This window comes from Tenacibaculum agarivorans (assembly GCF_001936575.1).
Taxonomy (GTDB): Bacteria; Bacteroidota; Bacteroidia; order Flavobacteriales; family Flavobacteriaceae; genus Polaribacter; species Polaribacter agarivorans.
The window spans coordinates 1-57671 of record NZ_MSMP01000010.1; the positions used below are offsets into that span (position 1 = coordinate 1).

Here is a 57671-nt window from a genome sequence, read left to right on the forward strand (position 1 = left end):
TCTATTTTCTATCTCTTTAGAAATTGCAAAAGTTATTTTGGAAGTAACCACCATTGGTTTAGTTGAAAAATCTTTTCTATAGGTTTAGCAAGAGCTTCTTTATAGTATTGAATTTTATTTATTGTTTATAATAAGGGGCTTTTAAATCATTTATATTTTTATTTCTTAATTATTTTAATTGAGGTCCCAGAGCTATATTTTAAAAAATAAATTCCGGATGAAAATTTAGACAAGTTAACTTTTGTTGCTTTTCCTCTTAATATTTTTTTACCAGTTAAACTGAAGATTTCCCATTGCTCTTCCAATGGCAGTTGTATTATCCCACTAGTTGGGTTAGGATATAATAACCTTTTTTCTTTTACACTATCTTCTTCTATGTTTAAAGTAGTGTTCGTCCATTCAGCAGTGTTTTTAGCAGTAATGATACCAGCAGTATTAAAATTACCCGCTGCATAAATTTTAGATGAAGTATTTTGGTCTATGGCAAGAGAATTTATCTTAGTATCTACCCCAACATTAGTATTTGTTCCTAGAGCCTTCCAACCTTCAGTGGCATTCCATGCAGCAATATTATTAACAACAATTGGGTTCGTAGTATCTGCAAAATTAAAATTTCCACCAACATATAAGTTAGTACCGTCATGAATTAAAGAACTTACTAAATTGTTAACTCCATTATCAAGAGTATTCCAATTGCTACTAACTTTATTCCATCTAGCTATTCTATTTACAGTTGTATTGCCTGCGAGAGCAAAATTTCCACCGATGTAAATGTCAGTATCAGTAATGCTAATTGCTTCTACAAATCCAGAAGTTCCAGTACCTAATGTCCCCCAGTTTGTTCCATTCCAAGTAGCAATTCTATTTGCAGATTTATTTCCTGCTTCATCAAAATTTCCACCGACATAAAGTATAGATTCATTATGATCATAAGCTAAAGAGCGTACTTCATTATTTAACCCAGCTACTCCAGAAGAATTATCTATTAAAGTAGTCCATGTATTACCATTCCAATAGGCTATGTTTCTAGCACTTTTTCCATTTACAGATTCAAATATGCCGCCCACATATAAATTTTGATTATTGTCTACTGCTAATGCGGAAATAGGACCTGGTATTCCAGTATCTAAACTTTTCCATTCAGTACCATTCCATGCAGCAATATTATTTGCAGTTTTACCATCCATTTCAGTAAATGAACCACCAGCATATAAATTACCATTATTATCAGTAACTAGGGTATTAATGGTACCATTTGAACCACTCCCTAGGGATCTCCATCCTGAACTTTCATTCCATACTGCTATATTATTAGCGCTAATTGTTCCGGCTTTATTGAAAGATCCACCATGATATACATTTCCATTGCTATCAGTAGCTATAGCATTTACAGTTCCATTCGGAATTCCTTCATTTAAAGAACTCCATTGACCAAAACCATTTGCTTGAGTTGCATTTGGTGTTGTGCTTCCATCTACAATTTTATATAATTTACTATTTGTACCATAATCACTAAAATATAATTCACCATTTTCATCTTGTCCAAATGATGATATAAATTCATTTGAAGTTTTAAATAATAATTCACTAGAGGCATTCCCTGTAGTTTGATTGTAGTCTAAAGCCCAAACTCTACCACTAACATAATCTCCAAAAATATATTTTGAGTTAATATTAGGAGTAAGGCTTGTGATTTCAGTTCCTCTATATACATAACCTCCAGTAATAGAAATGTCACCTTGATTTCTGTTATAGGTAAAAACTGGGGCTTCTGTACTTTCATTTATAATGACTCCGCTATTAGCTATTGAATTTCCTTCAAAACGATTCCAACCGTAATTTTTACCATTTTCAATAAGATTAATTTCTTCAAAAGCCCCTTGACCAACATCTGCTCCCCATAATCGATTGGTAATTTTATCAAATGAAAACTTCCAAGTATTCCGTATACCATAAGCATAAATCTCATCTAATCCACTAGTATTTATTAACGGGTTATCACTTGGGATTTCATAATTACCATTAGGAAGTACAGGATTCGTTTCAATAGGATTGTTGCCATCTAAATCAATATCAATTCTTAAAATACTTCCGAAAACATTACCTGTATTTTGAGCATTTCTTCTAGGATCATTTCCTCCACCTCCGTCTCCTATAGATATGTATAAATAACCATCAGGGCCAAATGCTATTTTACCACCATTATGATTACTATTTCTTTGATTTTTATCAAACTGAAAAATAATTTGTTCATCATTTTCATTAGCATCATTAAGATCAGAAATAGAGAATCGAGATAGTACCATTCTAACATCTACACCAGCTATAGGACTATCAACAGTATAATAAAGATAGAAATACCCATTGGAAGTGAATTGAGGATGAAATGCTAAACCTAATAAACCAGTTTCTTGTCCTTCTGAAAAACGTACCCTATCTACAATATCTAAAAAGGGTTTTACAGAAGTACTGGTTACTGAACTCTGATTTGGGAATACTTTAATTCGACCACGTTGTTCAACAACAAAAAGTCGATTTGAGTTGTCATTCGCATTTTGAATTTCCACAGGAAATTCAAAGTTTATATTTGGAAATGCACTTGTATAGGTGATTTGTGAATACAAGTAATTACAGCATATTACAAAGAAAATGTAAATACTAATTATGTGTTTCATTGGAGTAGTTTTAGAAGTTTGGAATTATATTATTTATTATAAAAGTTACTTAAATGAATAAGTATCTTCTACTATTATTAACCTCTAAAACGGTATTTTATTTGCAATAATTAGTAAAATCTATTCAACAAATAGAAGTTCTAAAGAAAGATAAAACTATGATAAGGTATCCTTAATTTTTTCTTCCTCAGTAATTTTAGATAGATTAATTGCAGTTTCAATCAGCGCTAAATGTGAATACGCTTGAGGAAAATTACCCAATAAACGTTTTGTTTTAAAATCTAAATCTTCGCTAAAAAGTCCTAAATGATTACTGTAGCTCAATAATTTTTCAAACTGCTCCTTAGCTTTTTGTTCTTCCCCTATTTTATATAAACTATTTATAAACCAAAATGTACAAATGGTAAATGAAGAAGAAGGCATACCAAAATCATCTTTATTTTTATAACGGAATAAAAGTCCGTCATTAGAAAGTTCACGTTCTATGGCCTTAACTGTACTCACAAATTTGGGGTGTTTAGCATCTATAAAACCATAAGATTCCATTAATAAAACTGAGGCATCTAAATCATCTGATCCGTAAGCTTGTGTAAATGCCTGAGCAGATTCTGACCAAGCATTTTGCATAATATCCTCTCTAATATTTTTTTCTAATTGTTTCCATCGAGATAGTTTAGATTTTTTACCTAACATTTCAGCTACTTTAATAGCCTTATCTACTGCTGTCCAACATAAAACTTTTGAAAAAGTGAAATGTTGATCTTCTGATCTAAATTCCCAAATACCTTTATCTGGTTCTTGCCAGTGTTTATTAACTACCCATACAATTCCTTTGGTAATTCCCCAAAGTTCTTCACCATTTTCAATATCATGCTTAAAATTTATTAAAGACTGATGAATAACATCCATTAGAATACCATAAATGTCATTTTGTTTTTGTTTATAAGCAGCATTACCTATTCTTACAGGACTAGAATTTTCATAACCCGATAAATGATCAAGAATTTCTTCAGTTAGTTTTTTTTCTCCATTAATGCCATACATAATTTGGAGTTTTTCATCTTTATCAGAAATCAGGTCAATAATAAAATTGAGGTATCGCTTGGCGATGTTTTTATGCCCTAATTGTAAAATAACTTTAACGACCATAGATGCATCACGTATCCAACAAAAACGATAATCCCAATTTCTTACTTCACCTATAGTTTCTGGAAGTGATGTAGTAGCTGCGGCCAATATAGCTCCAGATTTCTCATAACTGAGTAATTTTAAAGTCATAGCGCTTCTAGAGATATAGTTGTTATAACGTTTAAAACTAGGTGTACGTTCCATCCAATTCAACCAATACACTTTGGTACGTTCATATTCAATTAACGCCTTTTTTAAATTTGGAACAAATAATTTTTCATTATAACCTACTAAGAAAAAGTGATCTTGAGTAATCGTAATTTCATCTCCGTTTAAAACAGCTTCTTTATTTAAATCTGTGTATAAGAATAAAGAGTCAAAAGCTTCATTAGTAGTTAAGCTAACAATAAAATCATCTTTAATATAACTTGTTGTTTCTCCTAAAGCATATTCTAATTTTGGATCATAAACAACATTGAACTTTGGTGCGCCTGAAATGTATTTTATAGACCTAATAAATTCAGGAGGAGAGTGGTAGTTTCCATTTTCTTTATGATATCTTGGCATAAAATCTCTAACTTCAAAACTATCTTTACCATTTGTAAATGTAGTAATCAGAATTACCGTATTTTCCAAGTATCGCTGGGTAATATTATAACTTTCATTTACTTTAAAACCAAAAGATCCACCAATATTTTTATCTAGTAGTTTTCCAAAAACTGTAGGAGAATCAAATTGAGGTAAACAACACCAATCTATTGATCCATTTTTGGAAACTAAAGCTGCACTTCTACAATTTCCAATAATACCATAATCCAGATTATTCATAGAGCTATTTAATTATAAAGTTGATTAGTCATTTAATTTTCTCTAAATTAACAAAATCAAAATCGTTAAACCAAATCATCTATGCATAAAACCATAATTGTTTCCAATCGTTTACCACTTCAAGTTTCTATAAAAAATGACCAATTAAAAATTAAACCAAGTGTAGGAGGATTGGCAACGGGAATGAAATCTGTTCACGCAGAAGGAAATGGTATTTGGGTTGGATGGTCTGGTATACCCGAAGAAGATTTAGATAAAGATCTATCAGAGAAAGTTAGGAAAGCCATTCAAAAGGAAAAATGTGTTACTGTACCATTATCACATCAAGATATTGAAGAGTATTATGAAGGGTTTAGTAATAGAGCCTTATGGCCTTTGTTTCATTATTTCATGGAGTATACCCAGTTTGAGCAAAGTGAATGGGAAGCCTATAAACGTGTAAATGAAAAGTTTGCTGAAGTAATTATCAATCAACTTAATGATGGAGATACGGTTTGGATTCATGATTATCAATTATTATTGTTACCTCAACTGATAAAAGAACAGAAACCGAATACAACCATAGGTTTCTTTTTACATATTCCATTTCCTTCTTATGAGATTTTTAGAACATTTCCTTGGCGTCAGGAAATATTGAGTGGGATGCTAGGTGCAGATTTATTAGGTTTTCATACCTATGATTATGAGCGACACTTTTTGAGTTCTGTAAAACGAATTTTAAGATTAGAGGTAAACTTTAATGAAATACATGATCAAGATAGAATTATTAAAGTAGATTCTTTTCCTATGGGAATTGATTATGATAAGTTTCATACCTCTGCTTTAGAACACATTAAAAAACCAAAAGAAAATTCTGAAATTTATCAACGATTGCAAGAGCATATTTCAGAAGATAATAAATTGATTTTATCTATTGATAGAATGGATTACACTAAAGGTATACCTAATAGAATTAAGGCCTTTGAGTATTTTTTAGATAAGTTTCCAGAGTTTAAAGAAAAGGTGAGATTAGTAATGTTAGCAGTACCTTCACGTTCTAACGTACCACAATATCAGAAATTGAAGAGAGAAACAGATGAGTTAGTAGGTAGAATCAATGGTAAATTTGCTACTGTCAGTTGGACCCCTATTTGGTATTTTTATAGAGCTTTACCTTTCAGTGATTTGATAGATTTATATATTTCTTCAGATGTAGCTTTAATTACTCCTATTAGAGATGGAATGAATTTGGTAGCTAAAGAATATGTAGCTACAAGAGCAAATAAGGATGGCGTTTTAATTTTAAGCGAAATGGCTGGTGCTGCCAAAGAAATGAATGAAGCTTTACTTATAAATCCTAATAATTATGAGGACTTTACTAATAAATTGAAACAAGCTCTAACGATGCCTATAGAGGAACAGCAAAAACGAATGAAATTTTTGCAAAATCGTTTAAAACGATATGATGTAGGAAAATGGGCAGAAGAGTTCTTAAAATCTTTGGCAGAAACTGAACAAAAAAAAGAGGTAATAGTAGCTAAAAAATTGACTCCTGTATATGAAGAAAAATTGGTAGCTGATTATCATAAAGCGCAAAAAAGAGTTTTGTTCTTAGATTATGACGGAACCTTAGTAGGATTTAAAGATGATCCGCAAGAAGCAAAACCAGATGATCTTTTATATGAATTATTAGACGCTATTCAGGAACAAGAAAATACTAGACTTGTACTGATAAGTGGAAGAGATAAAGAGACTTTTGAAAGATGGTTTGGACATAAAAGTTATGATCTGGTAACAGACCATGGAGTTTGGTTATTTCAGAATAAAGAATGGTTAGCATTAGAACATTTAAAAACAGATTGGATGCAAAGTATTCGCCCAATCCTTGAGACATTTGTAGACAGAACCCCAGGAACTTTCATAGAAACTAAAAAATACTCCTTAGCTTGGCATTACAGAATTGCAGATCCCGAGTTGGTTAAAACAAGAACTCTTGAATTGAATACAGTATTAACCAGTATGGTTGCTAACAACAATTTAATGGTTTTAAAAGGAAATAAGGTTATTGAGATAAAAAGTAGTAACGTCAATAAAGGAAGAGCCATGAGTCGTCTAAATCTACAAGAAGATTATGATTTTATGGCGGTAATTGGAGACGATTGGACAGATGAATATATGTTTGAGGAGGCTCCAGAATTTGGCTATACCATTAAAGTAGGGTACACAAAGACTAAAGCAAAATACCAAGTAAAAGATACAAAGCAAGTACATCATTTACTCTCTAGATTGAAAAAAAATATATGATATCATAGTTGTTTTTAAAAAAAGAAAAAGTATCCTTTCTGCCAAACGCTCTATTGTTATATAAATGATTATATCGTTTTCTTTATTATTATGATAATTTAGTAAGGTTTTTTTTGGTTTTTTTATACTTTTTATGTCTTTTTTTTGATGTTAAATTCATTTCTTTCTTTAGTTAATTCCTTATTTTAGTTTAGAACTAAATTAATCTTCCAGAATGAAAATTCTTCATGCGAGTTTTGAATGTTATCCTATTGCCAAAGTAGGAGGTTTAGCAGATGTTGTAGGATCTTTACCTAAATATCAAAGTAATCTTAATGTAAAAACATTAGTTGTTATACCCTATTATGAAAAATCTTTTGTAAAACAACAAAAATTAAAAGAAGTAAGCAGTGGTAGTATCTTACTAGACAATACAGATTATAACTATAAAGTTTTTAGTATTTCGGGTGATAAAATTAAAAATGATATCTGTCTCATTCATATTACTAACCTTTTAGATAGAGAGGAAGTTTATGGGTACCAAGATGAAAATAATAGGTATTTAAGTTTTCAATTCGCCCTATTAGACTGGATAATTAAAGATGAGTTAACTTTTGACGTCATTCATTGCCACGATCATCATACAGCGCTTATTCCATTTTTAATTAATTATGGATATAGCTATGAAAAGTTGAGAGGAACACCAACAGTGTTAACTATACACAATGCACAATATCAAGGACATTTCTCACATGAGAAGTTAGATATGTTACCTGCTTTTGATTTTAAACATGTTGGTTTATTAGATTGGTATGGTTCTGTTAATCCTTTAGCTTGTGGAATAAAGTGTGCTTCTAGAGTAAATACAGTTTCACCTTCATATATGAACGAACTAAAAGAGAGAGCTAACGGCTTAGAAGGATTACTCAGAAGCGAAAGTGAGAAATGCGTAGGAATTTTAAACGGAATAGATACTGACTTTTGGAATACAGAAACGGATGATATGTTAGTTAAGAATTATAAAGAAACTACCGTTGTTTCTGGTAAGAAAGCAAATAAAAAAGAGCTTTGCGATAGGTATGGATTTAATGTAGACTTACCTTTATTTGGTTTTATAGGAAGATTAGTGGGAGAAAAGTCTGCAGATTTATTACCAGAAGCTATTAGACAATCCATTAATGAATATAAAGAAATCAATGTTTTTGTTTTAGGTTCTGGCCATAAAGAAATTGAAAATCAATTAAAACAAATAAAAGAAGAGCTTCCAGGTAAGTTTAATGCACACATTGGCTACGATGAAGAATTATCTCATTTAGTGTATGCTGGATCAGATTTTTTATTAATGCCATCTAGAGTAGAACCTTGTGGTTTAAATCAGATGTATTCATTACGTTATGGAACTATTCCAATTGTACGAAGGACAGGAGGCTTAAAAGATACAGTTATAGATATAGGAGATGCAGGATTCGGGATTTGTCACGATCAACCAAGAGTGTGGGATATCTATTATTCTATTGGAAGAGCCATTACATTATATAAAGACACCGATACATTTAGAAAAATACAGAAGAATATTATGAAAATAGATCACTCTTGGGAAAAATCAGCTCAGGATTATATCGATCTATACAAATCAATTTAACCTACTTACATAATGATTAACAAAAAAGTTCTCGCAATTATTTTAGGAGGAGGACAAGGAACTCGCCTATCTCCACTGACAGACAAACGTTCAAAACCAGCGGTATCTATAGCCGGAAAATATAGATTAGTAGATATTCCAATATCCAATTGTATTCATTGTGATATTAAACGAATGTTTGTACTAACTCAGTTTAATTCTGCTTCATTGAATAGGCATATTAAAAACACCTATAATTTCAGCAGTTTTAGCGAGGCTTTTGTAGATATTATGGCTGCAGAACAAACACCAGAAAATAAAACGTGGTTTCAAGGTACTGCAGATGCTGTAAGACAATCTATGCACCATATTTTGAATCACGAATTTGAGTATGCTCTTATCCTATCCGGAGATCAATTATATCAAATGGATTTTGATGATATGATTTTAAAGCATGAGGAAAAAGGTGCAGAAATAAGTATCGCAACATTACCTGTAGCTGCTAAAGATGCTACTGCATTTGGAATCTTAAAAACTGACGATGAAAGTTTTATTTCTTCGTTCACAGAAAAACCTAGTCTTGATAAATTACCAGGTTGGGAGTCTGAAGTAGATGATGAAATGAAGGCTGAAGAGAGACATTATTTGGCATCCATGGGAATCTACATCTTTAATAGACAATTATTAGTTGATATTATGGCAGATCCAAATGAGGTAGATTTTGGAAAAGAAATTATACCAGCTTCAATAGGTAGAAATAAAGTGTTAGCTTATCAATACAAAGGATACTGGGAGGATATTGGAACTATAGAGTCATTTTTTGAAGCGAATCTTAGTTTGACAGATGATATCCCAAAATTTGATTTGTTTGATAAATCGAATACTATTCTAACACGTCCTAGAATTTTACCGCCCACCAAAATGTCAGGAACATTTTTATCTAAAAGTATGGTAGCGGACGGTTGTATTATTAATGCAGAAAGTATAGAACATTCAGTTATTGGAATTAGATCTAGAATTGGAAAAGGGAGTAAGATTAAAAATACTTATATGATTGGTGCAAATATGTACCAAGATTTAATTGAAATGGAGCAAGATAAAAAAGAAGGAACTCCTTATATAGGAGTTGGTGAAGGATGTACCATTGAAAATGCAATTATAGACAAAGATGCTAGAATAGGTAATAATGTAATTATTAAAGGAGGAAAACATTTAGAAGATGTTAACGAAGAAGAGTATGTAATTAAAGATGGAATTATAGTGATTAGAAGAAGAGCTATACTTCCTGACGGATTTACGTTACAATAAGTACAAGAAGTATATTCTTTTATGAGTAAAGTTATAGTACATAGTTTATTAACAGATTTTGATATTGACCTATTTAAAGCAGGTAAGCATTACAGGCTTTATGAAAAGTTAGGATCTCATGTCATTACTGTTGAAGGACAACAAGGGACGTATTTTGCTGTTTGGGCACCAGCAGCAAAAGCAGTTTCTGTAATTGGAGATTTTAATTATTGGGAAGATGGAGAACATCCATTAAATGTAAGGTGGGATAGTTCTGGAATATGGGAAGGTTTTATACCAAACGTAGGAAGAGGAAATTTATATAAGTATAAAATCCATTCAAGCAATAACAATATAACAACTGAAAAAGCAGATCCTTTTGCAAGGAGATGTGAGCATCCTCCAAAAACAGCGTCTACAGTTTGGGATGATCCCTATACATGGGATGATAACAAATGGATGGCTAAAAGAAAAAAACATAATGCAATTGATGCACCTTTTTCTGTATATGAAGTGCATTTAGCATCATGGAAAAAAAAGTTTGATGATGGTAATCGATCACTTTCTTATGTAGAATTAGCAGAGGAATTAGTTTCTTACGTGAAAGAAATGGAGTTTACACACGTAGAACTTATGCCTGTTATGGAGTATCCTTTTGATCCTTCGTGGGGATATCAAATTACAGGATACTTTGCTCCTACATCTCGGTTTGGTTATCCTGAAGACTTTAAATACTTAATAGATAAATTTCATCAAAACGACATTGGTGTTATTTTAGATTGGGTACCTTCTCATTTTCCTGAAGATGGTCATGGACTAGGTTTTTTTGATGGAACCCATTTGTACGAACATCCAGATCGAAGAAAAGGATATCATCCAGATTGGAAGAGTCTTATCTTCAACTATGGAAGAAATGAAGTAAAGAGTTTTTTAATTAGTAATGCTGTTTTTTGGTTAGATCAATATCATATAGATGGTTTACGTGTAGATGCTGTAGCTTCAATGATCTTTTTAGATTATTCTAGAAATGATGGAGAATGGGAGCCTAATATGTTAGGTGGGAATGAATATTTAGAAGCTATTGATTTCTTAAAAGCATTAAATGAAGAAATTTATGCAAGCTTTCCAGATGTACAAACCATTGCTGAAGAATCTACCGCATTTCCCAAAATATCCAAGCCAACTTATTTAGGAGGTTTAGGCTTTGGTATGAAATGGATGATGGGATGGATGCATGACTCATTGCAGTATTTCAGTAAAGAACCAATCTACAGAAAACATCATCAAGATGATCTTACGTTTAGTATGACCTATGCCTTTTCTGAAAACTTTATGTTGCCATTATCTCATGATGAAGTAGTGCATGGTAAGCGAAGTATTATTGGAAGAATGCCAGGTGATGAATGGCAAAAGTTTGCAAACTTACGATTGCTATATAGCTATATGTTTACACATCCCGGAACTAAATTATTGTTTATGGGAGGAGAGTTTGGACAACATGGAGAATGGAACTTTCAAGAAAGTTTAGATTGGTATGTTTTACAGTATGATTTTCATTCAGGAGTACAAAAATTGGTGAAAGACTTAAATATTTTGTACAAAACATATCCTGCTTTGTATGAAAAACAATTCGAACAAGAAGGTTTTGAATGGATTAGTTATGATGATCATGAGCATTCGGTAATCAGTTATATTAGAAAAGGAAAGACTAAAAAAGAAGCATTAGTAGTAGTGTGTAATATGACACCGATGCCTAGGGAAGAATATAGAATTGGACTACCTAAAGCAGGAAAATTAGTGCAAATTTTTAATAGTGATGATATCCAATATGGAGGTAGTGGAATTACGAATAAAAAAAGTATTCCTATAGAAAAAAAGGATTGGAATTACAGAATACATTCTTGTAAAATTACAATCCCTCCATTAGGAGTTGTAGTATTTAAAATTGAAAAATAAGTAATACATCGATTTCGTAAAAAAACAGATCTAAATCATTCATAATGTCATGTTGAAGTTGTTTTTTTATAAATAGATTTGAATAATAAGACTAACCCTATAAAAGCTGAAGTATTATGATAATTAATACAAGATTAGAAGATAAAGGAAACATGTTTCCAGGGAAAATTAACTCTTTTTCTCAAGATGTAGATAAACTCTATTTTAAAACTGAAAATGGAGTTATTTTACAAATTACAGTGCTTCGAGGTAGCGTAATCAGATTCAGATATGCTACAGATAATAATTTTGAAAATGATTTTTCATATGCAATTAGCGAAGATGGAGTAAGAGGGTATAGCAAATTAGAAGTTGAAGAGCACGAAACTTGCTATAAAATTATTACAATTAAGATTATTATTCAAATTGATAAGTCCGATTTAAAGATTACAATATTCGATGTTCATGGAAATGTAATTTGTAAAGATGATTGGGGGTTCCATTGGGAACAGAGTTACGAGTTTGGAGGAAATATTGTAAAGATGAGTAAATCTGCTCCGCAAGGAGAGTGCTACTATGGTTTAGGTGATAAACCTATGCACTTAAACTTAAAAGGAAAACGAATTGAAAACTGGGCTACGGATCAATATGCTTTTGGAAAAGATCAAGATCCATTGTATAAAAGTGTCCCTTTTTATGTAGGAATGCACGAAGAAAGGGCTTATGGCGTTTTCTTTGATAATACGTTTAAAACATTCTTTGACTTCTGTCAAGAACGAAGAAATGTGACAAGTTTTTGGGCACATGGTGGGGAAATGAATTATTATTTCTTCTATGGACCAGACATGCAAGATGTTATTACACGTTATACGGATTTAACAGGGAAACCAGAATTACCTCCATTATGGGCTTTAGGCTACCATCAATGTAAATGGAGTTATTATCCTGAATCTAAAGTAAAAGAAATTACAAGCAAGTTTAGAGAACTTCAAATTCCATGTGATGGTATTTATTTGGATATTGATTATATGGATGGTTTTAGATGTTTTACTTGGAATAAAGAATACTTTCCAGATCCTAAACGAATGGTAGCAGAATTGGCAGAAGATGGATTTAAAACTATAGTTATTATAGATCCAGGAATTAAAATAGATGACGATTATTGGGTATATCAAGAAGCTATGGAAAATGATTATTTCTGTAAACGAGCTGATGGACCTTATATGAGAGGAAAGGTATGGCCAGGAGAATGTTTCTTTCCAGACTTCACCAATCCAAAAGTTAGAAAATGGTGGGCAGGACTTTTCAAAGAATTGATAGATGAAATTGGTGTGAAAGGAGTTTGGAATGATATGAATGAACCTGCAGTGATGGAAGTTCCAGGAAAAACCTTCCCAAATGATGTTCGTCATAGTTATGATGGAAACCATTGTAGCCATAGAAAAGCACATAATATTTACGGAACACAAATGGCACGTGCTACGTATGAAGGTGTAAAGAAATATGCATATCCAAAACGTCCATTTATTATTACACGTTCTGCGTACTCAGGAGCACAACGTTTTACTTCTTCATGGACAGGTGATAATATTGCAACTTGGGAACACTTATGGATTGCAAACATTCAGGCACAACGAATGAGTATGAGTGGAATGTCATTCACAGGAAGTGATATTGGAGGTTTTGCAGAACATCCAACAGGAGAATTATATGCAAGATGGATTCAACTTGGTGTTTTTCATCCATTTTGTAGAACACATTCTTCAGGAGACCACGGAAATCAAGAACCTTGGACATTTGGTGAAGAAGTTATCGATGTTACTCGTAAATATGTTGAGTTACGTTATCAATTACTCCCTTATTTATACACCATGTTCTGGGAATATGCAGAATTTGGAATTCCAATGTTGAAATCATTGGTGTTATTTGATCAGCATGATCCTCAAACACATTATAGAACCGATGAATTTGTATTTGGAAATCAAATTCTAGTTTGTCCAATTCAAGAACCGAATTCAAAAGGTAGACGAATGTATATTCCTCGCGGTCATTGGTATAACTATTGGACTAGAGAGTATGTAACTGGAGGATTAGAAAAATGGGTAGATGCCGATTTAGATATTATTCCAATATTCATTAAAGAAGGAGCAATTGTTCCAAAATATCCTATTCAACAATATGTTGGAGAAAAAAAGATAGATAAACTAAAGTTAGAAGCATATTTTAAGTTAGGAAATAAAGAAGTTTCTAAGGTATATGAAGATGCTCAAGATGGGTACGATTATACAAAAGGAAGATATAGTTTACGTACTTTATCTTTTACAGGTAAAGAAAATGAATTAATTATTCAGCAGCATATTGATGGTACGTTTGTTACTGAATATGATAGCATAGAAATTGAGTTTATAGGTTTACCTTTTACAATAAAAGAAGTTGAGATCGATAATGTTGTTGTTGATTTTAAAACGATAAACTTCGATGCAAAGAAAAATATTTTAACCGTACCTAAAGGATTTTCAGAACTTCATATAGTGGGGTAAAAGCTTGAATAGTACTATTCAAAGCTGAATGAAATTCAGTTTTAGAAAATTTGTAAATATAAAATTAGGAGTTAAAAGATAGAGTTTTGTACATTAAATTCAATTTTTTAACTCCTTTTTTATTACTCCTCGATGATTACACATTAATTCATTTTCAAATTTCAGGGTAGTGTATTGATTCACTTTATTAAAACCTACGATAAATAAGTTGCTTTACTAAAATTAAACTAATTTTGTGTAAAATTAGAAAATGAATAAAGCAATTTATATCGCAGCTAGTGGGGCGAACTCAGGAAAATCAATGTTAAGTTTAGGATTAATGCAATTATTATTGCGTAATAAACCTAAGGTAGGATATTTTAGACCTATAATTGATAATCCAGTAGAAGGAAAAAAAGATAATCACGTCAATACAGTGGTTAATTTTTTCAATTTAAAATGTGATTATGAAGATACTTATGCATTTACAAGATCTGAATTATTAGATTTATTGAACGACGATCAAGAAGATGAAGTCATCAACTTAATCCTTCGTAAGTACAAAAAATTAGAAGAGAAAAACGATTTTGTTATTGTAGAAGGAACAGATTTCTCAGACCATGGTGCCATAATTGAAATGGACTTAAATGTGTTGATTGCAAAAAATTTGGGTATACCTGTGATTATTGTTTCTGGTGGTGTAGATAAATCTTTGGAAGAATTCATTCAAGGTTTACGATTAACCTATGATTCATTTAGTAACAAAGAAGTAGAAGTAATAGCTGTTATCGCAAACAAAGTTCAAGAAGAAAATGTTTCATTAATTATAGAAGGGATAGGAGAGAACTTACCAAAATCTTTATTAATAAATGCGATTCCAGTCAATAGTAAATTAAATAATCCTACTATTTATGAGATTTCTAAAGCTTTAGACGCAGAAGTAGTTTTTGGAGAAGAATTATTAGATGCAACTACTGGAGAAATTAAAGTAGGAGCAATGCAATTGGCGCATTTTTTACATCATTTAACGGATGAATGTGTAGTAATTACACCTTCTGATCGTTCTGATATTTTACTGGGAACATTACAAGCAAATATTTCGAATCGTTATCCTTCAATTTCAGGAATCATTCTCACAGGGGATTTAGAATTGAGTCCTTCAGTTATAGAATTAATTACAGGTTTAGAAAGAATTGTTCCAATTTTAAAAGTTAAAGGCGGAACCTTTGGAATTGCTTCAAAGTTAGGTGCGATACGCTCACATATTTATGCTGAGAATAAAAACAAGATAAAATTATCCATTAATACTTTTGAAAAGTATGTAGACGTAGATGCGTTAAGTGATAAATTGATTACATACAAAGGGACTAATGTACTCACACCAAGAATGTTTCAGTACAACCTTTTCAAAAGGGCTAAAGAGGTTAGGAAACATATTGTTTTACCAGAAGGAAATGATGATCGAATATTAACAGCAGCAGCACAATTACAAAAATTAGATATTGTTGATTTAACAATTTTAGGAAAACAAGTAAATGTAGAAGCAGCTGTAAAACGTTTAAATATTTCTTTCGATTTTGAGAAAACACAGGTTATAAATCCTAGTACCTCAGAGTATTTTGATGACTTTGCAAATACATTATATGAATTAAGAAAACATAAAGGATTAAGTCCAGCAATGGCTGAAGATTTAATGGCAGATGTTTCTTATTTCGGAACTATGATGGTGTATAAAGGTTTAGCAGACGGAATGGTTTCAGGAGCAGCGCATACTACACAGCACACTATAAAACCATCTTTACAATTTGTAAAAACAAAACCAGGTTTTTCAGTAGTTTCTTCTATTTTCTTTATGTGTTTAGAAGATCGTGTTTCTGTTTTTGGAGACTGTGCAATTAATCCAAATCCTACTTCAGAGCAGTTAGCGGAAATTGCAATTTCTTCTGCAGATTCTAGTATTGCATTTGGAATTGATCCTAAAATAGCGATGCTTTCATATTCATCAGGAAGTTCTGGAAAAGGGGAGGATGTAGATACAGTAAGAGAAGCAACTGAAATAGTGAAACAAAAACGACCAGATTTAAAAGTTGAAGGACCAATTCAATATGATGCAGCTGTAGATCCTACGGTAGGTAAAAAGAAATTACCTAATTCGGAGGTAGCAGGACAGGCAAACGTATTAATTTTTCCAGATTTAAATACAGGAAACAACACCTATAAAGCAGTACAACGTGAAACAGGAGCAATGGCTATTGGACCGATGTTACAAGGCTTAAATAAACCAGTGAACGATTTAAGTAGAGGCTGCACTATAGAAGATATATATAACACTATTATTTTAACAGCAATCCAAGCTCAAGAATAAATTAAAAATAGCGTATGAAAGTATTAGTTATCAATTCAGGAAGTTCATCCATTAAATATCAACTTTTTGATATGCCAGATGAAAACGTAATTTGTTCAGGCTTAATTGAAAGAATAGGTTTGGATGAAGGAGCTGTTCATTACGAATCTGAAGAGAATTCAATTAAAGAAACTATAAAAATTGAAAATCATAGAGTAGGTTTAGAAAAAGTAGTTTCGTTATTGCTAGATCCTAAAGTTGGTGTAATTTCTTCAACGGATGAAATTGAAGTAGTTGGGCACAGAGTAGTTCATGGAGGAAATTCTTTTACTAAAACTATAGAAGTAACTGAAGCTGTAAAAAAAGAAATTGAAAATTTATTTTCTTTGGCACCACAGCATAACCCCGCAAATTTAGAAGGTATTACTGTAGCAGAAGCTATTTTTACAAAAGCAAAACAAGTAGCAGTTTTTGATACTGCTTTTCATCAAAGTATTCCAGAGAAAGCATTTACCTATGCTATTCCAAAAAAGTTTGTAACTGAGAATAAAATTCGTTTGTATGGTTTTCATGGAACGAGTCATAAATATGTTTCAGAAAAAGCCAATGAGTATTTACAACAACAAAATTCAAAGTTGATTACAGTTCACCTAGGAAATGGGTGTAGCATTTCTGCGGTAGAAAATGGGAAAAGTATAGATCATAGTTTAGGTTTTGGTCCAGTTACTGGTTTAGTGATGGGAACACGAAGCGGAGATATCGATCATACCTTAATTTTTTATCTAGTAAATACCTTAGGATATAGCATTGATGAAGTAAACACTTTATTACAAAAAGAGAGTGGAATGTTCGGTTTGACTGGTTATAGTGATTTACGTGATATTGAAGCTGAAGCCGCAAAAGGTAATAAAGATTGCTTATTAGCTTTAGATATTAATACCTACCGCATAAAGAAATATATAGGGGCTTATATTGCTGCAATGAATGGAGTGGATGCTATAGTTTTCACTGGAGGAATAGGAGAGAACTCCTCATTAATTCGTGAAAAAGTTTGTAGCGATTTAGACTTCTTTGGTATTGAAATAGATTCAGAAAGGAATAATGTTAGAGCAAAAGAACTCACAGAAATTCATACTGATGCTGCTAAGGTGAAAGTTTTGGTGATTCCTACAAATGAAGAAGTAGAAATAGCGAAGCAATCGTATAGTTTATAGAGGATGATTTTAAATCCTTTAACTAAAAAAATAGTAGCATATAAATATGATGTTCTAAAGGTTTGAAGAAAGATTTAGCAATATATAAAGGAGTATATAGAGATAAAAAAGGTTCTCATCAAATCAAAATTTATAATGATTATGAATTTTTATCATTTCAATTAGGACAGTTCAAATTTGAGGGAACATCAATAGATGATTTTGAATTATTGGATTATGATAAATATTCTTCTGAGGAACTAGAGCGTTTTTCTTTTAACAAAATTCGGTGTGGAGATGGTTTTTCTTATGAAATCTGTGATTATGATTTAACTTTAATAATACCTATACAACTTATAGAAGGCATAACATCAGAAGTGAAAACTTTAGACCTTAAAATATTTTCAAAGTGTGGGAAAGCATTACGTAGTGGTGCTATTGATAAATATGAATTATGCTTAGAAATTACAATTAATAAAATTAAATATACTGGACAAGGAGATTTATTTGAAATTGCAGCAAATGATTTAATAAAGAATTTAAAAGGGAAGTATAGATTTAATAATTGTTTTGGATGTAGTTTTTCTGATTATAGTGTTTATGGACAGAATACATTTGGAACTATGTTATGTTTCAAAAACCAAAAGAAGAAATATTTAAAAGTTAAAACAAAAGCTCAATATATGAATCTCAATCGAGAGGATAGATTAGTACAGGAAACCTTTTTATGCGAAGAATTTGAAATTAGAAAAAATAATTTAGGCTATAGAGGATAAAATATTAATAACACTAAATGAAAATAAGCCACCTTTTGCATTTTATATAATCTGCTCTATATCTATTAATTAAAAACAAAACAAAGAGCGATTTAATTTCTAAATCGCTCTTTTTTATATACATAAAAGAATGTGATACTAGATATCAAATCGATCTAGATTCATCACTTTGTTCCAAGTTTTAATAAAATCGTTTACAAACCTTTCTTTAGCATCTTCACTAGCATATACTTCAGAAATCGCTCTCAACTCAGAATTCGAACCAAAAATTAAGTCAGCTCTAGTAGCTGTCCATTCCACTTTATTAGTAGCTCTATTTTTAATGTTGAATAGGTCTTTTTTATCAGAAGTAGCTTCCCATTTGTATTTCATATCCAATAAATTCACAAAGAATTCATTAGTTAAAACACCAGGAGTAGAAGTCATAACTCCAACTTTAGAACCATCATAATTAGCATTTAAGGCTCTCATTCCTCCTAATAAAACAGTCATTTCAGGAGCAGATAAAGTCAATAATTGTGCTTTGTCCACTAGTAATTGTTCAGCAGATAAAGTATAATCTGTTTTTTGGTAATTTCTAAAACCATCACCCATAGGCTCTAAAACCGACATTCCTTCAACATTAGTTTGTTCTTGAGTGGCATCAGCTCTACCTGGTGTAAAAGGAACAGTTACCGAAACCCCAGCTTTTTTAGCAGCACTTTCAATAGCTGCATTACCACCTAAAATAATTAAATCAGCAATAGATACTTTTTTATTAGCAGTATCAAAATCTTGTTTAATCTTTTCATAAGCTGCCAATACTTTTTTTAATTGAGTAGGGTTATTAGACTCCCAATTTACTTGAGGTTCTAATCGAATTCTTGAACCATTGGCCCCGCCACGTCTATCAGAATTTCTATAGGTAGCAGCAGAAGCCCAAGCTGTAGATACTAATTCACCTGTTGTTAAGCCAGAAGCTAAAATTGTTGATTTTAATTTTTTAATATCAGCACTAGTAACAAGTATATGTTTTACTGCTGGAACAGGGTCTTGCCATACAAATTCTTCTTTTGGAATTTCAGGACCTAAATATGTCGATTTTGGTCCCATATCCCTATGTGTTAATTTAAACCAAGCACGAGCAAAAGCCTCATCAAATTCATTAGGGTTTTCATAGAAACGACGCGAGATTTTTTCATAAGCAGGATCCTTAATTAAAGCCACATCAGTAACCAACATTGTTGGATTATGAAATTTAGTTTTATCAAAAGCATCAGGAAACTTAATAACTGCATTTTTAGCTTCGAATTGATGAGCTCCAGCTGGACTTTTACTCAATTCCCATTCGTTTTCAAATAAAGTTTTAAAATATCCTTGACTCCACTTGTCTGGAGTTACAGTCCAAATCACTTCAAGTCCTGAAGTAATTGCATCTTTACCTGCTCCAGATTTATAATTACTTTTCCAACCTAATCCTTGCTCTTCAATTCCAGCACCTTCTGGAGAAGCACCTAGGTGATCACCACCAGCTTGTCCGTGCGTTTTACCTAAAGTATGTCCACCAGCAATTAAGGCCACAGTTTCTTCATCGTTCATACCCATTCTTCCAAAAGTAACTCTGATATCTTTTGCGGAAGCAATTGGATCAGGATTTCCGTTTGGTCCTTCAGGGTTTACATAAATTAACCCCATTTGTACAGCAGCTAAAGGCTTTTCTAATTCTCCGTCTTTATAACGTTTATCATTAGCTAACCATTCTGTTTCCGAACCAAAATATACATTAGTTTGTGGCTCCCAAGTATCCTCTCTACCACCAGCAAAACCAATAGTTTTAAAACCTGATTTTTCTAAAGCAACATTTCCAGCTAAAATCATTAGATCGGCCCATGAAATTTTCTGGCCGTATTTTTGTTTTACAGGCCAAAGCAGTCTTCTTGCTTTATCTAAGTTTGCATTATCTGGCCAACTATTCTGAGGAGCAAAACGTTGTCTTCCTTCTCTTGTTCCGCCTCTTCCGTCACCAGTTCTGTAAGTACCTGCACTATGCCAAGCCATACGAATGAACAAACCACCATAAGTACCATAATCAGCAGGCCACCACTCTTTAGAATCTTTTAAAGTTTTAGCAATATCTTCTTTAACTGCAAAATAATCCAGGCTTTCAAACTCTTTCTTATAATCAAAATCACCAAGTGGGTTTGACAGAGAAGAATTTTGTCTTAACACCGTTAAGTCTAAATTATTTTGCCACCAATCTTTAGTTGTTTTTCCCTCTCCTTTTATGGTTAAACCTGTGGAAGGGGTTTTGCCAAAGCCAAGAGGACAGCTTCCGGCTTCTGTTGTTTCTTCTTTAGCTTTAGGAGGGTTACAAGACATTAAAGCCATGAGGAACATTCCAGTTAATACATGTAATTTCATATTTATTAGATTAATTAGAGGTTACAAAGAAATGAGATCATTTTTATTTATAAAAACGATATTTGTATTGTTAATATCTACAGTGTAAATATTGTTGTATATTTGGTTCATTATGAATATACAACAATTTCAGTATGTATTAGCTGTAGTAGATTTAAAAAATTTTGAAGCTGCAGCAGAAAAATGTTTTGTTACCCAATCTACATTAAGCACTATGATTGGTAGGTTTGAAAAGGAAATCGGAATTAAAATTTTCAATAGAAAAACGAAGCCGGTTTCTATAACAGTAGAGGGAGAAGAAATTATAAAACGACTACGTATTTTAGCCAATGAAGTTGATGCTTTAAATAATTTAGTACAGGAATTGAAAGGTGAAATGATTGGAGAATTAAAAATTGGAATTATCCCAACAGTAGCTCCTTATCTGTTACCTTTATTCTTAACAAATTTTGCTGAAACTTTTCCAAAAGTAAAAATTATTGTTCGTGAAATGACTACGAGTCAAATCCAAAAAGCATTAAAAATTAGAAGTATTGATGTGGGGATTTTGGCATTACCGTTGGAAGATGATCTATTGAATGAAGTAGATTTATATTCAGAACCGTTTGTTCTGTATGATTGTAGCGAAGGAGAAACCATTAATAAAATATCTGTGAATGATATTGACTATTCTAAATTATGTCTTTTACAAGAAGGACATTGTTTACGAACACAGGTTCAACGTATTTGTGATTTATCTGATCAATGTGCTAATAGAGAAGAAAACTTTGAGTTTGAATCTGGGTCAATGGATAGTTTATTACGAATAACTAAAGCTAGAAAAGGAATGACAATTTTACCTTATTTAGCGACAACCGATGTGTCTGATGCTATAAAGAGAAGGCTGGTTGAGTTTGATAAACCTATACCGGTAAGGCAAATAGGTTTAGTGACACATAAGTTTTTTGTGAAAAAAAAATTATTGAATGAATTAAAAGTATTAATTCAAAACTCTGTTATTGAATATTTACCTTCAGAGAAAAATGAATATAAAATTTTAAAACCTTTATAGTGTTTCAATTACTATAAAGGTTTTAAAATGGTGTTAGGCAAAATAAGATAAGAATTCACGTATACTTTTACCGAATTCAAAGTTATAATTTTGTTTATGTAAGGCAGATTCTATGGCACTCAATGTGGCAACAATATCGCTCTTAGTAATTGCTCCCATATGACCAATTCTGAAATATTTAGTTTTGATTTCTGCATGTAAACCACCAGCTAAAATTACTCCAAATTCAGCAATATCTTTTCTAAATAAATTACCATCAATTCCTTCTGGATAATAAATTGCGGTCATAGTATGTGCAGCAATTTCATTGTTTTTTGGTACTAATTGTAATCCAATAGATTGTACTGCATTTCTAAATGCTTTTGCGTATTGTAAATGTGTGGCAACTCTATTTTTAATTCTTTCATTATGAATTAGAGTTAAACTAACTTCTAAAGCACGGATCAAGTTTACTGGCGGTGTGCCAAAATATGAAGGCTTTCTTTCTTCATAAGCTTGCATTATAGGTAGCCAGTTTGTAAAACTACCATAGTAATTTTGAACAGGGGTTTTTCTGTTTTTCCATGTATCCATAGCTTTTTCTGAAGCTACTAAAAGAGCTAGACCTGGAGGAACACCAATGGCTTTTTGAGATCCAGTTAACACTATATCTATTCCCCAAGCTTCTTGCTGGGTTTCTTCTCCGGCAGTAGCGCAAACACCATCTAGAATACTCAAGGTATTGTGTTTTTGAGCCAAATGTACTATTGATTTAGGATCTGTTAAAACTCCTGTAGAGGTATCAACATGTGTAATAGTAAGTAGTTTGTAGTTTTTACTCGAAAGTTCCTTCTCGATAGTTTCTAAAGGAACCGTATCTCCAATTTCAGCTTGAAGGACAGTTACATTAGCACCATAAGTAGTTAGAATATTTTTGTAACGTTCTCCAAAATATCCTGTAGAAATTACCAATGCATTATCACCAGGTTCTATTAGATTACTTACAGCCATATCCATAGCTAAAGTTCCACTACCAGCAATAATAAAAGGCTGTCCTTTTGGAGCAAGCCAAATTTTACGCATTAACTCTAAAGAATTTCCAAAACTTTCTATAAAATTGGGAGCAACATGACTAGTAGTCACTTCTCCCATAGCTCTTAATACAGCAGGATCTACTTCAATTGGTCCTGGTATCATCAATAATTTTCTGTTTTTCATGAAAATATAAGATAGTAATTACAACGTTTTCGTTGTAAGGTACAGAAATGTTTTAAGCTATGGATATTCTATGTAGAAGTTTATGATATCTGTAAAATTAATCTCTAAAAAATGTTTTTTGATAAAAAAATGAAGTGATTTTTATTATTGTAATAAGAATAAAAAGAATCCTTGCTGTCTTAATCTATTCTTTTGATGAATTTATCTTCAGAGATTTGTTTATTGTCTTTATATACATCTATAGAACCATAAGGGTATTCATTTGTGCCTAAGACCATATTATAACATATATATTTATATATTCCTTTGTAAAACTCAAAATAATGGTTTCCACCACTTCCGTCCATAGTAACCTTTCCATTATATAATATTAAGTCAGGTTTTTCTTTTTGAGATTTAGATAATTTCCAAATGGCCAATCTGTACAAATATTTTTTATCGTCAACTAAATCAACTCTAATTCTTTGTGTTTTTGTTTCAAACATACAATCGAATCGATTATAATCTCTAATACTTTCATGTATAGTGTTCTTTTCCTCTTCTATTAATTTTTTCATTTTATCCTTATGAAGTTGAGTTTCATGTAAAATACCTTTTATTGATCCATCATAATCTAACCATAATGTCCCTCTTTCTAACATGATTCCTCTCCAACCTACAGCTGACCAATCTCTTATAGGTGAAGAGTTTTTAATTTTTTCTTCCAATTCTTTGTCAAAAATTTCATCGTAATATGTAAGAAACTCATCTTCATTTTCAATGTCTTGAATTGGATACGGTCTATTAAAAGGATATTTAATTGTTTTTTTAATTGCCTCTTTATTTTTTGTTTTAAAATAATTAATAAACCTAGATACAGTTTTGATATGATCATGTTTTAAAGGTTCTTCATTAGAAAGAAAACCACTAAAAACATAACCTTTAACTTGTTCGTTATTTATATAACTATTTGTTAAAACATAAACCCAGTTGCCTGATATTACTCTACCTTCATCTTTTATAGACAGTTCAATTCCTGTATTCTTAGTAAGTTTGACTCTTTCACTGTAGCGTATTTTTCCAATCTTATCGCCTTTTAACGAAGGTTGGTTTCTAATCAATAGTCCGCTTGGAGCAATAGCATAGTACTCTTGATTTTCAAAAATAGTTTGAGAAAAAATGGATATATGGCAGAAAAATAAAATTAAAGTAATGAAGTTTATCCTCAGTTTCATAAAAATAGTTTAGAATTCAAATATACTGTTTGATTAATTATGGTAGATAAAAAAAGAAAAAGGAGAGTTGTAAAAACTCTCCTTTTTTAACTTGCAAATATTAAAATTATCGTTGAATGAACATGCTATTATTATCAATTTTAGCCCAATCATGATTTTTAATTTTATTAGTAGAAATACAACTAATCTTCCAACTTTTACAACGTTCCCATTCACTTCTATTATTAGCTGAATATACTCTAGTAATCATTCCTCTTCTAGCTAATTGGCGAGCATACTCTCTTGAACCTGCTTTATTCCTCTTGTTGTTAATATCTGACATGCTAAAATTATAAAATACATAATTAGGAGTATTGTCAATTGTATTGTTAGCTTGAGATATACCGCTATTAGTATTATCAGTATTAGCAATGGTTTGAGCTTTCATTCCAAAAGCCCATCTGTAACGAGAATTCGTTCTAACGTATTGATCCATCCAACTTCCATTTCCAGTTAATACAATTATGAATTTTCCTCTTAATTCATTCATAGAAGGCCAAGTATTTTCATACAACACATTATGTCTGATTGATCGATTAGGGTCTTTAAATATGCGTTGGGCTTTAAAAATAATATCGCTATCACCTAAAAAGCGTTGTAAATACCATTCTATTTGTTCATGAAAGTTTTGATATCCTCCATTAGAACTTTTAACATCTAATTTAATCATGATTGGTAAGTGATTTCTATTTCTGTTATGCCAATCTTTTAATTTAGAGAAATAAGAAGCTAAGGTTTTTCCATAACGACCTGGGTGTGGCCAATGATTAACTACCCAAGTATTAGCAGGAATAGAGGTGTTAGTATATGAGTTACTAGGTGTGTTTCTCCAGATATCTAATTCTAAAGCTAATACATTATTTTGATATGCAGGGCTACTATTACTAATTTGTTCTGTAATGTCCTCTCTTCTTTCATAAGAATTATGAGAGCCTTTATACATAACTTGATTGTATTTTAATTGGTCAGAGGTAGCTCTATTGCTTATATCTTCTGAGTTAACGATTTCTGAATCATTAGCTGAAGTTGTATCACAATTATAACAGTTTTCAGAATCAGAACAATTACTAAAGCAAAGCATTAGTAGTGCTGATAGTAGTAAGATTTTTTTCATGTGTGAGATTAAATTTATGGGGTTAATAATTAGTTGACAAAAGAAAAGGACACATGTTTTGTTATAGTTAACAGAACATAAAAGAAAGTTTAGTTTACTGTAAAGTCAGATGATGGAAAAATTAGACTTACATTTTAAAAACTGTACATTTGAAGTATGAATTATAACTACGCCTATTTAGTACGTTTTCAATATCTAGGATTTCGATTTCATGGTTGGCAAAAACAACCAAATTTAAAAACAGTGCATTGGGCGTTGGATAAAACATTGAAATTTGTTTGCCAAGGAATTCGCAATAAAACAATAGGAGTAGGAAGGACAGATGCTAAAGTTTCTTCAACCCACTATGCCTACCAATTATTTATTGATGAAAAATTAGATGAAGAACAATTTATAGAAAGTTTTAATATCAATTCTCCATCAGATATTCGAGTAATTGCAATTGAAAGAATAGAAGACGAAACTTTTAATATTATTCAACATCCTAAACAAAAAGAATATAGGTATTATTTTTCTTACGGAGAGAAGAATCATCCGTATTGCGCACCTTTCTTAGTTGGGTATTTAGAGGAATTAAATATTGAACTTATGATGGAAGGAGCTCAATTATTTGAAGGATATCATAATTTCAAACATTATTGTACCAAACCATCAGAAGAAACTAAAGTAGAACGAACCATAGATGTTTGTCAAATTATTGAGAATACAGAATTAATAGCCTCTTTTTTTCCTGAAAAAAGCTATATTCTAATTATAAAGGGACAAGGGTTTTTAAGAAACCAAATCCGATTAATTATGGGAGCTTTAGCAGAATTAGGAAAAGGAAATTACGACTTAAACTTTATTAAAGAAAGCCTAGATGGCAATTCCGATATAGAGTTTTTGAAAAGCATAGCACCTGCATCAGGATTGCACTTACATGAAGTGAATTTTAAGAAGGACTAGTTTTTTACATAATGTCTCCAATACATAAAGTCAATACTTTTATAACCTAATTTCTCATATAAATGTATAGCACTTTTATTAATTTCTAAAACATGTAAAATTGGAACTTTTCCCTTTTTTAAAATCTGGTCTGAGGTATAAGCAACTAATTGCTTAGCATACCCTCTTCTTGTAAAATCAGGATGGGTAACAACACCACTTACTTCAATAAAATTTTGTCCTTGAATACGTTCGCCTGTAACAGCAACTAATTTGTTTTCGTTAAAAATTCCATAATAATCACCAACGTCAAAAGACTTTTTACGATACGTTCCAGGCATTACAAGCATAATTAAATCATAAACCTCCTGTTCATGTTCTTTTGTTAATTTGATTATTGTTGAGGTATATTCAGGAGTTTTAAAATCTTCTTGCAGTAACTCCATTTGTAAACAACGGTATTCTCCTTTCAATAAGATATGCTCTGGATAATTTGGAGCTTCTTGTCCAACAATAAAAAAATCCGAAGTTAACTCAGCATAAGATTCCATAGCTGTTTCAATAGCCTTAGAATCATTGAAGCTTCCAAAAGGACAATAATCAGGATGATAAAATTTAGCATCATCATAATTGATGAGATATTCACTATGTGTTTCTTCTAAAGCTGACCAAACTGGATTGCTGAATTTCTTGTTCATAGAATTATTATTATTTCTTTTTAGGTCGGAATGGTTTTATAAATTCTTCATTACATTCTAAATATGGTCCTTCCATAATATCAATACAGTAAGGAATGGCAGGGAAAACAGCATCTAAACATTCACGAATAGATTTGGGTTTTCCAGGTAGGTTGACAATTAAGCTAGATCCTCTAAGTCCTGCAGTTTGTCTTGAAAGAATTGCTGTAGGTACAAATTTTAACGATTCAGCCCTCATAAGCTCACCAAAACCAGGCATCATTCGATCACAAACAGCTTCAGTAGCTTCAGGTGTTACATCCCTTTTAGCAGGACCAGTACCTCCAGTGGTAATTACTAAACAGCAATTTTCATTATCTACCATATTGATAATGGTTTCTTCTATAACTTTTTGTTCATCTGGTATTACTTGATATATTTCCTCCCATTCAGATGTTAGATATTCGTGCAAAGTATCTATAATAGCTTTTCCACTTTTATCTTCATAAACACCTGCACTAGCTCTATCACTTACTGTTACAATTCCTATTTTCGCTATTGACATGCTTTATTATTGGTTATATTGATTAATTAAATATTCACCAAGTTTTGGTAATATTTCAGCAAAATTACGTCTTCCAAATCCAATTCGAATATATTTTCCTTCATATTCAAACATTTCGGAAGGAACTGTCATTATACCAGTACTTTCCACCAATGTATTGCTAAATTCCAATGCTGAACAATCAATATTTAATTTTACAAATGAAGTTGAGCCTGATTTTGGAGGGATAAAAGATGATATAACGGATTGTGTTGCAATAAAATCGTTAAACAAAGTAATATTATTTTTGATTTTAGTTAGGTTTGGAATAACAAATTGATCGATATGATTTAGCGCTATTATTGATAGAATTTCACTTGGAGCACTATTACAAATACTCAAATAATCTTTAAAAGAGACCACTTTTTTTAAAAAAGAAGTATCCTGAGAAACTAACCAGCCTGTTCTTAGTCCTGCTAAGCCAAAAGTTTTAGACGTACCCCATAAACTAATCCCTTTTTCATAAATATCAGTTACTGGTGGTAACTCTTCATAATCTTGGAGCACTAATTTATGATACATTTCATCTGAAAATAGATATAAATCATTCTTTCTAGCTAGTGTTACAATATCTAGTAATTGTTGTTGTGTAATATAACTTCCTGTAGGGTTATGGGGGAAGTTTAAGATAATCAATTTTGTTTTTTTAGTAATTAATTGAGCTAAATCATCAACATTAAATTCCCAAGTTGTAGGATCAGGTTTCCAGAAAGAAAGTTCACACCCAATAGAGGTAACAACTTCTGATAAAGATTGATAACAAGGAGAAACAGTAATTACATGATCATGCTTGTTTAATAACACATTCATGCTAATAAAATTAAGTTCGCCTGGAGTTGCTACTACTACATTATCTATAGTTTTGTTTTTGTAGTATTGTAATATAGCATTTCTTAATGTTGGATTACCTTCGCTTTCTGTATATCCTAGCTTTAGTTCATTCCACAGCTTTAGTTCTTCTTTGGAAGCTATATCTAAAAGATACTGTAATTCATAACCATCACAATCAGAACTAGAAAGTAAATACTTAGCTGTAAATTCATGTTTGGCAAAGTATCTTTCTAACTTAAAATCTTCTATTTTCATTATTGTGTTTTTTTTAGGTTGATAATTGTTTTGAGAAGTAATAATCTCTTTATAAAAGTAAAAATAAAAGCTATTTAATTGAATGTTGTTCGCATAAATATTATTGAATTAAGCAATACTATTTAAAAATGAGAAAGTATAGAAACATAAAAAAAACCTATCATATACTGATAGGTTTTTCGGTTTTAATCTATGAAACTAACTCGATATTAATCGCGTAATAGACTTCTAGAAATTACAATCTTTTGAATTTCAGAAGTTCCTTCGTAAATCTGCGTAATTTTAGCATCACGCATTAAACGTTCTACATGGTATTCTTTTACAAACCCATTTCCTCCATGAATTTGTACAGCTTCTACAGTATGTTCCATAGCTACTTTAGAAGCATATAATTTTGCCATAGCACTAGTACGATCATAATTTCTACCTGCATCTTTATCACAAGCAGCCTCCATAACCAAGTGACGTGCAGCACTAATTTCAGTATACATATCTGCTAATTTGAAAGCGATAGCTTGGTGATTGCAAATTTCAGTACCAAATGCTTTACGTTCTTTCGAATATTTTAAAGCTAATTCATAAGCTCCAGATGCAATTCCTAAAGCTTGAGCTGCAATTCCGATTCTTCCTCCAGAAAGTGTCTTCATCGCAAACTTAAACCCGAACCCGTCTTCACCAATTCTATTTTCTTTAGGAACTTTTACATCGTTAAATTGTAAAGTGTGAGTGTCAGACCCACGAATTCCTAATTTATCTTCTTTTGGACCAATGTGGAATCCTTCCATACCTTTTTCAACAATAAAAGCATTGATTCCTCTATGCCCTTTTTCTCTATCAGTTTGTGCAATAACTAAATATACGTCAGAACGACCACCATTAGTAATCCAGTTTTTAGTACCATTAATTACATAATGATCACCTTTGTCTTCAGCAGTTGTAGCTTGTGAAGTTGCATCAGATCCTGCTTCAGGTTCGCTCAAACAAAATGCACCAATTTGCTCTCCAGTAGCTAATTTAGTTAAGTATTTTTGTTTTTGCTCTTCAGAACCATAAGCTTCTAAACCATAACAAACTAAAGAGTTATTTACAGAAACCATAACAGAAGCAGATGCATCTATTTTAGATAATTCTTCCATGATTAAGACATAAGAGATTGTATCCATTCCGCTACCACCGTATTTAGGATCAACCATAATTCCCATGAAGCCTAACTCTCCCATTTTTCTAACTAACTCATTAGGGAATTCTTGCTTTTCATCCCTTTCAATAACCCCAGGTAATAATTCATTCTGTGCAAAATCACGAGCAGCATCTCGTATCATTAAGTGCTCTTCTGTAAGATTAAAATCCATACTAAAACGTTATAGTTATATTTTAAATTGTTATAAAAAATCGCCACCAAAGATACTTTATTAATATCATTATTTCAATAGGGTTTTATATTTTTACCCAATGCAGAATGAGTATAAATATAGTATTGGTTTAATGTCTGGTACATCACTAGATGGATTGGATTTAGTTTATGTAAAATTTCATTATTTAAATTACACCGATTTTAAGATTTTACATGCTACGACTAAAAGTTATTCTGAGTATTGGCAGAATGCATTGAGTAATGCAATTCATTGGTCTCAAAAGGATATAGATCAATTAGACATAGATTATGGTGAATTTTTAGGAAACCAAGTAAATACATTTATAGAAGAGTTTAATATTACTGAAATTGATTTTATAGCTTCACATGGCCATACAATTTTCCATGAACCTGATAAAGGGATAACCTTACAAATAGGAGATGGACAAACCATAGCGAATATCACAAATCATAAAGTTATATGTGATTTTAGAACTCAAGATGTAGAATTTGGAGGACAAGGAGCTCCTTTAGTTCCTGTAGGTGATCAGTTATTATTCGGACATTATAATTCATGTATAAACTTAGGAGGGTTTGCCAATATTTCTTATCAAGAAAATAATAAGCGTATAGCTTTTGATATTTGCCCAGTTAATATTGTATTGAATCATTATACTAGAAAAATAGGATATGATTTTGATGAAAGTGGGACTATAGCTAAGACAGGAGATATAAATCAAGAATTATTAACAGCATTAAACTCACTTTCGTTTTACGATAAGAAACCACCCAAATCTTTAGGACTAGAATGGGTTACTACACAAGTTTTTCCATTAATTAACAATTTAGAAACAGCAATTCCTACAATTTTAAGAACATTTGTAAGGCATAGTGCTATTCAAATAGGAAAAACAATAAAGGGAAAAGAACCAGTCTTAGTAACTGGAGGAGGGGTGTATAATAGTTTTTTGATGGAAGAAATTGAAAATGAGGCTGGATTCAAAATAGCAAAACAAAGTAACAAGTTAGTAGAATTTAAAGAAGCTCTAATCTTTGCTTTTCTTGGTCTACTAAGAAATAATGGGCAAATTAATTGTTTGCATTCTGTTACAGGAGCAAGTAAAGATCATTCATCAGGAAAAATGTACACACCAAAAAAAGATATTAAAGAATCTTAAATATGTGTTAAAAGATGAAGAAACTTCGGAAACTTTTTTGGTATAAATAGTTTCCTTAGTATTTTAGCCCTCGTTTTGAAGTAGATGATAAATTGAATAAAAAGAATCATAAAAAGATTAAAAATTAAAAGATTGAATAACTATTTATGATACTGTAAATTTATTTTTTTGGTAAGTTTGCGAGGTAAACAAAACAATTAAAAAGAATACAATGACACAACTTTAGCTTACATGATTTAATAGTAAATAAGAGCAAACAAAAATTAACAAACAACCATTATTAATTAAATCATGAAAGAATTATTAAAGCAATACGAAGAAAAACAACCAGAAATAGTATTTAATTGGAAAGATCCTGAAACTGAAGCTGAAGGTTGGACAGTTATCAATTCGCTAAGAGGAGGTGCAGCAGGTGGGGGAACTAGAATGCGTGAAGGATTAGATAAATACGAGGTAATGTCACTTGCAAAAACAATGGAAGTGAAATTTACGGTATCAGGACCTGCGATTGGAGGAGCAAAATCAGGAATCAATTTCGATCCTCATGATCCACGTAAAGAAGGTGTGTTAAGAAGATGGTATAAGGCAGTAGCGCCATTATTAAAAAATTATTACGGAACAGGAGGAGATTTAAATGTTGATGAAATTCACGAAGTAATACCAATTACTGAAGATTGTGGAGTATGGCATCCTCAAGAAGGTGTTTTTAATGGTCATTTTAAGCCTACTGAAGCAGATAAAATAAATAGAATAGGTCAGTTGCGTCATGGAGTTATAAAAGTGATAGAAAGCGAACACTATTCACCTGATATAACAAAAAAATATACAGTAGCTGATATGATTACTGGTTTTGGGGTAGCTGAAGCAGTTAGACATTTCTACACTATTTATGGAGGAGATGTTAAAGGAAAAAGAGCAGTAGTTCAAGGTTTTGGAAATGTAGGTTCTGCAGCAGCATATTATTTAGCTCAAATGGGAGCTAAAGTTGTAGGAATTATAGATAGAGTAGGAGGAGTGATTAATGAAGAAGGATTTACGTTTGAAGAAATTAAAGATTTATTCTTACACAAAGATGGTAACACATTAGTAGCAGAGAACATGATTCCTTTTGAAGAAATGAATGCTAGAGTTTGGAATCTACCATGTGAAATTTTTGCACCGTGTGCTGCTTCAAGACTAATTAAACAAGAACAAATTAATCAAATGATAAATACAGGTTTAGAAGTGATTTCTTGCGGAGCTAATGTTCCTTTTGCAGATAAAGAAATCTTTTTTGGACCAATAATGGAAGATACAGATAAAAAAGTAAGTCTAATTCCTGATTTTATTTCTAACTGTGGAATGGCTAGAGTATTTGCCTATTTTATGGAAAAGAGAATAATAATGGATGATGAAGCTATTTTTAATGATACTTCTGAAACTATAAAAAGAGCGTTAGAAAAAACATATGCTAAAAACACTACAAAAACAAATATTAGTGAAACAGCATTTGAAATAGCGCTGCAACAATTAATTTAATTTAATCAAATATAATATCAATTATGTTTAAGTACTTTTTAGGAAATAGTCCAAGATGGTTTAAAATGACCATGATCGGATTTTTAATTTTTAATGTTTTTTCGTTTTTCGTTTTAGGAAAAACTATTACTGCCTGGTTATTTATAGGAGAGTTTATTTTCACATTAGCTATGGCTTTAAAATGTTATCCATTACAATCTGGAGGTTTATTGGCTATTGAGGCGTTAGCATTAGGCTTAACAACACCAAAGAATGCATATCATGAAGTAGATCAAAACCTAGAAGTAGTTTTACTTTTAGTATTTATGGTAGCAGGAATTTACTTTATGAAGCCATTACTAATGTATATTTTCAGTAAAGTATTTACTAAAATTAAATCAAAGTTAGTTTTATCACTATTATTTGTTTTTTTAGCAGCAGTACTTTCAGCATTTTTAGATGCGTTAACTGTAACTGCAGTTTTAATTAGTGTAGCTGTAGGTTTTTATGGAGTATATCATAAAATTGCGTCAAGTTCTTCAGATCACGATAAAGATGGGATTTTAGATAGAAAAGAACTTGGAGGAGAGACACTAGAACAATTCAGAGCTTTTTTAAGAAGTTTAATAATGCATGGTGTAGTAGGAACAGCATTAGGTGGGGTGTGTACCTTAGTAGGAGAACCTCAGAATTTATTAATAGGTGAAAGACTAGGATGGCATTTTGTTGAGTTTTTCTTAAAAATGGCGCCAATTACTATTCCTGTTTTATTTGCTGGATTATTAACTACAGTTGTTTTAGAGTTAACTGGTTGGTTTGGTTTTGGAGCTAAGTTACCACAAGAAGCAGCTGAAATTATAGAAAGTTATACTATCGAAGAAGATAATAAACGTTCTGATAAAGAAAAATATGGTTTAATCGTACAAGGAGTTTCTGCAGTTTTATTAATAGCAGGTTTAGCGTTACATATAGCACCAGTTGGTTTTATAGGTTTAGCATTAATTATTGTACAAACTGCGTTTATGGGAATTATAGATGAACATAAATTAGGGCATGCATTTGAAGAAGCTTTACCTTTTACAGGGTTGTTAGTAGTTTTCTTTGTAATTGTGGCTATGATTCATGATCAACACTTATTTAGTCCTATCATTGAATGGGCTTTACATCAAGATCCGGCTTCTCAACCAGGATTATTTTACATAGCAAATGGATTCTTGTCTGCCATAAGTGATAATGTGTTCGTGGCTACTGTCTATATCGGTGAGGTAGAGAGTGCATTTAAAGCAGGGACAATCACTAGAGAACATTTTGAAAAGTTAGCTATTGCTATTAACACAGGAACTAACTTGCCTAGTGTTGCAACACCGAATGGTCAAGCTGCATTTTTGTTCTTATTAACATCGTCATTAGCTCCTTTGATTAATTTATCTTACGGGAAAATGGTAAAAATGGCATTACCATACACTATAGTATTAGGACTTTTAGGATATGTATTAGTAAAAGTGATGTTATCTTAAAATTAACAAAATATTTATAATTTAAATCCTGAGTTGTTAGAATTCAGGATTTATTTTTTATACTTTTAAAAAAAAGAATTCGTTTTTATAAAACAATACATTTGTTTATGCTTTTATTTATTCAAGAAGTCGCTGAAGAAGTTTTAAGTGAAGATACTCAAGAAAAAACATTATCAATTTTTCAATTAATTAAAGATGGCGGTCCTGGAGGACAGATTATTATCGCTTTATTATTTGTGTTACTTGGTGTAGCATTATATATTTATTTTGAACGCTTTTTTGCAATAAAAGCAGCAACACAAATAGATAAGAACTTCATGAATCAAATTCGTGATTTTGTGTTAAATGGAAAGTTAGATGCAGCAAAAGCATTGTGTGAAACTACAGATATGCCAACTTCAAGATTAATAGGAAAAGGAATTTCAAGAATAGGAAAGCCTTTGGAAGATATTAATACAGCTATAGAAAACGCAGGAAAATTAGAGGTATATAAGTTAGAGAAAAATGTTTCTGTGTTAGCTACCATAGCAGGAGCAGCTCCAATGATTGGATTTCTTGGAACAGTTATCGGAATGATTGTAGCAATACATGAAATTGCAAATTCAGGAGGGCAAATTGATATTAAAATGCTTTCTGATGGATTATATACAGCAATGACAACTACTGTAGCCGGTTTAATAGTTGGTATTATTGCTTACATAACATATAATCATTTGGTAGTAAAAACAGACAAAGTGGTATATCAAATGGAGGCACAATCTGTTGAGTTTTTAGATTTATTAAATGAACCAGTATAATGAATTTAAGAGGAAGAAATAAAGTAGATCCTAATTTTAATATGTCGTCTATGACGGACATTGTTTTTCTATTATTGATCTTTTTCATGTTAACATCTACGTTAGTCACAGTAAGTGCCATAGATGTATTGTTACCTAAAGCAGGTGGGAAAACAGAGAATAATACCTCAGTGGCAGTTACAATTACTAAAGACTCTGATTTTTTTATTGATAAGTCTAAAGTTGCATCCAACAAATTGGAACAAGAATTGCTATTAAAAGTTGGAACAGACAAGAAAAAAACGATAGTGATACGAGGAGATCAAAATGTTCCGTATAAGAATGTGATGAAAGTTATAGATATAGCAAATAGGAATAAGCTAAAAATGATTTTGGCAGTAAAAGGAAGATAAAATGCAGTTTTTTGATACTCAACATAAAAAAAAATCCGCTGTTATCACTTCAGTAATCATGGCATTGATATTATTTGCTATGTATGGATTTGGTATGAAATATATGGATCCACCTATAGAGTATGGGGTGTCTATAAATTATGGTGAATCAAATGTGGGGAGTGGAGAACCTGTAGATAAGGTAAAAGCTACGCCACCTAAAACAGAAGAAGTAAAAGAAGTAGAACCTGAAGAGGTACAGGAAGAAGTACAAGAAGAAACTCCAAAAGAAGAAATTCAGGAAGAAGTAATAACTAACGATTCTTCTGAAGAAGTTCCTGTTGTGGAGAAAAAAGAAGAAAAAAAAGAACCTGTTAAAGAAGTAAAAGAAACCAAACCAAAAGAAAAGCCAAAACCAAAGCCATCTAAGGCTACTACTGATGCTCTTAATAGCCTACTGAATGGAAATTCCCCAGAAGGAGAAACAAAAAAAGGAGAAGGGGATGATAGTCAAGCAGGAGTGAAAGGAGATAAAAATGGAGATCCTAAATCCAGTAAGTATTATGGAAATACAGGAGGAGGTTCAGGAGGAAATTATAATTTAGCAGGAAGAAAAGCGTTATCAAAACCTGTTCAAAAACCCGATTGTCAAGAAGAAGGTACTGTTGTAGTAAGTATTGAGGTAAACAAAAATGGAAATGTAATGAAAGCTTCGCCAGGAGCTAGAGGAACAACAAATTCAGCACCGTGTTTATTTAAAGCAGCTAAAGAAGCTGCATTGAAAACCAAATGGAATCCTGATGGTAATGCACCAGATAAACAAAGAGGAACTATTATTTATAAGTTTTCATTGTCAAAATAATATATACTTTTAAACTTCATAATTCATAATTTGCATGACATACCAAGAAACTATTGATTGGATGTTTAATCAGTTACCGATGTATCAAAATCAAGGTAAAACTGCTTACAAAGAAGATTTGTCAAATACTATTAAACTTTCTAATCATCTTAGTAATCCTGAACGTAAATTTAAATCTATTCATGTAGGAGGAACTAATGGTAAAGGCTCTACAAGTCATATGATAGCTTCAATTTTGGAAGAAGCGGGTTATAAAGTAGGATTGTATACCTCGCCACATTTGAAAAATTTCACTGAAAGAGTTCGGATTAATGGAGAGGAAATTCCAGAACATAAGGTTGTGGATTTTATTCAAAAGAATAAAGTTTTTTTTGAAGAAAATCAATTGTCGTTTTTTGAAATGACAGTAGGTTTAGCTTTTGATTATTTTACTAAAGAGAAAGTAGATATTGCTGTAATAGAAGTTGGTTTAGGAGGACGATTAGATTCAACAAATATTATTACTCCAGAAGTATCTGTAATTACTAATATTGGATTAGATCATACTCAAATTCTAGGAGATACCTTAGAGAAGATTGCTTATGAAAAAGCTGGAATTATTAAGAGAAATATTCCCGTGATTATAGGTGAAAAAGATTTAAATACCGCATTTGTTTTTGTTGAAAAATCAAAGGAAATGAATGCTGAAATTACCTTCGCTTCTGATCATAAAGAAATTGATTTCAAAACAGATTTGTTAGGTATATATCAAAAGAAAAATATCAAAACAGCTATAACTGCTGTTCGTAAGCTCAATGATTTTACTATTTCAGAAGAGAATATAAGAGAAGGGTTACAAAATGTAGTTAAAAATACAAGTCTAAAAGGTAGATGGCAAATTGTCAATAATAAACCTAAAGTAATTTGTGATACAGCTCATAATAAAGAAGGATTAACTTATGTTTTAAAACAATTACAACAGGAGGAGTATAAAAAATTGCATATAGTAATTGGTGTTGTGTCCGATAAAAAATTAGAAGAAATTTTACCTCTTTTTCCAGAAAATGCTACCTATTATTTTTGTAAACCAGATATTCCTAGGGGGCTATCAGCAGAAATTTTAAAAAATGAAGCCTTGAAGTTTAATTTAAAGGGAGAGGCTTTTTCTTCTGTAAAAGATGCTTATAATCAGTCTATTAATCAAGCTGATTCAAGTGATTTAATTTTTATTGGAGGTAGTACATTTACCATAGCAGAAATTTTATAAATAAAAAAAGCAAAAAAGTATTGCCAGTATTTAAAACTGTGTTATATTTGCATCCGCAATAGCGATTAAGGTTCTACCGAATAACCTTTAAAATATTCGGGCGCGTAGCTCAGTTGGTTCAGAGCACTTGGTTTACACCCAAGGGGTCAGGGGTTCGAATCCCTTCGCGCCCACAGGAAGAGTTAAGCTCATACAAGGTTTTCCGAATGACCTTTCAAAATATTCGGGCGCGTAGCTCAGTTGGTTCAGAGCACTTGGTTTACACCCAAGGGGTCAGGGGTTCGAATCCCTTCGCGCCCACTTAAAACCTCGATTATTCAATCGAGGTTTTTTCGTTTATAATATTAATTGCTTTTCGTAGGTTTGTTATTAGTTATCCAAAATAAAGTCAATATGAACTATTTTTCACATGAAACAGCTATAATTGATGAGCCATGTTCTATTGGTATTGGAACTAAAATATGGCATTTCACCCATATAATGTCTGGTTGTGTTATAGGAGATAATTGTAGTTTAGGACAAAATGTAGTGGTGTCACCAGAAGTGATTTTGGGAAACAATGTGAAAATTCAGAATAATGTATCTATTTATACGGGCGTAATATGTGAGGATGATGTTTTTTTAGGACCATCAATGGTTTTTACTAATGTAATTAATCCTAGAAGCGCAATAAATAGGAAATCAGAGTATAAAAAGACTTTAGTGAAAAGAGGAGCTACCATAGGGGCAAATGCAACTATAATTTGTGGTAATACAATAGGAGAGTATGCTTTTATAGGAGCAGGAGCGGTAGTAACTAAAGATGTTGCATCATATGCTTTAGTTGTAGGGAATCCTTCAAAACAAACAGGATGGGTTAGTGAATACGGACATAAATTGAAGTTTGATGGTAATGGTTATGCTTTTTGTAAAGAAAGTGGAGATAAATATCAGTTGATAACTGATGCTGTAAAAAAGGTAGTAAAATGAAAAATTTTGCACTGCTTGGAGTAGCTGGTTATATAGCACCGCGGCATTTAAAGGCTATTAAGGAGACTGGTAATAATTTAATAGCGTCTTTAGATAAAAATGATAGTGTTGGTATTTTGGATAGTTATTTTCCTGAATCAAGCTTTTTTGTAGAGTTTGAAAGGTTTGATCGTTATTTAGAAAAACTAAAGCGCAAGGAGAATGTGTGTTTAGATTATATCAGTGTATGTACACCAAATTATTTACATGATTCACATATTCGGATGGCGCTAAGAAGAGGTGCAGATGCTATTTGTGAAAAACCATTAGTGTTAAATCCATGGAATATAGATGCTCTTGAAGCCATTGAAGATGAAACAGAAAATAAAATTAATGCGATTTTGCAATTAAGGTTGCATCCAGATGTAATCGAACTTAGAAATAAAGTAAAAGAAGAGAAAAACAAAACTAAATATAATATAGAGTTAACTTATATAGCTTCTAGAGGGAATTGGTATGATGTTTCTTGGAAGGGAGATGAAAGTAAATCAGGAGGGATTGTAACCAATATAGGAATTCATTTTTTTGATATGCTGATTTGGATTTTTGGAGCTGTTCAAGAGAATTATGTACATTTAAGGGAGAAAAACAAAGCAGGAGGCTATTTGGAACTGGAAAATGCGAGAGTTCGTTGGTTTTTGTCAATAGATAATGAAGATCTGCCAATGGAAGTACAAAGTAAATCGCAACATACATTTCGATCCATTGTAGTAGACGGGAGAGAGATAGAATTTAGTCAAGGTTTTACTGATTTGCACACTAAAAGCTATGTAGAAATACTAAAAGGAAATGGTTTTTCATTAAAAGATACTAGATCTTCAATTGAGTTAGTTTCGGTAATTAGAAATAAAGAAATTTTAGGTAAAGGAGAAAAACACCGTTATATTTGAATCCTGAAAAATAAAGTTATAAAATAAGTCTCAATAATTTTGGAAATACAGAAATTAGAAAATAAAAAGATATTAGTTACAGGAGGAGCTGGATTTATAGGGTCAAACTTATGCGACAAACTAATAGAGTTAAAAAATCAAGTTGTTTGTTTGGATAATTTCGCTACAGGAAAGAGAGAAAATCTTACACAATTAATGGATAATGGTAATTTTACACTAATAGAAGGAGATATCAGAGATATTGAAGATTGTAAAAAAGCCGCAGAAGGTGTTGATTATGTATTACATCAAGCTGCATTAGGGTCAGTTCCTAGATCGATAAAAGATCCGATTACTTCTAATAACACTAATGTAAATGGTTTTTTAAATATGTTAGTAGCTTCTAGAGATGCAGGTATAAAGCGATTTGTGTACGCAGCAAGTTCTTCTACTTATGGAGATTCTGAATCGTTACCTAAAATAGAAGATAAAATTGGTAGACCTTTGTCTCCTTATGCAATTACAAAATATGTAAATGAATTATACGCAGATGTGTTTTCTAAAACTTATGGAATTGAAACTATTGGTTTGCGTTATTTTAATGTATTTGGAAGAAGACAAGATCCAAATGGAGCTTATGCAGCAGTAATACCGAAGTTTGTAAAACTATTGATGAAAGGAGAGTCGCCAACAATTAATGGAGATGGTACATATTCTAGAGATTTTACATACATAGATAATGTTATACAAGCTAATCTTCTTTGTTTAATAGTGACTGATCAAAAAGCTTTAAATACGGTTTATAATGTAGCTTACGGAGAAAGAAATACCTTGAATGATTTAATGGAGTATTTAAAAGAATATTTGTCGGAATTCGATGCTAGTATTAAAAATGTATCTGCAAATTATGGTCCAAATCGTCAAGGAGATATTCCACATTCGCTGGCAAGTATAGATAAAGCAAAAGAATTATTACATTATAACCCTCGTTTTTCACTTCAATCAGGTTTGAAAGAAGCGATAAAATGGTACTGGGAAAATTTATAACATGAAAATGCCTAAAATAGCAATAATAGGATTAGGGTATGTCGGACTACCATTGGCAAGACTCTTTGCTACTAAATATTCTGTAGTTGGTTTTGATATCAATCAGAATAGAGTAAATGAATTAATGTCGGGTGTTGACTCTACATTAGAAGTAGAAAATGATGTTTTGCAATCTGTTTTGGTAGAAGTAACTTCTGATGAAGCTGGGTTGTTTTGTTCAACTCAAGTTGAAGATATAAAAGATTGTACTGTTTTTATTGTAACCGTTCCAACACCTGTTGATAAAAACCATCGTCCAGTTTTAACACCATTAATTAAAGCAAGTGAAACGGTTGGGGTGGTATTAAAGCAAGGAGATATAGTAATTTATGAATCTACCGTTTATCCAGGTGCCACAGAGGAAGATTGTGTGCCTGTTTTGGAAAAGGTTTCAGGATTGAAATTTAATGAAGATTTTTATGCAGGATATTCTCCTGAAAGAATTAACCCTGGTGATAAAGAACATACTGTAGATAAAATCTTAAAAGTAACTTCGGGTTCTACACCTGAAATAGGGAAGATTATTGATGACTTATATAGATCAGTAATTACTGCTGGAACTCATTTAGCACCAACAATAAAAGTAGCTGAGGCAGCAAAAGTAATAGAGAATTCACAACGAGATATTAATATTGCATTTGTTAATGAGTTAGCAAAGATTTTTAACTTGATGGATATCAATACTCATGATGTGTTAGAAGCTGCTGGTACAAAGTGGAATTTTTTACCTTTTAAACCAGGTTTGGTAGGAGGTCATTGTATAGGAGTTGATCCTTATTATTTAGCGCAAAAAGCACAAGAATATGGGTATCATCCGGAAATTATTTTAGCAGGAAGACGCTTAAATGATAGTATGGGAGAATATGTAGCTTCTGAAGTCATTAAATTAATGATTAAACATGATCTTAGGATCAAGGATGCTAAAGTTTTAGTGTTGGGGATTACATTTAAAGAAAATTGCCCAGATGTAAGAAATACGAAGGTAGTTGACGTAGTATATGCATTGAAAGAGTATGGTCTAGAGGTGACTATTCATGATCCTTGGGCTGATGAAGAAGAGGTAGAACTAGAGTATGGTTTAGAATCAACTCAAAATTTACCAGATGAAAAGTATGATGCTATTGTTTTAACAGTGGCTCATAAAGAGTTTACTGAAATTAGCTATGAAAAATTAAGAAAAGAGAAATCAGTTGTTTATGATGTTAAAAATACTTTGGATACGGTAATTAAAAATAAAACACTATAAATATAGATTTTGCAGTGTTATCATACTGCTTTAATTTTAATTATTGAATGGTGAAGGATGAATAAAACGTTAATAAAACCTGAAAAGGCTTTTCAAAAAGAATTAACTTAATATATTTGTCGATTAAAAAGAGATAGAATTATGAAAGTAGGTATAACTTTTAGTGCATTTGATTTATTACATGCAGGCCACATAAAAATGTTAGAAGAAGCAAAGCGTCAATGCGATTATTTGATTTGCGGACTTCAAACAGATCCTACACTTGATCGTCCAGAAAAAAATAAACCAGTACAGTCTGTAGTAGAGAGATATATTCAATTAAAAGGCTGTAAATATGTAGATGAGATAGTTCCTTATGCTACAGAGCAGGATTTAGAAGATGTTCTACGTTCGTTTCACATAGATGTACGAATTATTGGAGATGAATATGCGAGTAAAATGTTTACAGGAAGAGATTATTGTGAGAAGAAAGGAATAAAATTATACTTCAATAAAAGAGAACATCGTTTTTCAAGTAGTGGTTTAAGAAAAGAGGTTGCAGAAAAAGAAAGTTTAAAAGCAAAAGATAAATAAGCTTTTTTAACGGAATCTATATGGTTCTAAATGAATAGTAAAAGTTAATTGATATATCGCATATACTACAGTCTATTTTTGAAACTCAGTTGTAGTGGCTAGGTAATTAGTAAAAAAGAATTAATTGTATTTAAATAAAGGGCAAATAACATATTTTTTAAAGCATTTACTATTTAAACTTAAAGGAAGGTCTTTTAAAGATTTAATGTATTTTGGAATAGGAACAATCTTTGCCAGATTTTTTTCTATACTTATAGTTCCTTTTTTAGCTACAGTTTTTTCTCCTTCAGAACTGGGGGAGTATGATCTAATAATATCATCGTTATTGATAATAACTCCATTTACTAATTTACAGATGCAGGAGGGGCAATTGTTATATGCCCTTAAGGAAGGTAAAGCTAAAGATGCTATTTATAACTCTGTTTTGTTTTGTACAATCACTTCCTTGTTTTGGGGAGTAGCCTCATTTTTTATTTTATCTACAGCGGGGTTTAGTAATGAGCTTGAGATTAGTCTATTGTTAGTAGTTACTTCAATGTGGCCAGTTATTCAGAATATTTTTCGTTCATATGACAAACCAAAACTGTATGCCATTGTAAGTTCTTTAGTTACACCAGTTTTCTGTGTGTATTTATTTATTCAATTCAAAATTAATTCTGGTTTAACCTTAAAACAGGTTTTATTTGGATTAATTTTTTCATATTCTCTCTTAATTATTCCAATAACATTTTATCATTTATTAAAGCCAAGCTTTAACTTGGAATTACTAAAAAAGATAGTTAAATATTCTTTTCCATTTATATTTAACACTTTTTTTTGGTGGTTAAACTCAATTGTCATAAGATACTTGTTAGGCTACTTTCATTCAATGGAATTAGTTGGAAAGTTTGCTGTAGACTTTAAAATAGCATCCATTATTGTAATTATGTCTAATATTATTTACATGACTTTTCAAAGTGAGTCTTTTAGATCTAAAGAGGTTAACACTAAAACAATGAATCCTTTCGTGTTACTTTTTATTATTTCTTTGGCTCTATCTATTGTAGCACCATTATTAATAAATAACTTTCTCCCCGATTTTTTTACATTTAATGCCACATCATATACACTTTTGATTTCAGCTTTTTTTCAGGGCTGTGCTATATTTGAAGGTGTGAAATTTCAATTAAATAAAAACTCAAAGTTTTTGTTTGTGTCAAGTATTATCTCATCAATGGTAGGGTTAATATTTGCTTATCCTTTAGTCTTATTTTTAAATGAATTTGGATCAGCTTTAAGTTTGTTGATTTCAAATCTTTTGTTATACCTAATACGAAACTATAAGAAACATGAAAAATAAATTCGGGATTTTTACTTATCCTCCTATTAATAAAACATACAATTTAGGAGATTATGTCCAAAGCATAGCTTCAAAGCAGCATTTGTCAGAAAAACAGGAGGTTGTTTTTCTTAATAGAGATGAATTAAATAGCTATAATGAAGAAGATTTGTCTATAGTATTTAATGGTTGGTTTACACATTTTCCTGAGAATTGGCCACCTTCAGAGAAGATTAATCCTTTGTTTGTGTCTTTTCATTTAAATTCAACAGTGTATAGTATGCTTGACAGACCAGAGGTTGTTGAGTATCTGAAGAAACATGAACCTATTGGATGTAGAGATTATAGCACTAGAGAACAATTAGCTAAAAAAGGGATTGATTGTTATTACTCTGGGTGCCTAACACTAACATTAGGAGAATCATATCAAAATACAGACCCAAAGTCAAAAGAAGATATTTATTTTGTTGATGCTTTGTTTAACTTAGATCATAAAGAACAAGTTTTTTCAAGTTTTATAGGTTTCCTTAAAGAAGGTATCTATAGAAGAAAATTGTTGAAACTGAACAAGCAGAATAAAGTTTTTAGTAAAATTTTTGATAAAGAAATATTAAAAAAAGCAAAGTTTCTAACACATATATTACCTGATAATATATCAGAAGATAAAAAGTTTGAATTGGCAGACGAATATTTAAAAAAATATTCAGAAGCAAAATTAGTTGTAACGAGTCGTATTCATGTAGCCTTACCTTGTTTAGCAATGGGAACGCCAGTGATTTTTTTAAATGGAGCTTTTAATCATCATATGGATCATTCAAGGTTTCATGGGATTACACACTTATTGAATAAAATTGATATTACAGATAAGGGAGAATTGTCTTCTAATATGGGAGAAATACAGTATCCTATTACACACAATAGTGCTATAACAAATCCTGATAAACCTAAAGTAATTATTAATGATTTAATAAAAAAAGTTAAATTATTTATTGATGAAAATAGTTGAATTAATTCCTAAACTTGATATTGGAGGAGCAGAAACTTTTATAAGTAGTTTATCAGAAGAACTAGCTCATAAAGCAGAATTATATATTATTTCATTTGAAGAACCTTCAGAGGAATTTATATCTAATTTTGATTTTAAAGATATTAAGTTAATTAGTTTAGATAAAAAACAAGGGATTGATATAAAATTAATGTACAATTTATATAAAGTTTTATCTAAGATTAAACCGGATATTGTTCATACACACCTTCACTGTGTGGATTACATATTACTCAGTTCGTTATTACTGAGAAAAACAAAGTTTTTTCACACCATACATAACTTAGCTGAAAAAGATCAAGAAAATAAAATTTCTAGGTTAATTAGAACCCCTTTCTTTTTTTTAAAAAGAATTAAGGCTATTTGTGTTTCTGAAACTGTAGAAAAATCGTTTAAGAAAACATATCATTCCGATTATTCAACAACAATATTAAATGGAATAAAATCACCTAAAAAAGAAGAGGAAAGGAAAGCAGATGTAGAAATATCTGATTTTTTTGGTAAAAAGCATAGGATAGATAGTTATCAAGATATATTTATAAATGTGGCAAGGGTTACTTATCAAAAAAATCAATTAAACCTTATAGAAGCGTTTAAAAGTCACCCTAATTCGCTATGTCTTATAATTGGCCCGTTAGATGAAAGCTATTTAACACTCGATCAATTAAAAACACTACCTGATAATGTTATTTTTATTGGTCCAACTAATAAAGTAATAGATTTTATGGGGTATGCAGATTTTTTGATATTACCATCATTTTATGAAGGTTTACCAATAACTTTGTTGGAAGCAATGTCTCTAGAAGTAATTCCTTGTTGTACTAATGTAGGTGGAATAAAAGAAGTTATTAAAGATGAATATAATGGCTTTATCATAAAAGGGACAGATGTTAATGAAATTTCTAGAGCCATAGATTTAGTAGAGCAGGCTTCTAGTGAAGATCGTGATCTTATAAGTAAAAGAACGAGAAAAACATTTGAGAATCACTTCTCAATAGAAGTATGTGCAGGAGAACATTTGAAAGTGTTTAGTAAATAACTCACACTTAATTATTACTTTTTTAGTAATAAACAAGATGTAATAAATAATGAAGAAAAGTAAAATTCTAATAAATAGCTTTATAGCAACAGTAGTGATAATTTTCCTTTCCGAATGGATTCAGTCTCTTGAAATATTGACTTTTCCTCCAGGTTTTAGGCATGTTGCTATGTTCGTTTTATTTTTTATGAATTGGCTATTATTAGGTAAAGGGTTGAATCTTGATCTGAAATACAAAAAATATATTTTTGGATTATCCATATTTTTAGTTATATCACTTTTATATGCTGTTTCAGGTTTTTTTAACTTCTTTCTTGGACTAGTCTTTACTTTTGTTTTCGTTATATTATTTATATTGGGAAGTAATATTAAAACTTCAAGAAATACCTTACTAAGCTTGTTAAAAGCACTATTAACTTTTATAACATTAACTTCTGTTTATTCGATTTTTGAAGGTTTAATTAAAGGAATCTCACTTAGGGAAGGAGTTACATTATTTAGAGAGGTAGGTGCTTTAGGAACTATGATGAACATTGGAGTTATAATAGCTTTATCATTGTATGTAGTTACTAAAAACCAAAAAAAGTTTTTTTATTATGCTCTTTTTCTAAGTTTAGGAGTTTTATTAACCATTCTAAAAAAGACAATAATAAGTAACTTAATAGTATGGACTTTTTATTTTATCTATGAATCTAATGTGAAGAGTAGATTTAAGATTATATTTTTCTCAATATTTGTAGTATTTGCTGGATTTCTAGTTATAGGTGAAAAATTCGAGGAAGATATAGATAAGAATTTAAGTTACCTAAACGATGTTGGATCTGAAGATCATGTGAGATTAGGAATGTACTATGCAAGCTATAATGTAGCTAGGGATTATTTTCCCTTTGGGAGTGGTTTAGGAAGTTTTGCCAGTTTGTCAAGTATTACTGGTGGCTATAGCAAGCTTCACTATGATTATAATGTGGCTTATATAGGTTATAATGGACCAGAACATGTTAGTTCAGGAAGACATACCTTATTAGATACTTTTTGGCCACATATAATAGCTGAATTGGGGGTTTTAGGAAGCATATTGTATTTGTTTCTTTGGTTTTTTCCAGTAAAAAAACCGTTTAAACTAATTAGAAAAACAAAAGATAACTTTTTAAAAGGAATATCCTTTTTAATAATCTTGATTAATTTTACCATGTTCTGGGAAGGTTTTACTTTATACACGCCAGAAATACCAGGATTTGTTTTAATTCATTCAGGATTAGTCGGTTTATGTTATTTTCATCTTAAACAGAAATATATTATATAATGGAGCAATTAAAGAAAATATGTTGCATTGGAGCTGGTTACGTAGGTGGCCCAACTATGGCTGTTATAGCTCAAATGAATCCTCAAATCTCAGTGACAGTTGTTGATTTAAATAAAAAAAGAATTGATGATTGGAATGACGATAACTTAGATAATTTGCCTATTTATGAGCCTGGTTTAGCAGACGTTATTAAAGAGGCTAGAGGGAGAAACTTATTTTTTTCGACTGAAGTTGATCAAGCAATTTTAGAGTCTGATGTGATTTTTATTTCGGTTAATACTCCTACAAAAATGTATGGAGAAGGTAAAGGAATGGCTTCGGATTTAAAATATGTTGAATTGTGTGCAAGACAAATAGGACAAGTTGCTAAAACAAATAAAATTATAGTAGAAAAATCTACCTTACCAGTTAAAACAGCACAAGCGATTAAAAGTATTTTGATGAATACTAGTAGTGGTGTAGATTTTCAAATATTATCTAATCCTGAGTTTCTTGCAGAAGGTACAGCAATTGAAGATCTTAAGAATCCTGATAGGGTCTTAATTGGAGGAGACAATACAGATGAAGGAAAAAAAGCTATAAACCTTTTAGTTGACCTTTACGCTTCTTGGGTTCCTAAAGAGAAAATATTAACAACTAATGTATGGTCTTCTGAGTTGTCAAAATTAACAGCAAATGCTTTTTTAGCACAAAGGGTTTCATCTATTAATGCAATTTCTGAGTTATGTGAAAAAACAGGAGCAGATGTTGATGAAGTAGCCAAAGCGATAGGGATGGATACAAGAATCGGAGATAAATTTTTAAAATCCTCAGTAGGTTTTGGAGGATCATGTTTCCAGAAAGATATTCTAAATCTAGTATATATTTCTAAATCTTTAGGTTTGGATGAAGTATCAGATTATTGGCATCAAGTGATTATTATGAATGATCATCAGAAAAATCGCTTTGCTAAGAAAATAATAACAACATTATATAATACCGTTTCAGGTAAAAAAATTGCTTTTTTAGGTTGGGCTTTCAAGAAAGATACTAATGATACAAGAGAATCTGCTGCTATATATGTAGCTGATAAGCTTATTGATGAAAAATGTAATGTACAAGTATATGATCCAAAAGTATCTTCGAAACAAATGTTAGATGATGTAAATAATTTAAATTCAAGATCATCTGAAGAAAATAGTATCTATCTTACATCAAGTGAAGATGTTTATGAGGTATGTAAGTCTGCTCATGCTATTGCTGTTTTAACAGAATGGGATGAATTTAAACAGTTAGATTGGCAAAGAATCTATGAGAATATGTATAAACCTGCTTATATTTTTGATGGGCGAAATATTTTAGATTCAACAGAAGTAAGAAAAATAGGTTTTAAATATAAAGCAATAGGTAAGTAAATAGTTATGAAAAAAATTTTAATAACAGGAGGAGCAGGATTTGTAGGGTCTCACTTATGTGAACGATTGTTGAATGAAGGAAATGAAGTAATATGTTTGGATAATTACTTTACAGGGAATAAAAAAAATGTAAATCACCTCTTAGATAACAGAAATTTTGAATTAGTTAGGCATGATGTGGTTGAGCCTTATTTTGCAGAGGTAGATGAAATTTATAATTTAGCCTGTCCAGCTTCACCTCCACATTATCAAGTTAACCCAATTAAAACAATGAAAACTTCAGTATTGGGAGCTATGAATATGTTAGGTTTAGCAAAAAGAACAGGAGCTAAAATCTTACAAGCTTCAACTAGTGAGGTTTATGGAGATCCTCTAGTGCACCCTCAAATTGAAACTTACTGGGGAAATGTAAATCCAATTGGTATTCGTTCATGTTATGATGAAGGAAAAAGATGTGCGGAAACATTATTCATGGATTATCATAAACAGCATGATATTAAAATTAAAATAGTAAGAATATTTAATACTTATGGGCCTAGAATGAATCCAGAAGATGGTCGAGTAGTTTCTAATTTTATTGTACAAGCTTTAAAAGGTGATGATATTACTATATATGGAACAGGAAATCAGACAAGAAGTTTTCAATATGTTGATGATTTAGTTGAGGGAATGATTAGAACAATGAATTCTGATGATAGTTTTTTAGGTCCTGTAAATATTGGAAATCCTGGAGAGTTTACTATGATTGAACTGGCTGAAAAAATATTAAAACTAACTGATTCAAAATCAAAGCTAGTTTATAGAGATTTACCTCAAGATGATCCTATGCAAAGAAAACCTAACATTGATTTAGCATACGAAAAGTTGAATGCTTGGTCTCCTAAAGTAGAGTTGGAATCAGGTCTGACAAAAACAATCACATATTTTGAAAATCTTATAAGTAAAGATTTAATGTAATTTTACATATGTTATTTAAAACAACTAGACATGAATATTCTAATTAGTGCCCATGAATTTAGTCCTGTCCAAGGCTCAGAGTGTGCCGAAGGTTGGAATATTGTTTCAAGATTAGCGAAGAATAAAAACCTAAATATTACAGTTTTATATGCTAGAGGTTCTCAGTACGCACCTGAATCTTATTTTAAAGCTGTTGAAGAATATTATGCGGTTAATGAAAAGGAAAGTAATTTAACATTAGTTCCTGTAGATCAACCGAAAACAACTTTATTGTTAGCTAAATTTAATAGGTTTATTACTATGGGAAAAGGTAGTATCGGTTTTCCTGTTTTATATTATTTAGGTTATGCTTTTTGGCAGAAAAAAGCATATCAAATATCCAAAAGTATTATCCAAGAACAACAGATTGACTTAGTTCATAATTTAACTCAAATTACATATAGAGAACCAGGATTTTTATGGAAAACTAAAACTCCATTTGTTTGGGGACCTACTGGAGGTATAGAAGGAATTTCTTTTGCTTTACTAAAAAGTCTTAGCTTAAAACAAAAGGTTTTTGAATTAATTAGAAATACCTCAAATTATTTACAGTTTAAGTTTAAGAGAAGAATAAAAAAGGCGATAAAAAAAGCAAAACTAATTTATGCCTTTTCAGAGAACGATAGAATAACAATGGGAAAGTATAATACTAATGTTAAGATTTTATTAGATTCAGGTACTAATCCTGTTGAAAATCCTGTCATTAGACAATTTAATACTGGAAAATTAAATATTATTTGGGTTGGACAGCTAATTGAACGTAAAGGTTTAATTATGTTAATCAAAGCGTTGGAAAATATTAAAGATGTAAATAATAAATTGAATGTTAATATACTAGGAGACGGGCCACTAAAAGAACTTTATAAAACAGAAGTTGAAAATAGAGAACTTGATTGTGTAAATTTCTTAGGAAGAATACCTCATAAAGAAGTTCAATCTGTTTTAGCTTCTTCCCATGTTTTAATGCATACTAGTTATAGAGAAGCTACTACTCATGTTGTGCCAGAGTCACTTTCAACAGGTCTGCCCGTTATTTGTCATGATGCTTTTGGATTAAGTATAGCGGTAACATCAGAATGTGGTATAAAAATACCACTTAAAAGTTTTGATGATAGTATTAAAGGATTCTCTAGTAGTATTGAATACTTACTTGAAAATCCAAGTAAGGTTAAACAGATGTCTATAGGTGCTATTGAAAGATCAAAAGAATTAAGTTGGGATTTGATGATTGAGCAAATTGTTAAAGACTATGAAACTATTATAAATAAATAAATTAAAAATGAGAATATTATTAATAAATAATACTCATTATATTGGAGGTGGAGCTGATAGAGTATATATAAATACAGGTAGTTTATTAGAAAAAAACGGACATACCGTTTTGTATTTTAGTACTCAAAGCGAGAAAAATATTCAGTCAAAATATGCTAAATATTTTGTAAGTAAGCAAAACAATAGGGAGGTAAGTTTTACAGATAAACTGAAAGGTGTAAAAAATTATCTTTATAATAAAGAAGTTGAGAGTAAGTTATCGAGATTAATACAAGAGGAGAAACCAGATATAGCCCATTTGCATCTTTTTTATGGAGGTTTATCATCTGCAGTATTAAAAGTGTTAAGAGAAAATAATATTCCAATTGTTCAAACTGTACATGATTATAGATTATTATGTCCAGCAAATGCTTTTTTAAACTCAAAAAATGAAATTTGCGAGAGATGTAAACCAAAGAAATATTATAATTGTACATTAAATAGATGTTCTGGAGGTAATATTTTCTATAGCTCTATATTATCAGTAGAAGGATATTTTAGAAAGTATTTATATGACCCACTAGACTATATCAATCATTTTGTATTTGTTAGTGATTTTTCACGAAAAAAACATATTGACTTTGATAAAAGATATAGAGAAAAAAGTTCACACCTCTATAATTTCACGCATTTACAAGAAAAACCAATTGTAGAAAGAGAGAATTATTTTTTGTTTTTCGGAAGACTTTCAAATGAAAAAGGAGTTCATACTCTTATAGAAGCTGCTCAAGAAGTTGGTGTGAATTTAAAAGTTGTAGGAGATGGCCCAATAAAAGAAGAGTTAGAAATAAATAATGTAAACGAAAAAATAAGCTTTTTAGGCCATAAATCAGGCCAAGAACTTATTGATTTGATAAAGAAAGCTTCTTTTATTATTGTTCCATCTGAATGGTATGAGAATAATCCAATGACAATAATAGAATCTTATGCGCTTGGAAAGCCAGTAATTGGAGCAAAAATTGGTGGTATCCCAGAAATAATTATTGAAAATAAGACAGGTTTTTTGTTTGAATCCAGAAGTAAAGAAACATTAAAACAAGTAATAGAAAAGGCTAAAAAAATGAGTGACCAAGATTACTTGGAAATGTCAGAAGGCGCAAGAAAATTTGCCGAATCTAATTTTTCAGAAGAGAAAAATTATGATCATTTAATAAGTGTTTATCAAAGTTTAAAACAAGATAATGAAAAAAATAGTTGAATCTATTATTGATAAATTAGGTCGAAAAGATTATAAAATAGATGAACACTTATCAAGTTATAATTTATTAATAATAGTTTTGACTAAATTAATTCAGTTTTTCAGAGGAATGATTTTTGTCAAATTGTTTTTAAAATCCTCTAAAGGACTTATTTTTTTAGGTAAAAGGACAAGCATAAATCATAAAAATAAAATATCAGTAGGGAAAACAACATCGATTGGTAATAATGTCTCAATTAATGCATTATCAAAAAAAGGAATAAAAATAGGAGATAATTTTACTCTAAAGGATAATTGTATAATTGATTGTACAGGTGTAATAAGAGATTTAGGAGAAGGCCTTTCAATAGGAGATAATGTTGGTATTTCTGAGAACTGCTTTATTCAAGTTAGGGGTGAGGTTATAATTGGAAATAATGTTATTTTTGGCCCCAGTGTGTCGATTTTTTCCGAAAATCACAATCATGATGATGTAAATCAAACGATTGTAAGCCAAGGAGAGACCAGAAAAGGGGTTATAATCCAAGATAATGTTTGGATTGGAACTAAAGCAACAATTTTAGATGGTGTTGTAGTAGGTGAGGGAAGTATAATTGCTGCTAATAGTGTTGTAACAAAAAATGTAGAACCGTATACAGTTGTTGCGGGTATACCTGCAAAAACAATAAAATCAAGAAAATAGTAAGAAAATAATAATTTATAAAAATGAAAAAAATATACATTGCTGGATGTGGTGGAATGTTAGGAGAAGCATTTTACAAACAATTTAAAGATGAATTTTTACTAAAGTGTACTGACAAAGATGTTAATGAAGAATGGCTATCTTTTTTAGATTTTAGAGATTCTGATGCTTATGAAAAAGATGTTAATGAATTTAAACCGGATTATCTTTTCCACATTGGAGCTTATACAGATTTAGAATTTTGTGAGAAAAACTCTGACGATACATACAATACTAATACATTAGCAGTTGAAAATGCTGTTAGAATAGCAAATAGTTTAGATATTCCTCTATTATATATAAGTACAGCAGGTATTTTTGATGGAAAAAAGGAACTTTATGATGATTGGGATTTACCAAACCCTTTAGGCGTTTATGCTAGATCTAAATATATGGGAGAAAGATATGTCTGTGAAAATGCTAAAAGATTTTTAGTATGTAGAGCAGGATGGATGATGGGATCTGGACCAAAAAAGGATAAGAAATTTATCCAAAAATTAATGAAACAAATCAAAGATGGTAATAAAGAATTATTCATAGTTGATGATAAAGATGGTACACCAACCTATACTCATGATTTTGCAAAAAATGTAAAGCTATTAGTAAAGAAAGAATATTGGGGATTATATAACCTTGTATGTGGTGGACAAACAAGTAGATTAGAGGTTACAAATGAACTATTAAGGTTATTAAATTTACAAGAGGAAATTAAGGTAACCGCAGTAAAGTCAGATCATTTTAAAGACGTTTATTTTGCTGAAAGACCTCCAAATGAAAGGCTTATTAATAAGAAGTTAGACATAAGAGGTTTGAATGTCATGCAAGATTGGAAGGATGCCTTGAAAGAATATATAGATAATTATTATCAAGATTATTTATAAATCTAGTTAGTCATTATGGATAGAATAAAAAAGAAAAAAATAGCAATAATTGGTTCTCATGGATTATATGCAAAGTATGGAGGATGGGATCAATTGGTAAATAATCTAGCAGAAAAAAAATCAGATGAAGTTGAATATATAATTTTTAATTCTTCAGATACAGAGTATGTAAAGCCTGCACCTGATGGTGTAGAAGTAAAAAAGATGATTTTCAAAGCAGCTGGATATCAAGGTTTTTTTTATGATTTTTATTCTATCTTATTATGTTATTTTAAAGTAGATGTTTTAGTATTGTTAGGAGCGCAAGGGATGCCAATAATTCCGTTGCTATCTATTTTCAAAAAGAAAACAATTATTACTAACATTGGAGGAATTGAATGGGAAAGGCCCAAATACAATAAAATTATTAAATCCTACTTTAGATATTGTTTCAGATTAGCAAAAAAAAGAAGTACTTTAATTTTAGATAACGAACATTATAAGAAGTTTATCCCTAAAGGTGGTGAAGCAAATTACAAGATAATTCCTTATGGAGGAGAAATTGATGATTCTTTGAGTGTTACAAATGAAATGATTGAAAAGTATCCATTTCTAGAAGAAGATTACTTTTTATCAATAAGCAGATCTTTAAAAGATAACATGATAGCTGAGTTATGTGAGAGCTTTATAAATCTTAATCAAAAATTAGTTTTAATATCTAACTTATCTAGATCCGAATACGGTTTAAAAGTTTTAAAAAAGTATTCTGGTTACAAAAATATAGTTTTGATTGATGGATTGTATAATAAACCTGAATTAGATTTGGTTAGAAGAAAATGTAAAGCTTACATACATACACATACCTTATGTGGAACTGCACCTTCTTTGGTTGAGATGATTATCTCTGGTAGACCAATTTTATCAATTGATATTCCTCAAAATAGATATACACTAGAAAATGAGGGACGCTTTTATAAAAACTTTGAAGAGTTATCCACAATAATAAAAGATAATAACGATCTAACCTCATTATCACCATCAGAGTCATTACAAGAAAATTATTATTGGGAAAAAATAGTAAACGATTATGAAGCTCTATACTAAATTTTCTAGCTAAGGATAGTATAGTCAATTTTAAAACTAATATGGAAAGTAAGAAAATGAAAGGAATTATACTTGCAGGAGGATCTGGTACTAGATTATATCCTATTACAAAAGGGGTTTCTAAACAGCTATTGCCAATTTACGATAAACCCATGATATATTATCCTTTGTCAGTTTTGATGCTAGCAGGGATAAAAGAAATTTTAATTATTTCTACACCACACGATTTACCCAATTTTAAGAAATTACTTGGATCAGGAGAAGAATTAGGGATCTCTTTATCATATGAGGAACAGCCATCACCTGATGGATTAGCTCAAGCATTTATAATAGGCGAACAATTTATCGGTACTGATGATGTATGTTTAATTTTAGGAGATAATATCTTTTATGGTCATGGTTTAACTCAAATGTTAAAACAGGCAAGAAATAATGTAGAAAATGAACAAAAAGCAACCGTTTTTGGATATTATGTAAATGATCCAGAAAGGTATGGTGTAGCAGATTTTGACAATGAAGGAAATGTAATTTCTATTGAAGAAAAACCTAAAAGTCCTAAATCTAACTATGCTGTAGTCGGATTATATTTTTATCCAAACAGCGTAATTGAAATAGCAAAAGAAATAAAACCTTCAGATAGAGGAGAGCTAGAAATTACATCTGTTAATCAAGAATACCTAAATAGAAACTCTTTAAAAGTAGAGTTAATGGGTAGAGGATATGCTTGGTTAGATACGGGAACTCACGACTCTTTAATGGAAGCAGGACAATTTATTGAAACAATAGAAAAACGCCAAGGATTAAAAGTAGCTTGTTTAGAAGAAATTGCACTATACATGGGATATATTACTAAAGATCAAGTAAGAGCAATAGCAGAGACACTGAAGAAAAATAATTATGGACAATACCTTTTAAATCTGGTAAAGTAATATAAGTTAAATGAATTTTATTAAAACAGAAATACCCGAAGTAGTAATAATTGAGCCTAAAGTGTTTGGAGACAAGAGAGGATATTTTTTAGAGTCTTTTAACAAGAAAGCATTTGAAGAAAATATACACACTGTAGACTTTATACAAGACAATGAATCTAAATCTACTAAAGGAGTATTAAGAGGTTTACATTTTCAAAAACCTCCATATGAACAAGCTAAACTTGTACGTTGTGTGGAAGGGAAAGTTTTAGATGTTGCTGTAGACCTTAGATTAGGTTCTCCAACTTATGGAAAACACGTTGCAGTAGAATTATCGGGAGAAAATAAAAGACAATTATTTGTACCTAGAGGATTTGCTCATGGTTTTGTAGTTTTATCAGATGAAGCTGTATTTTCTTATAAAGTAGATAATTCATATGCTCCTGATTATGACTCTGGTATCATTTGGAATGATCTGGATTTAAAAATTAATTGGAATATCGACATTGAAGATGTAAAATTGTCCGATAAAGATAAAAAGTTGATTTCTTTTAAAGAGTTCGTTAGTCCTTTTAAATATTAATAATATGAGAGTATTAGTTACAGGCGCAAGTGGACAGTTAGGATCGGAAATTAAAAGTTTGTCAAAGAAGTTTACTCACAATGAATTCTTTTTTGAAGATTCAAAAGGACTTGATATTACAGATAGTAAAAGAGTAGATGCATATATTGCAGATAACAATATTGATACTGTAATTAATTGTGCAGCATATACTTCAGTTGATAAAGCTGAATCTGAAGAAGAAACAGCTGAAAGAGTTAATGGAGAAGCAGTAAAAAACCTTGTTCAAAGCTTAAGTAAAAAAAAGGGGAAACTTATTCATATATCAACAGATTATGTATTCAATGGAAAAAGTTACATTCCATATAAAGAGAATGATGAAGTTGACCCAATTGGTGTTTATGGTAAAACAAAAAGAAAAGGAGAAGAATATCTTTTAAATTCTGAAATTGAAGGTGTAATAATTAGAACTTCATGGGTTTATTCTAGCTTTGGTAATAATTTTGTGAAAACTATGCTTAAATTAGGAGAAGATAGAAATGAACTAAATGTAATTTTTGATCAAGTTGGCTCACCTACATATGCTAAGGACCTCGGAGAGTTATGTCTTAATCTTTTGGATAAAGATTTTAATACTGACTCTAAAATATATCATTATTCTAATGAAGGAGTATTATCTTGGTTCGATTTTGCTAAAGCTATAATGGAAATTTCAGGGAAAACGTGTGAAGTCTATCCAATAGAAACTAAAGACTATCCAACACCAGCAAAAAGACCAAATTTTTCTCTGTTAAATAAATCGAAAATTAAAAAAGATTTTGGAATAGAAATTCCTTATTGGAGAGATTCATTAAAGATGTGTATCAACGAAATAGAAAGCTAAACAATGAAAAATATTTTAATAACAGGAGGAGCTGGTTTTATAGGTTCACATGTGGTAAGGCTATTTGTAAACAAATACCCAAATTATAATATAATTAATTTAGATGCACTAACGTATGCAGGGAATTTAGAAAATCTGAGAGATATTGAAAATAAAAACAATTATACTTTCATTAAGGCAGATATTTGTGATTATAAATTAATGGAAGAAATTTTTTTTAAATATGATGTAGACGGAGTAATTCATTTAGCAGCAGAATCCCATGTTGATAGATCTATCAAAGATCCTTTTTCTTTTGCCAAGACTAATATAATGGGAACATTAAGTTTGCTAGAAGCATCTAAAAAGAAATGGGGTAATAATTATGAAGGAAAATTATTTTATCACGTTTCTACAGATGAAGTTTATGGTAGTTTAGGAGAGGATGGCTTTTTTACAGAATCTACGCCTTATGATCCACATTCTCCTTATTCAGCATCAAAAGCTTCTTCTGATCATTTTGTTAGGGCTTTTCAAGATACTTATGGTTTACCAACTGTGGTGTCTAA

At 30.9% G+C, this 57671-nt stretch carries 47 protein-coding genes and 2 tRNA genes (1 of these 49 running past the window's edge); 39 read left to right on the plus strand and 10 right to left on the minus strand.

Features of this window, described 5'->3' with window-relative positions; translation table 11 throughout:
• Positions 1–158: 158 nt before the first annotated feature.
• Positions 159–2675 carry a PQQ-dependent sugar dehydrogenase gene (locus tag BVC87_RS09055; RefSeq protein WP_075342056.1) on the minus strand — a complete coding sequence of 839 codons (2517 nt, stop codon included), beginning with the start codon at positions 2673–2675 and terminating at the stop codon, positions 159–161.
• Positions 2676–2831: 156 nt separating this feature from the next.
• On the minus strand, positions 2832–4631 hold the full coding sequence (locus tag BVC87_RS09060) for a glycoside hydrolase family 15 protein (RefSeq protein ID WP_075342057.1): 1800 nt from the start codon (positions 4629–4631) through the stop codon (positions 2832–2834).
• A gap of 81 nt (positions 4632–4712) precedes the next feature.
• Between BVC87_RS09060 and BVC87_RS09065 the strand changes: the two genes are divergently transcribed.
• The 8 genes from BVC87_RS09065 to BVC87_RS09100 all read left to right on the plus strand — a co-directional run bounded on the left by BVC87_RS09065 (position 4713) and on the right by BVC87_RS09100 (position 18568).
• Positions 4713–6914 carry a bifunctional alpha,alpha-trehalose-phosphate synthase (UDP-forming)/trehalose-phosphatase gene (locus BVC87_RS09065; RefSeq protein ID WP_075342058.1) on the plus strand — a complete coding sequence of 734 codons (2202 nt, stop codon included), beginning with the start codon at positions 4713–4715 and terminating at the stop codon, positions 6912–6914.
• 214 nt (positions 6915–7128) lie between these two features.
• The gene (locus tag BVC87_RS09070) at positions 7129–8535 is read left to right on the plus strand and encodes a glycogen synthase (protein ID WP_075342059.1); all 1407 of its coding nucleotides are present in this window, start codon (positions 7129–7131) and stop codon (positions 8533–8535) included.
• A 12-nt stretch (positions 8536–8547) separates the two neighbouring features.
• Positions 8548–9822 (plus strand): glucose-1-phosphate adenylyltransferase, encoded by a 1275-nt coding sequence (locus BVC87_RS09075; RefSeq protein WP_075342060.1) that lies wholly within the window; start codon positions 8548–8550, stop codon positions 9820–9822.
• A 21-nt stretch (positions 9823–9843) separates the two neighbouring features.
• The gene (gene glgB / locus BVC87_RS09080; RefSeq protein WP_075342061.1) at positions 9844–11757 is read left to right on the plus strand and encodes a 1,4-alpha-glucan branching protein GlgB; all 1914 of its coding nucleotides are present in this window, start codon (positions 9844–9846) and stop codon (positions 11755–11757) included.
• A gap of 116 nt (positions 11758–11873) precedes the next feature.
• Positions 11874–14276: a glycoside hydrolase family 31 protein gene (locus BVC87_RS09085; RefSeq protein ID WP_075342062.1), complete on the plus strand. Its 2403-nt coding sequence runs from the start codon at positions 11874–11876 to the stop codon at positions 14274–14276.
• Between the two features lie 250 nt (positions 14277–14526).
• Positions 14527–16620: a phosphate acetyltransferase gene (gene pta / locus BVC87_RS09090; RefSeq protein WP_075342063.1), complete on the plus strand. Its 2094-nt coding sequence runs from the start codon at positions 14527–14529 to the stop codon at positions 16618–16620.
• 14 nt (positions 16621–16634) lie between these two features.
• Positions 16635–17813 (plus strand): acetate/propionate family kinase, encoded by a 1179-nt coding sequence (locus BVC87_RS09095; RefSeq protein WP_075342064.1) that lies wholly within the window; start codon positions 16635–16637, stop codon positions 17811–17813.
• A gap of 62 nt (positions 17814–17875) precedes the next feature.
• A complete protein-coding gene (locus BVC87_RS09100) occupies positions 17876–18568 on the plus strand; it encodes a DUF6304 family protein (protein ID WP_075342065.1) in 693 nt (230 codons plus the stop codon).
• Between the two features lie 138 nt (positions 18569–18706).
• Here BVC87_RS09100 and katG read toward each other — a convergent pair whose 3' ends face one another.
• Positions 18707–20968, minus strand: coding sequence for a catalase/peroxidase HPI (gene katG / locus BVC87_RS09105; RefSeq protein WP_075342066.1), 2262 nt, complete (start codon positions 20966–20968; stop codon positions 18707–18709).
• A gap of 112 nt (positions 20969–21080) precedes the next feature.
• On the opposite strand from katG, the gene BVC87_RS09110 reads away from it, so the two are divergent.
• The gene (locus BVC87_RS09110; RefSeq protein WP_075342067.1) at positions 21081–22019 is read left to right on the plus strand and encodes a hydrogen peroxide-inducible genes activator; all 939 of its coding nucleotides are present in this window, start codon (positions 21081–21083) and stop codon (positions 22017–22019) included.
• Between the two features lie 33 nt (positions 22020–22052).
• On the opposite strand, the gene BVC87_RS09115 is transcribed toward BVC87_RS09110, so the two are convergent.
• From BVC87_RS09115 to BVC87_RS09125, 3 genes are all read right to left on the minus strand, one after another.
• Positions 22053–23216, minus strand: a complete 1164-nt coding sequence (locus BVC87_RS09115) for a pyridoxal-phosphate-dependent aminotransferase family protein (protein WP_075342068.1) — start codon at positions 23214–23216, stop codon at positions 22053–22055.
• Positions 23217–23395: 179 nt separating this feature from the next.
• Entirely contained in the window at positions 23396–24430 is a 1035-nt protein-coding gene (locus BVC87_RS09120) for an SH3 domain-containing protein (protein WP_083629369.1), read from the minus strand.
• A gap of 106 nt (positions 24431–24536) precedes the next feature.
• A complete protein-coding gene (locus BVC87_RS09125) occupies positions 24537–25583 on the minus strand; it encodes a Ca2+-dependent phosphoinositide-specific phospholipase C (protein WP_075342069.1) in 1047 nt (348 codons plus the stop codon).
• Positions 25584–25739: 156 nt separating this feature from the next.
• Between BVC87_RS09125 and BVC87_RS09130 the strand changes: the two genes are divergently transcribed.
• Positions 25740–26528 carry a tRNA pseudouridine synthase A gene (locus tag BVC87_RS09130; RefSeq protein ID WP_075342070.1) on the plus strand — a complete coding sequence of 263 codons (789 nt, stop codon included), beginning with the start codon at positions 25740–25742 and terminating at the stop codon, positions 26526–26528.
• Here BVC87_RS09130 and BVC87_RS09135 read toward each other — a convergent pair.
• From BVC87_RS09135 to BVC87_RS09150, 4 genes are all read right to left on the minus strand, one after another.
• Positions 26525–27205 (minus strand): GNAT family N-acetyltransferase, encoded by a 681-nt coding sequence (locus tag BVC87_RS09135; RefSeq protein WP_075342071.1) that lies wholly within the window; start codon positions 27203–27205, stop codon positions 26525–26527. The two genes, BVC87_RS09130 and BVC87_RS09135, sit on opposite strands and share 4 nt — an antisense overlap.
• A gap of 10 nt (positions 27206–27215) precedes the next feature.
• On the minus strand, positions 27216–27749 hold the full coding sequence (mog, locus tag BVC87_RS09140) for a molybdopterin adenylyltransferase (RefSeq protein ID WP_075342072.1): 534 nt from the start codon (positions 27747–27749) through the stop codon (positions 27216–27218).
• Positions 27750–27755: 6 nt separating this feature from the next.
• The gene (locus BVC87_RS09145) at positions 27756–28874 is read right to left on the minus strand and encodes an aminotransferase class I/II-fold pyridoxal phosphate-dependent enzyme (protein WP_075342073.1); all 1119 of its coding nucleotides are present in this window, start codon (positions 28872–28874) and stop codon (positions 27756–27758) included.
• Between the two features lie 209 nt (positions 28875–29083).
• Complete coding sequence (locus BVC87_RS09150) at positions 29084–30226, minus strand: acyl-CoA dehydrogenase (RefSeq protein ID WP_075342074.1); 1143 nt, start codon at positions 30224–30226, stop codon at positions 29084–29086.
• A 100-nt stretch (positions 30227–30326) separates the two neighbouring features.
• On the opposite strand from BVC87_RS09150, the gene BVC87_RS09155 reads away from it, so the two are divergent.
• The 29 genes from BVC87_RS09155 to rfbB all read left to right on the plus strand — a co-directional run.
• Positions 30327–31406, plus strand: coding sequence for an anhydro-N-acetylmuramic acid kinase (locus tag BVC87_RS09155; protein ID WP_075342075.1), 1080 nt, complete (start codon positions 30327–30329; stop codon positions 31404–31406).
• 291 nt (positions 31407–31697) lie between these two features.
• Positions 31698–32924 (plus strand): Glu/Leu/Phe/Val dehydrogenase dimerization domain-containing protein, encoded by a 1227-nt coding sequence (locus tag BVC87_RS09160; RefSeq protein WP_075342076.1) that lies wholly within the window; start codon positions 31698–31700, stop codon positions 32922–32924.
• A 23-nt stretch (positions 32925–32947) separates the two neighbouring features.
• Positions 32948–34420 (plus strand): sodium/proton antiporter NhaB, encoded by a 1473-nt coding sequence (gene nhaB, locus BVC87_RS09165; protein ID WP_075342077.1) that lies wholly within the window; start codon positions 32948–32950, stop codon positions 34418–34420.
• A gap of 107 nt (positions 34421–34527) precedes the next feature.
• Complete coding sequence (locus tag BVC87_RS09170) at positions 34528–35217, plus strand: MotA/TolQ/ExbB proton channel family protein (RefSeq protein ID WP_075342078.1); 690 nt, start codon at positions 34528–34530, stop codon at positions 35215–35217.
• On the plus strand, positions 35217–35609 hold the full coding sequence (locus BVC87_RS09175) for an ExbD/TolR family protein (protein ID WP_075342079.1): 393 nt from the start codon (positions 35217–35219) through the stop codon (positions 35607–35609). Before BVC87_RS09170 ends, BVC87_RS09175 begins: the two co-directional genes overlap by 1 nt.
• 1 nt (position 35610) lies before the next feature.
• The gene (locus tag BVC87_RS09180; protein WP_075342080.1) at positions 35611–36450 is read left to right on the plus strand and encodes an energy transducer TonB family protein; all 840 of its coding nucleotides are present in this window, start codon (positions 35611–35613) and stop codon (positions 36448–36450) included.
• Positions 36451–36484: 34 nt separating this feature from the next.
• Positions 36485–37696: a bifunctional folylpolyglutamate synthase/dihydrofolate synthase gene (locus BVC87_RS09185; RefSeq protein WP_075342081.1), complete on the plus strand. Its 1212-nt coding sequence runs from the start codon at positions 36485–36487 to the stop codon at positions 37694–37696.
• Between the two features lie 98 nt (positions 37697–37794).
• Positions 37795–37869 (plus strand) — tRNA-Val (locus BVC87_RS09190).
• A gap of 52 nt (positions 37870–37921) precedes the next feature.
• Positions 37922–37996 (plus strand) — tRNA-Val (locus BVC87_RS09195).
• Positions 37997–38089: 93 nt separating this feature from the next.
• Positions 38090–38665, plus strand: a complete 576-nt coding sequence (locus BVC87_RS09200; RefSeq protein ID WP_075342082.1) for an acyltransferase — start codon at positions 38090–38092, stop codon at positions 38663–38665.
• Positions 38662–39594, plus strand: a complete 933-nt coding sequence (locus BVC87_RS09205) for a Gfo/Idh/MocA family oxidoreductase (RefSeq protein WP_075342083.1) — start codon at positions 38662–38664, stop codon at positions 39592–39594. The genes BVC87_RS09200 and BVC87_RS09205 overlap by 4 nt, the downstream gene beginning before the upstream one ends.
• A 39-nt stretch (positions 39595–39633) precedes the next feature.
• Positions 39634–40620, plus strand: coding sequence for an SDR family oxidoreductase (locus BVC87_RS09210; protein ID WP_075342084.1), 987 nt, complete (start codon positions 39634–39636; stop codon positions 40618–40620).
• Between the two features lies 1 nt (position 40621).
• Positions 40622–41905, plus strand: coding sequence for a nucleotide sugar dehydrogenase (locus BVC87_RS09215; RefSeq protein ID WP_200799181.1), 1284 nt, complete (start codon positions 40622–40624; stop codon positions 41903–41905).
• Between the two features lie 141 nt (positions 41906–42046).
• Entirely contained in the window at positions 42047–42478 is a 432-nt protein-coding gene (locus BVC87_RS09220; RefSeq protein WP_075342085.1) for an adenylyltransferase/cytidyltransferase family protein, read from the plus strand.
• Positions 42479–42602: 124 nt separating this feature from the next.
• Positions 42603–43817: a lipopolysaccharide biosynthesis protein gene (locus tag BVC87_RS09225; protein WP_075342086.1), complete on the plus strand. Its 1215-nt coding sequence runs from the start codon at positions 42603–42605 to the stop codon at positions 43815–43817.
• Positions 43807–44802 (plus strand): polysaccharide pyruvyl transferase family protein, encoded by a 996-nt coding sequence (locus tag BVC87_RS09230; protein WP_075342087.1) that lies wholly within the window; start codon positions 43807–43809, stop codon positions 44800–44802. Before BVC87_RS09225 ends, BVC87_RS09230 begins: the two co-directional genes overlap by 11 nt.
• On the plus strand, positions 44789–45880 hold the full coding sequence (locus BVC87_RS09235) for a glycosyltransferase family 4 protein (protein ID WP_075342088.1): 1092 nt from the start codon (positions 44789–44791) through the stop codon (positions 45878–45880). Before BVC87_RS09230 ends, BVC87_RS09235 begins: the two co-directional genes overlap by 14 nt.
• A 49-nt stretch (positions 45881–45929) precedes the next feature.
• A complete protein-coding gene (locus BVC87_RS09240) occupies positions 45930–47183 on the plus strand; it encodes a hypothetical protein (protein ID WP_075342089.1) in 1254 nt (417 codons plus the stop codon).
• Positions 47183–48577 (plus strand): nucleotide sugar dehydrogenase, encoded by a 1395-nt coding sequence (locus tag BVC87_RS09245; RefSeq protein ID WP_075342090.1) that lies wholly within the window; start codon positions 47183–47185, stop codon positions 48575–48577. The genes BVC87_RS09240 and BVC87_RS09245 overlap by 1 nt, the downstream gene beginning before the upstream one ends.
• 6 nt (positions 48578–48583) lie before the next feature.
• Positions 48584–49534, plus strand: coding sequence for a UDP-glucuronic acid decarboxylase family protein (locus BVC87_RS09250; RefSeq protein WP_075342091.1), 951 nt, complete (start codon positions 48584–48586; stop codon positions 49532–49534).
• 30 nt (positions 49535–49564) lie between these two features.
• Positions 49565–50845 carry a glycosyltransferase family 4 protein gene (locus BVC87_RS09255; protein ID WP_075342092.1) on the plus strand — a complete coding sequence of 427 codons (1281 nt, stop codon included), beginning with the start codon at positions 49565–49567 and terminating at the stop codon, positions 50843–50845.
• A 7-nt stretch (positions 50846–50852) separates the two neighbouring features.
• Complete coding sequence (locus BVC87_RS09260; RefSeq protein ID WP_075342093.1) at positions 50853–52082, plus strand: glycosyltransferase family 4 protein; 1230 nt, start codon at positions 50853–50855, stop codon at positions 52080–52082.
• The gene (locus BVC87_RS09265; RefSeq protein ID WP_075342094.1) at positions 52066–52764 is read left to right on the plus strand and encodes an acyltransferase; all 699 of its coding nucleotides are present in this window, start codon (positions 52066–52068) and stop codon (positions 52762–52764) included. The genes BVC87_RS09260 and BVC87_RS09265 overlap by 17 nt, the downstream gene beginning before the upstream one ends.
• A 23-nt stretch (positions 52765–52787) precedes the next feature.
• Positions 52788–53684 (plus strand): SDR family oxidoreductase, encoded by an 897-nt coding sequence (locus tag BVC87_RS09270; protein WP_075342095.1) that lies wholly within the window; start codon positions 52788–52790, stop codon positions 53682–53684.
• 15 nt (positions 53685–53699) lie between these two features.
• Positions 53700–54767 (plus strand): glycosyltransferase family protein, encoded by a 1068-nt coding sequence (locus tag BVC87_RS09275; protein WP_075342096.1) that lies wholly within the window; start codon positions 53700–53702, stop codon positions 54765–54767.
• A 56-nt stretch (positions 54768–54823) separates the two neighbouring features.
• On the plus strand, positions 54824–55696 hold the full coding sequence (gene rfbA, locus BVC87_RS09280; protein WP_075342202.1) for a glucose-1-phosphate thymidylyltransferase RfbA: 873 nt from the start codon (positions 54824–54826) through the stop codon (positions 55694–55696).
• 10 nt (positions 55697–55706) lie between these two features.
• Positions 55707–56261: a dTDP-4-dehydrorhamnose 3,5-epimerase gene (rfbC, locus tag BVC87_RS09285; protein ID WP_075342097.1), complete on the plus strand. Its 555-nt coding sequence runs from the start codon at positions 55707–55709 to the stop codon at positions 56259–56261.
• Between the two features lie 4 nt (positions 56262–56265).
• Positions 56266–57123 (plus strand): dTDP-4-dehydrorhamnose reductase, encoded by an 858-nt coding sequence (gene rfbD, locus BVC87_RS09290; protein WP_075342098.1) that lies wholly within the window; start codon positions 56266–56268, stop codon positions 57121–57123.
• A gap of 3 nt (positions 57124–57126) precedes the next feature.
• A protein-coding gene (rfbB, locus tag BVC87_RS09295; protein ID WP_075342099.1) for a dTDP-glucose 4,6-dehydratase crosses the window boundary here: on the plus strand, positions 57127–57671 show its 5' portion. Its footprint extends 505 nt past the window's final position; the window shows 545 of its 1050 coding nt (coding positions 1–545); it begins with the start codon at positions 57127–57129; the stop codon falls past the right edge of the window.

Coding starts and splice junctions, on each gene's coding strand:
- BVC87_RS09065 (WP_075342058.1), top strand. CDS start 4,713: ATGCATAAAACCATAATTGTTTCCAATCGTTTACCACTTCAAGTTTCT.
- BVC87_RS09220 (WP_075342085.1), top strand. CDS start 42,047: ATGAAAGTAGGTATAACTTTTAGTGCATTTGATTTATTACATGCAGGC.
- BVC87_RS09135 (WP_075342071.1), bottom strand. CDS start 27,205: ATGAACAAGAAATTCAGCAATCCAGTTTGGTCAGCTTTAGAAGAAACA.
- BVC87_RS09175 (WP_075342079.1), top strand. CDS start 35,217: ATGAATTTAAGAGGAAGAAATAAAGTAGATCCTAATTTTAATATGTCG.
- BVC87_RS09185 (WP_075342081.1), top strand. CDS start 36,485: ATGACATACCAAGAAACTATTGATTGGATGTTTAATCAGTTACCGATG.
- mog (WP_075342072.1), bottom strand. CDS start 27,749: ATGTCAATAGCGAAAATAGGAATTGTAACAGTAAGTGATAGAGCTAGT.
- BVC87_RS09070 (WP_075342059.1), top strand. CDS start 7,129: ATGAAAATTCTTCATGCGAGTTTTGAATGTTATCCTATTGCCAAAGTA.
- rfbA (WP_075342202.1), top strand. CDS start 54,824: ATGAAAGGAATTATACTTGCAGGAGGATCTGGTACTAGATTATATCCT.
- BVC87_RS09145 (WP_075342073.1), bottom strand. CDS start 28,874: ATGAAAATAGAAGATTTTAAGTTAGAAAGATACTTTGCCAAACATGAA.
- BVC87_RS09205 (WP_075342083.1), top strand. CDS start 38,662: ATGAAAAATTTTGCACTGCTTGGAGTAGCTGGTTATATAGCACCGCGG.
- BVC87_RS09275 (WP_075342096.1), top strand. CDS start 53,700: ATGGATAGAATAAAAAAGAAAAAAATAGCAATAATTGGTTCTCATGGA.
- BVC87_RS09150 (WP_075342074.1), bottom strand. CDS start 30,226: ATGGATTTTAATCTTACAGAAGAGCACTTAATGATACGAGATGCTGCT.
- BVC87_RS09240 (WP_075342089.1), top strand. CDS start 45,930: ATGAAGAAAAGTAAAATTCTAATAAATAGCTTTATAGCAACAGTAGTG.
- BVC87_RS09255 (WP_075342092.1), top strand. CDS start 49,565: ATGAATATTCTAATTAGTGCCCATGAATTTAGTCCTGTCCAAGGCTCA.
- BVC87_RS09060 (WP_075342057.1), bottom strand. CDS start 4,631: ATGAATAATCTGGATTATGGTATTATTGGAAATTGTAGAAGTGCAGCT.
- katG (WP_075342066.1), bottom strand. CDS start 20,968: ATGAAATTACATGTATTAACTGGAATGTTCCTCATGGCTTTAATGTCT.
- BVC87_RS09085 (WP_075342062.1), top strand. CDS start 11,874: ATGATAATTAATACAAGATTAGAAGATAAAGGAAACATGTTTCCAGGG.
- rfbD (WP_075342098.1), top strand. CDS start 56,266: ATGAGAGTATTAGTTACAGGCGCAAGTGGACAGTTAGGATCGGAAATT.
- glgB (WP_075342061.1), top strand. CDS start 9,844: ATGAGTAAAGTTATAGTACATAGTTTATTAACAGATTTTGATATTGAC.
- BVC87_RS09130 (WP_075342070.1), top strand. CDS start 25,740: ATGAATTATAACTACGCCTATTTAGTACGTTTTCAATATCTAGGATTT.
- pta (WP_075342063.1), top strand. CDS start 14,527: ATGAATAAAGCAATTTATATCGCAGCTAGTGGGGCGAACTCAGGAAAA.
- BVC87_RS09260 (WP_075342093.1), top strand. CDS start 50,853: ATGAGAATATTATTAATAAATAATACTCATTATATTGGAGGTGGAGCT.
- BVC87_RS09250 (WP_075342091.1), top strand. CDS start 48,584: ATGAAAAAAATTTTAATAACAGGAGGAGCAGGATTTGTAGGGTCTCAC.
- BVC87_RS09095 (WP_075342064.1), top strand. CDS start 16,635: ATGAAAGTATTAGTTATCAATTCAGGAAGTTCATCCATTAAATATCAA.
- BVC87_RS09075 (WP_075342060.1), top strand. CDS start 8,548: ATGATTAACAAAAAAGTTCTCGCAATTATTTTAGGAGGAGGACAAGGA.
- BVC87_RS09215 (WP_200799181.1), top strand. CDS start 40,622: ATGAAAATGCCTAAAATAGCAATAATAGGATTAGGGTATGTCGGACTA.
- BVC87_RS09170 (WP_075342078.1), top strand. CDS start 34,528: ATGCTTTTATTTATTCAAGAAGTCGCTGAAGAAGTTTTAAGTGAAGAT.
- BVC87_RS09110 (WP_075342067.1), top strand. CDS start 21,081: ATGAATATACAACAATTTCAGTATGTATTAGCTGTAGTAGATTTAAAA.
- BVC87_RS09125 (WP_075342069.1), bottom strand. CDS start 25,583: ATGAAAAAAATCTTACTACTATCAGCACTACTAATGCTTTGCTTTAGT.
- BVC87_RS09115 (WP_075342068.1), bottom strand. CDS start 23,216: ATGAAAAACAGAAAATTATTGATGATACCAGGACCAATTGAAGTAGAT.
- BVC87_RS09120 (WP_083629369.1), bottom strand. CDS start 24,430: ATGAAACTGAGGATAAACTTCATTACTTTAATTTTATTTTTCTGCCAT.
- BVC87_RS09155 (WP_075342075.1), top strand. CDS start 30,327: ATGCAGAATGAGTATAAATATAGTATTGGTTTAATGTCTGGTACATCA.
- nhaB (WP_075342077.1), top strand. CDS start 32,948: ATGTTTAAGTACTTTTTAGGAAATAGTCCAAGATGGTTTAAAATGACC.
- BVC87_RS09230 (WP_075342087.1), top strand. CDS start 43,807: ATGAAAAATAAATTCGGGATTTTTACTTATCCTCCTATTAATAAAACA.
- BVC87_RS09160 (WP_075342076.1), top strand. CDS start 31,698: ATGAAAGAATTATTAAAGCAATACGAAGAAAAACAACCAGAAATAGTA.
- BVC87_RS09180 (WP_075342080.1), top strand. CDS start 35,611: ATGCAGTTTTTTGATACTCAACATAAAAAAAAATCCGCTGTTATCACT.
- BVC87_RS09055 (WP_075342056.1), bottom strand. CDS start 2,675: ATGAAACACATAATTAGTATTTACATTTTCTTTGTAATATGCTGTAAT.
- BVC87_RS09270 (WP_075342095.1), top strand. CDS start 52,788: ATGAAAAAAATATACATTGCTGGATGTGGTGGAATGTTAGGAGAAGCA.
- BVC87_RS09235 (WP_075342088.1), top strand. CDS start 44,789: ATGAAAATAGTTGAATTAATTCCTAAACTTGATATTGGAGGAGCAGAA.
- BVC87_RS09200 (WP_075342082.1), top strand. CDS start 38,090: ATGAACTATTTTTCACATGAAACAGCTATAATTGATGAGCCATGTTCT.
- rfbC (WP_075342097.1), top strand. CDS start 55,707: ATGAATTTTATTAAAACAGAAATACCCGAAGTAGTAATAATTGAGCCT.
- BVC87_RS09265 (WP_075342094.1), top strand. CDS start 52,066: ATGAAAAAAATAGTTGAATCTATTATTGATAAATTAGGTCGAAAAGAT.
- BVC87_RS09245 (WP_075342090.1), top strand. CDS start 47,183: ATGGAGCAATTAAAGAAAATATGTTGCATTGGAGCTGGTTACGTAGGT.